At 34.6% G+C, this 57,252-nt stretch carries 59 protein-coding genes (1 of these 59 running past the window's edge); 35 read left to right on the top strand and 24 right to left on the bottom strand.

The window, feature by feature from the left end; genetic code table 11:
* Positions 1–197: 197 nt before the first annotated feature.
* The 10 genes from Q73A0000_RS06355 (at position 198) to Q73A0000_RS06310 (ending at position 8,239) form a co-directional block, all read left to right on the top strand.
* Positions 198–383: a hypothetical protein gene (locus tag Q73A0000_RS06355; RefSeq protein ID WP_208458811.1), complete on the top strand. Its 186-nt coding sequence runs from the start codon at positions 198–200 to the stop codon at positions 381–383.
* Between the two features lie 80 nt (positions 384–463).
* Positions 464–1,579, top strand: a complete 1,116-nt coding sequence (gene atpB / locus Q73A0000_RS06350) for a F0F1 ATP synthase subunit A (RefSeq protein ID WP_193813234.1) — start codon at positions 464–466, stop codon at positions 1,577–1,579.
* Positions 1,580–1,617: 38 nt separating this feature from the next.
* Entirely contained in the window at positions 1,618–1,839 is a 222-nt protein-coding gene (locus tag Q73A0000_RS06345; RefSeq protein ID WP_034716508.1) for an ATP synthase F0 subunit C, read from the top strand.
* Positions 1,840–1,932: 93 nt separating this feature from the next.
* Entirely contained in the window at positions 1,933–2,421 is a 489-nt protein-coding gene (atpF, locus tag Q73A0000_RS06340; protein ID WP_193813233.1) for a F0F1 ATP synthase subunit B, read from the top strand.
* Position 2,422: 1 nt separating this feature from the next.
* Positions 2,423–2,962 carry an ATP synthase F1 subunit delta gene (gene atpH / locus Q73A0000_RS06335; RefSeq protein ID WP_193813232.1) on the top strand — a complete coding sequence of 180 codons (540 nt, stop codon included), beginning with the start codon at positions 2,423–2,425 and terminating at the stop codon, positions 2,960–2,962.
* A gap of 18 nt (positions 2,963–2,980) precedes the next feature.
* Positions 2,981–4,558, top strand: coding sequence for a F0F1 ATP synthase subunit alpha (gene atpA, locus Q73A0000_RS06330; RefSeq protein ID WP_193813231.1), 1,578 nt, complete (start codon positions 2,981–2,983; stop codon positions 4,556–4,558).
* Between the two features lie 70 nt (positions 4,559–4,628).
* Positions 4,629–5,486 (top strand): ATP synthase F1 subunit gamma, encoded by an 858-nt coding sequence (gene atpG / locus Q73A0000_RS06325; protein WP_193813230.1) that lies wholly within the window; start codon positions 4,629–4,631, stop codon positions 5,484–5,486.
* Positions 5,487–5,831: 345 nt separating this feature from the next.
* Complete coding sequence (locus tag Q73A0000_RS06320; protein ID WP_193813229.1) at positions 5,832–7,190, top strand: hemolysin family protein; 1,359 nt, start codon at positions 5,832–5,834, stop codon at positions 7,188–7,190.
* 32 nt (positions 7,191–7,222) lie between these two features.
* Positions 7,223–7,540, top strand: a complete 318-nt coding sequence (locus Q73A0000_RS06315) for an ATP-dependent Clp protease adaptor ClpS (protein WP_193813228.1) — start codon at positions 7,223–7,225, stop codon at positions 7,538–7,540.
* Positions 7,541–7,582: 42 nt separating this feature from the next.
* Positions 7,583–8,239 carry a rhomboid family intramembrane serine protease gene (locus Q73A0000_RS06310; RefSeq protein ID WP_193813227.1) on the top strand — a complete coding sequence of 219 codons (657 nt, stop codon included), beginning with the start codon at positions 7,583–7,585 and terminating at the stop codon, positions 8,237–8,239.
* Between the two features lie 418 nt (positions 8,240–8,657).
* Here the strand turns inward: Q73A0000_RS06310 and prmC are convergent, their stop codons facing one another.
* Positions 8,658–9,509, bottom strand: a complete 852-nt coding sequence (prmC, locus tag Q73A0000_RS06305; RefSeq protein ID WP_193813226.1) for a peptide chain release factor N(5)-glutamine methyltransferase — start codon at positions 9,507–9,509, stop codon at positions 8,658–8,660.
* A gap of 167 nt (positions 9,510–9,676) precedes the next feature.
* Here prmC and Q73A0000_RS06300 point away from each other — a divergent pair, with 167 nt between their 5' ends.
* The 14 genes from Q73A0000_RS06300 (at position 9,677) to hisIE (ending at position 22,455) form a co-directional block, all read left to right on the top strand.
* Entirely contained in the window at positions 9,677–10,216 is a 540-nt protein-coding gene (locus Q73A0000_RS06300) for a C40 family peptidase (RefSeq protein ID WP_193813225.1), read from the top strand.
* A 39-nt stretch (positions 10,217–10,255) separates the two neighbouring features.
* Positions 10,256–11,065 carry a 2,3,4,5-tetrahydropyridine-2,6-dicarboxylate N-succinyltransferase gene (locus Q73A0000_RS06295; RefSeq protein ID WP_193813224.1) on the top strand — a complete coding sequence of 270 codons (810 nt, stop codon included), beginning with the start codon at positions 10,256–10,258 and terminating at the stop codon, positions 11,063–11,065.
* Positions 11,066–11,081: 16 nt separating this feature from the next.
* Positions 11,082–12,254, top strand: a complete 1,173-nt coding sequence (locus tag Q73A0000_RS06290; protein WP_193813223.1) for a glycosyltransferase family 87 protein — start codon at positions 11,082–11,084, stop codon at positions 12,252–12,254.
* Between the two features lie 13 nt (positions 12,255–12,267).
* A complete protein-coding gene (locus Q73A0000_RS06285; protein WP_193813222.1) occupies positions 12,268–13,197 on the top strand; it encodes a glycosyltransferase family 2 protein in 930 nt (309 codons plus the stop codon).
* 2 nt (positions 13,198–13,199) lie between these two features.
* The gene (locus Q73A0000_RS06280) at positions 13,200–13,976 is read left to right on the top strand and encodes a polysaccharide deacetylase family protein (RefSeq protein ID WP_193813221.1); all 777 of its coding nucleotides are present in this window, start codon (positions 13,200–13,202) and stop codon (positions 13,974–13,976) included.
* On the top strand, positions 13,973–15,076 hold the full coding sequence (locus Q73A0000_RS06275; RefSeq protein ID WP_193813220.1) for a glycosyltransferase family 4 protein: 1,104 nt from the start codon (positions 13,973–13,975) through the stop codon (positions 15,074–15,076). Before Q73A0000_RS06280 ends, Q73A0000_RS06275 begins: the two co-directional genes overlap by 4 nt.
* 223 nt (positions 15,077–15,299) lie before the next feature.
* A complete protein-coding gene (gene hisG, locus Q73A0000_RS06270; protein WP_193813219.1) occupies positions 15,300–16,157 on the top strand; it encodes an ATP phosphoribosyltransferase in 858 nt (285 codons plus the stop codon).
* Positions 16,158–16,168: 11 nt separating this feature from the next.
* Entirely contained in the window at positions 16,169–17,464 is a 1,296-nt protein-coding gene (hisD, locus tag Q73A0000_RS06265; protein ID WP_193813218.1) for a histidinol dehydrogenase, read from the top strand.
* On the top strand, positions 17,454–18,479 hold the full coding sequence (gene hisC, locus Q73A0000_RS06260) for a histidinol-phosphate transaminase (RefSeq protein ID WP_193813217.1): 1,026 nt from the start codon (positions 17,454–17,456) through the stop codon (positions 18,477–18,479). The genes hisD and hisC overlap by 11 nt, the downstream gene beginning before the upstream one ends.
* Positions 18,480–18,481: 2 nt before the next feature.
* Positions 18,482–19,576, top strand: a complete 1,095-nt coding sequence (hisB, locus tag Q73A0000_RS06255) for a bifunctional histidinol-phosphatase/imidazoleglycerol-phosphate dehydratase HisB (RefSeq protein ID WP_193813216.1) — start codon at positions 18,482–18,484, stop codon at positions 19,574–19,576.
* Positions 19,573–20,154 carry an imidazole glycerol phosphate synthase subunit HisH gene (hisH, locus tag Q73A0000_RS06250; protein WP_193813215.1) on the top strand — a complete coding sequence of 194 codons (582 nt, stop codon included), beginning with the start codon at positions 19,573–19,575 and terminating at the stop codon, positions 20,152–20,154. Before hisB ends, hisH begins: the two co-directional genes overlap by 4 nt.
* Positions 20,155–20,308: 154 nt before the next feature.
* Positions 20,309–21,022, top strand: coding sequence for a 1-(5-phosphoribosyl)-5-[(5-phosphoribosylamino)methylideneamino]imidazole-4-carboxamide isomerase (gene hisA, locus Q73A0000_RS06245; protein ID WP_193813214.1), 714 nt, complete (start codon positions 20,309–20,311; stop codon positions 21,020–21,022).
* A 1-nt stretch (position 21,023) separates the two neighbouring features.
* Complete coding sequence (hisF, locus tag Q73A0000_RS06240; protein WP_193813213.1) at positions 21,024–21,776, top strand: imidazole glycerol phosphate synthase subunit HisF; 753 nt, start codon at positions 21,024–21,026, stop codon at positions 21,774–21,776.
* A gap of 88 nt (positions 21,777–21,864) precedes the next feature.
* On the top strand, positions 21,865–22,455 hold the full coding sequence (hisIE, locus tag Q73A0000_RS06235) for a bifunctional phosphoribosyl-AMP cyclohydrolase/phosphoribosyl-ATP diphosphatase HisIE (RefSeq protein ID WP_244140827.1): 591 nt from the start codon (positions 21,865–21,867) through the stop codon (positions 22,453–22,455).
* Between the two features lie 283 nt (positions 22,456–22,738).
* Here hisIE and Q73A0000_RS06230 read toward each other — a convergent pair whose 3' ends face one another.
* The 4 genes from Q73A0000_RS06230 to Q73A0000_RS06215 all read right to left on the bottom strand — a co-directional run bounded on the left by Q73A0000_RS06230 (position 22,739) and on the right by Q73A0000_RS06215 (position 26,591).
* On the bottom strand, positions 22,739–23,911 hold the full coding sequence (locus Q73A0000_RS06230; RefSeq protein WP_193813211.1) for a M28 family peptidase: 1,173 nt from the start codon (positions 23,909–23,911) through the stop codon (positions 22,739–22,741).
* Positions 23,912–23,995: 84 nt separating this feature from the next.
* The gene (rplT, locus tag Q73A0000_RS06225; RefSeq protein ID WP_133440761.1) at positions 23,996–24,340 is read right to left on the bottom strand and encodes a 50S ribosomal protein L20; all 345 of its coding nucleotides are present in this window, start codon (positions 24,338–24,340) and stop codon (positions 23,996–23,998) included.
* Between the two features lie 117 nt (positions 24,341–24,457).
* Positions 24,458–24,655 (bottom strand): 50S ribosomal protein L35, encoded by a 198-nt coding sequence (gene rpmI, locus Q73A0000_RS06220; protein ID WP_027377392.1) that lies wholly within the window; start codon positions 24,653–24,655, stop codon positions 24,458–24,460.
* A gap of 754 nt (positions 24,656–25,409) precedes the next feature.
* Positions 25,410–26,591, bottom strand: a complete 1,182-nt coding sequence (locus Q73A0000_RS06215) for an MFS transporter (protein WP_208458810.1) — start codon at positions 26,589–26,591, stop codon at positions 25,410–25,412.
* Positions 26,592–27,026: 435 nt separating this feature from the next.
* Between Q73A0000_RS06215 and Q73A0000_RS06210 the strand changes: the two genes are divergently transcribed.
* Positions 27,027–28,208: an MFS transporter gene (locus Q73A0000_RS06210; RefSeq protein WP_193813210.1), complete on the top strand. Its 1,182-nt coding sequence runs from the start codon at positions 27,027–27,029 to the stop codon at positions 28,206–28,208.
* Between the two features lie 208 nt (positions 28,209–28,416).
* On the opposite strand, the gene Q73A0000_RS06205 is transcribed toward Q73A0000_RS06210, so the two are convergent.
* The 9 genes from Q73A0000_RS06205 to Q73A0000_RS06165 form a co-directional block, all read right to left on the bottom strand.
* Positions 28,417–28,941: a hypothetical protein gene (locus Q73A0000_RS06205; RefSeq protein WP_193813209.1), complete on the bottom strand. Its 525-nt coding sequence runs from the start codon at positions 28,939–28,941 to the stop codon at positions 28,417–28,419.
* 332 nt (positions 28,942–29,273) lie between these two features.
* Positions 29,274–29,780 (bottom strand): translation initiation factor IF-3, encoded by a 507-nt coding sequence (infC, locus tag Q73A0000_RS06200; protein ID WP_185113915.1) that lies wholly within the window; start codon positions 29,778–29,780, stop codon positions 29,274–29,276.
* Positions 29,781–29,863: 83 nt separating this feature from the next.
* Positions 29,864–31,789 (bottom strand): threonine--tRNA ligase, encoded by a 1,926-nt coding sequence (thrS, locus tag Q73A0000_RS06195; RefSeq protein WP_193813208.1) that lies wholly within the window; start codon positions 31,787–31,789, stop codon positions 29,864–29,866.
* A gap of 258 nt (positions 31,790–32,047) precedes the next feature.
* On the bottom strand, positions 32,048–32,434 hold the full coding sequence (locus tag Q73A0000_RS06190) for a hypothetical protein (RefSeq protein WP_193813207.1): 387 nt from the start codon (positions 32,432–32,434) through the stop codon (positions 32,048–32,050).
* A gap of 124 nt (positions 32,435–32,558) precedes the next feature.
* Positions 32,559–32,747, bottom strand: coding sequence for a hypothetical protein (locus Q73A0000_RS06185; protein ID WP_193813206.1), 189 nt, complete (start codon positions 32,745–32,747; stop codon positions 32,559–32,561).
* Positions 32,748–32,757: 10 nt separating this feature from the next.
* Positions 32,758–33,324 (bottom strand): DUF4230 domain-containing protein, encoded by a 567-nt coding sequence (locus tag Q73A0000_RS06180; protein WP_193813664.1) that lies wholly within the window; start codon positions 33,322–33,324, stop codon positions 32,758–32,760.
* A gap of 49 nt (positions 33,325–33,373) precedes the next feature.
* A complete protein-coding gene (locus Q73A0000_RS06175) occupies positions 33,374–33,934 on the bottom strand; it encodes a TlpA family protein disulfide reductase (protein ID WP_193813205.1) in 561 nt (186 codons plus the stop codon).
* Positions 33,935–33,955: 21 nt separating this feature from the next.
* The gene (locus tag Q73A0000_RS06170) at positions 33,956–34,423 is read right to left on the bottom strand and encodes a nucleoside triphosphate pyrophosphohydrolase family protein (protein ID WP_193813204.1); all 468 of its coding nucleotides are present in this window, start codon (positions 34,421–34,423) and stop codon (positions 33,956–33,958) included.
* A gap of 136 nt (positions 34,424–34,559) precedes the next feature.
* Positions 34,560–35,699, bottom strand: coding sequence for an acyl-CoA dehydrogenase family protein (locus Q73A0000_RS06165; RefSeq protein ID WP_193813203.1), 1,140 nt, complete (start codon positions 35,697–35,699; stop codon positions 34,560–34,562).
* A gap of 196 nt (positions 35,700–35,895) precedes the next feature.
* Between Q73A0000_RS06165 and Q73A0000_RS06160 the strand changes: the two genes are divergently transcribed.
* Complete coding sequence (locus tag Q73A0000_RS06160; RefSeq protein WP_193813202.1) at positions 35,896–37,767, top strand: endonuclease; 1,872 nt, start codon at positions 35,896–35,898, stop codon at positions 37,765–37,767.
* 47 nt (positions 37,768–37,814) lie between these two features.
* On the opposite strand, the gene Q73A0000_RS06155 is transcribed toward Q73A0000_RS06160, so the two are convergent.
* From Q73A0000_RS06155 to Q73A0000_RS06145, 3 genes are all read right to left on the bottom strand, one after another.
* The gene (locus Q73A0000_RS06155) at positions 37,815–39,248 is read right to left on the bottom strand and encodes a helix-hairpin-helix domain-containing protein (RefSeq protein ID WP_193813201.1); all 1,434 of its coding nucleotides are present in this window, start codon (positions 39,246–39,248) and stop codon (positions 37,815–37,817) included.
* Positions 39,249–39,334: 86 nt separating this feature from the next.
* Positions 39,335–39,676, bottom strand: a complete 342-nt coding sequence (locus tag Q73A0000_RS06150) for a MerR family transcriptional regulator (RefSeq protein WP_193813200.1) — start codon at positions 39,674–39,676, stop codon at positions 39,335–39,337.
* Positions 39,677–39,745: 69 nt separating this feature from the next.
* Complete coding sequence (locus Q73A0000_RS06145; protein WP_193813199.1) at positions 39,746–41,053, bottom strand: DEAD/DEAH box helicase; 1,308 nt, start codon at positions 41,051–41,053, stop codon at positions 39,746–39,748.
* Positions 41,054–41,298: 245 nt separating this feature from the next.
* On the opposite strand from Q73A0000_RS06145, the gene Q73A0000_RS06140 reads away from it, so the two are divergent.
* From Q73A0000_RS06140 to Q73A0000_RS06125, 4 genes are all read left to right on the top strand, one after another.
* On the top strand, positions 41,299–42,252 hold the full coding sequence (locus Q73A0000_RS06140) for a T9SS type A sorting domain-containing protein (RefSeq protein ID WP_193813198.1): 954 nt from the start codon (positions 41,299–41,301) through the stop codon (positions 42,250–42,252).
* A 243-nt stretch (positions 42,253–42,495) separates the two neighbouring features.
* The gene (rpsA, locus tag Q73A0000_RS06135; RefSeq protein WP_193813197.1) at positions 42,496–44,295 is read left to right on the top strand and encodes a 30S ribosomal protein S1; all 1,800 of its coding nucleotides are present in this window, start codon (positions 42,496–42,498) and stop codon (positions 44,293–44,295) included.
* Between the two features lie 362 nt (positions 44,296–44,657).
* The gene (locus Q73A0000_RS06130; RefSeq protein ID WP_193813196.1) at positions 44,658–47,258 is read left to right on the top strand and encodes a T9SS-dependent M36 family metallopeptidase; all 2,601 of its coding nucleotides are present in this window, start codon (positions 44,658–44,660) and stop codon (positions 47,256–47,258) included.
* A gap of 421 nt (positions 47,259–47,679) precedes the next feature.
* The gene (locus Q73A0000_RS06125) at positions 47,680–48,408 is read left to right on the top strand and encodes a T9SS type A sorting domain-containing protein (RefSeq protein WP_193813195.1); all 729 of its coding nucleotides are present in this window, start codon (positions 47,680–47,682) and stop codon (positions 48,406–48,408) included.
* Positions 48,409–48,485: 77 nt separating this feature from the next.
* Here the strand turns inward: Q73A0000_RS06125 and rplS are convergent, their stop codons facing one another.
* Complete coding sequence (gene rplS, locus Q73A0000_RS06120; protein ID WP_133440743.1) at positions 48,486–48,839, bottom strand: 50S ribosomal protein L19; 354 nt, start codon at positions 48,837–48,839, stop codon at positions 48,486–48,488.
* 449 nt (positions 48,840–49,288) lie between these two features.
* Between rplS and Q73A0000_RS17085 the strand changes: the two genes are divergently transcribed.
* From Q73A0000_RS17085 to Q73A0000_RS06110, 3 genes are read left to right on the top strand one after another with little or no spacing between them, the layout of a single operon-like run.
* A complete protein-coding gene (locus Q73A0000_RS17085) occupies positions 49,289–49,411 on the top strand; it encodes a hypothetical protein (RefSeq protein WP_262892929.1) in 123 nt (40 codons plus the stop codon).
* Entirely contained in the window at positions 49,404–49,646 is a 243-nt protein-coding gene (locus Q73A0000_RS06115; protein ID WP_193813194.1) for a hypothetical protein, read from the top strand. Before Q73A0000_RS17085 ends, Q73A0000_RS06115 begins: the two co-directional genes overlap by 8 nt.
* A 12-nt stretch (positions 49,647–49,658) precedes the next feature.
* On the top strand, positions 49,659–50,360 hold the full coding sequence (locus Q73A0000_RS06110) for a CoA transferase subunit A (protein WP_193813193.1): 702 nt from the start codon (positions 49,659–49,661) through the stop codon (positions 50,358–50,360).
* Positions 50,361–50,441: 81 nt separating this feature from the next.
* On the opposite strand, the gene Q73A0000_RS06105 is transcribed toward Q73A0000_RS06110, so the two are convergent.
* From Q73A0000_RS06105 to Q73A0000_RS06085, 5 genes are all read right to left on the bottom strand, one after another.
* Positions 50,442–50,981, bottom strand: coding sequence for a hypothetical protein (locus Q73A0000_RS06105; protein WP_193813192.1), 540 nt, complete (start codon positions 50,979–50,981; stop codon positions 50,442–50,444).
* Between the two features lie 83 nt (positions 50,982–51,064).
* On the bottom strand, positions 51,065–51,493 hold the full coding sequence (locus Q73A0000_RS06100; protein ID WP_193813191.1) for a cupin domain-containing protein: 429 nt from the start codon (positions 51,491–51,493) through the stop codon (positions 51,065–51,067).
* A 113-nt stretch (positions 51,494–51,606) separates the two neighbouring features.
* On the bottom strand, positions 51,607–51,966 hold the full coding sequence (locus tag Q73A0000_RS06095) for a cyclophilin-like fold protein (protein ID WP_208458809.1): 360 nt from the start codon (positions 51,964–51,966) through the stop codon (positions 51,607–51,609).
* Between the two features lie 111 nt (positions 51,967–52,077).
* On the bottom strand, positions 52,078–53,037 hold the full coding sequence (locus Q73A0000_RS06090; RefSeq protein WP_244140826.1) for an alpha/beta hydrolase: 960 nt from the start codon (positions 53,035–53,037) through the stop codon (positions 52,078–52,080).
* 181 nt (positions 53,038–53,218) lie between these two features.
* The gene (locus Q73A0000_RS06085; RefSeq protein ID WP_193813188.1) at positions 53,219–53,788 is read right to left on the bottom strand and encodes a sugar O-acetyltransferase; all 570 of its coding nucleotides are present in this window, start codon (positions 53,786–53,788) and stop codon (positions 53,219–53,221) included.
* Between the two features lie 68 nt (positions 53,789–53,856).
* Between Q73A0000_RS06085 and Q73A0000_RS06080 the strand changes: the two genes are divergently transcribed.
* The gene (locus Q73A0000_RS06080; protein WP_208458808.1) at positions 53,857–54,729 is read left to right on the top strand and encodes a helix-turn-helix domain-containing protein; all 873 of its coding nucleotides are present in this window, start codon (positions 53,857–53,859) and stop codon (positions 54,727–54,729) included.
* A gap of 22 nt (positions 54,730–54,751) precedes the next feature.
* Here Q73A0000_RS06080 and Q73A0000_RS06075 read toward each other — a convergent pair whose 3' ends face one another.
* Complete coding sequence (locus Q73A0000_RS06075; RefSeq protein WP_193813187.1) at positions 54,752–56,539, bottom strand: ABC transporter ATP-binding protein; 1,788 nt, start codon at positions 56,537–56,539, stop codon at positions 54,752–54,754.
* A 127-nt stretch (positions 56,540–56,666) separates the two neighbouring features.
* Between Q73A0000_RS06075 and Q73A0000_RS06070 the strand changes: the two genes are divergently transcribed.
* On the top strand, positions 56,667–57,252 hold the 5' portion of the coding sequence (locus tag Q73A0000_RS06070; protein ID WP_193813186.1) for a CoA transferase subunit B. The gene runs 68 nt beyond the window's last position; the window shows 586 of its 654 coding nt (coding positions 1–586); the start codon lies at positions 56,667–56,669; its stop codon lies beyond the right edge, outside the window.

Below are 57,252 nucleotides of genomic sequence, written 5' to 3'. Positions count from 1 at the left end.
GTGAAGTTGCTGATAGTTATTTGGTTTTAAAAAACCTTTTGCCTTTTGCTCATTTTAAAATTTGAAAACAAAGAATTTCGTTCAATTATTCTAAAGTTGCTTATTTTTGCGGCATGAATATGACCAATTTAGTTTTAGTATTTGTTTCTGCAGCAGTTTTAAATGTAATTATCTTTTACATTTTTAAAAAATATTTGATGAAAACAGAAAATCCTGCCATGTTATTTTTGGTGATCAATATCTTTAAAGATATTATCTGGGTAGGGTATTGGTTGATTAAATTAGAAGCAAATCAAACTAATTTCCTGTTTATTATCGGAGCCTTTTTGGTGACTTCTTTTGCTTTATATTTCAAAGTAATTCGATTATTAAACCGTTCCTGAAAATAACTGATAAAAATCAATTTTTAATATTGGTGGGTTTTAATAAATTCAATATATTTGCAAACCGATAAATTTGACCTATGAACAAGAGAATTTCTTCTTTATTTTTCGTTTTATTTCTTACGCTTTCAAGTGTTTTCACTTATGCACAGCAAGAAGTTGAAGCTACATCTACCGAAAGTTTAGAACAGAAAATTGTAGATGATAATCAAAAATTTAATGCAAAAGAGATGATTATGGAACACATTAGTGATTCTAATGAGTGGCATATCTTAACATTAAATGAAGGAACGCCGGAAGAACACCACGTTTCTATTCCATTACCAGTTATTGTTAAAGACAAAAACGGACTTCATATGATGATGTCAAGTGCAATTGCACATGGTCATGAACATGACGGTTATACTTTAGATCATGGGGTTGTAACTTCAACTCAGGGTTTAGTTCAAGCAAAATTATTCTCTGTCTTAAGCGGAAAACATAATTCAGACAACGCATTTTATGATTTTTCGATTACGAAAAACGTAGCAGCGATCTTTATTTCAATCTTCTTTATGTTCCTTGTTTTTATTGGAATGGCAAGAGGATATGCGAAAACCTTAGTTCCTAGTGGATTTGGAAGATTTATGGAGCCGATTATTATTTTCATTAGAGATGAAGTAGCAATACCAAATATTGGAGCGAAAAAGTATAAAAAATTCATGCCTTATTTATTAACCGTATTTTTCTTTATCTGGTTTAATAATATGTTTGGTTTAATTCCATTTGCGCCTTTCGGTTATAACTTAACTGGTAACATCGCAACAACAGCGGTTTTAGCAATTATTACTTTATTAATTACCATCTTCAGTGCCAACAAAGATTATTGGAAACATATTTTCATGCCACCAGTACCTTTATTATTATACCCAATCATGGTTCCAATTGAAATCATTGGAGTGTTCACAAAACCATTTGCCTTAATGATGCGTCTCTTTGCAAATATTACTGCAGGTCACATTATGGTATTGGCGATTATGTCATTGATCTTTATCTTTAAAACACCACTTTTAGGATTCGCTTCAGTTCCATTGGGATTGTTTATCGGATTATTGGAATTGTTAGTAGCAGCTTTACAAGCATATATCTTTACCGTTCTTTCGGCTTTGTTTATTGGAATCGCAGTAACAGAACACGAACACGAAGGAGCACATTAATTAACTTAGAATATTTTTAACCTATATATTTTTTTATTATGGAAATCATTTCACAAGGAACTGGACTTATTTATGTTGGAATCGGATTAGCAGTATTAGGCGTAGGTCTAGGTATTGGTAAAATCGGTGGACACGCAATGGATGCTATTGCAAGACAACCAGAGCAAGCAGGTAAAATTCAAGGAGCAATGCTTATTGCTGCTGGTCTTATCGAGGGTGCTGGTTTGATCGCGATCATCTTTGGAGCGTTCGTTAAATAAGAAACCTCAGAAATCAATTCTTAGCAGCGCGGTTGGCTCTGCTAAGAATTTTTTAAATTCCATATAGAAAAAAAATTAAAAAAAATTACAATTATGATAGAACCGGGAATTGGCTTATTGTTTTGGATGACTCTAACCTTTTTAATCCTCTTGTTTTTATTAGCAAAGTTTGCTTGGAAGCCGATTATGGCTGCAATTAATGAAAGAGAAGTTACCATCGTAGATTCTCTTAACCAGGCTAAATTAGCAAAACAGGAAGTTGAAAACTTGAAAGCTGAAAACGAAATCATCATCCGTGAAGCGAAAGTGGAGCGTGATCAGATTTTGAAAGAAGCAAGAGATATCAAAGACAGAATTGTAGGTGAAGCAAAAGGTCTTGCGAAAGTAGAAGGAGATAAAATGATTGAATCTGCCAGACAAACCATCCAAGCAGAAAAATCTGCAGCGGTTGCTGATATCAAAAGCCAAATTGGTACTTTGTCTGTAAACATCGCAGAATCTATTTTGAAACAAAAATTAGATAACGATGGTGCACAAGATGCTTTAGTAGCAAACATCCTTAATACTTCTAACTTAAACTAGTATGCGTACAAGTAAAGTTGCAAAAAGGTATGCACAAGGTTTACTGAATTTTACCCAGGAAGCAGGAAGTACAACTTCTGTTTTTGGTGAAATGAAGGACTTGGTGAATACCATCGAAAAATCAAAAGAGTTGCAAAGCTTTTTTAGTTCTCCGATTATAGAGGTGAAGAAAAAAATCAGTGTTTCGGCAGAGATTTTTAAAAGCTTTTCTCCTGTGACTAGGAATTTAATTCAGTTGGTCATCAAACATGGTAGAGAAGGACAATTGATTGGTATCGGTCAGGAATTCATTAACAAAGTGGAAGACATGAATGGAGTACAAAGAATTACTTTGACTTCTGCAACAGCACTTTCTCAGGAGAATATTGATAATATCCTGAAATCAACAACACTTGTTAATCACAATAACCAGTTCGACGTAAAATCAATTATCAATCCTGAAATTTTGGGAGGATATATCTTACGTGTTGGAGATCAACAGATAGATGAATCGGTGAAAGCAAAATTAAGCCGATTGAATAAAGAATTTCAATTAAATTAAGACAAAAACAACCATAAAATGGCAGAAATAAATCCGGCAGAAGTATCTGCAATTCTTAAACAGCAGTTAGCTAACTTCGAGACGCAATCTAATGTAGAGGAAGTAGGAACGGTATTAACCATCGGTGATGGTATCGCTTTAGTGTACGGTTTAGAAAATGTTCAATACGGTGAATTGGTAAAATTCCAAAGCGGTGTTGAAGGAATTGTTCTTAACCTTGCTGAAGACAATGTAGGGGTAGCTCTTTTGGGTGAATCTAAATTAGTAAAAGAAGGTGATACAGTTAACAGAACTCAAAGAATTTCATCCATCAAAGTTGGTGAAGGAATGTTGGGTAGAGTAGTTGACACTTTAGGAAATCCAATTGATGGTAAAGGACCAATTACAGGTGAAACTTACGAAATGCCTTTGGAGAGAAAAGCTCCGGGAGTAATTTTCAGACAGCCGGTAACTGAACCATTACAAACTGGTATTGTTGCAATCGACTCCATGATTCCTGTAGGAAGAGGACAAAGAGAGTTAATCATTGGTGACCGTCAAACAGGTAAAACTGTTGTAGCGATCGATACGATTATTAATCAAAGAGAATTTTATGATGCAGGTGAACCTGTATTCTGTATATATGTAGCAATTGGACAAAAAGGTTCAACGGTTGCTCAAATTGTAAAAACATTAGAAGACAAAGGCGCTTTAGCTTATACAGTAATTGTAGCAGCAAACGCTTCTGATCCAGCTCCGATGCAGGTTTATGCACCAATGGCTGGAGCAGCAATCGGTGAGTTCTTCCGTGATACTGGTAGACCGGCGTTGATCGTTTATGATGATTTGTCTAAACAAGCAGTTGCTTACCGTGAGCTTTCTCTATTGTTGAGAAGACCACCGGGCCGTGAAGCTTATCCAGGTGATGTTTTCTACCTTCACTCCAGACTATTGGAAAGAGCTGCAAAAGTGATCAAAGATGATACAATTGCAGCACAGATGAACGATTTACCGGATTCATTGAGACCTTTGGTAAAAGGTGGTGGTTCATTAACCGCACTTCCAATTATCGAAACTCAAGCGGGTGACGTTTCTGCTTATATCCCGACGAACGTAATTTCGATTACAGACGGTCAGATTTTCTTGGAAACAGATTTGTTTAACTCAGGAGTTCGTCCGGCAATTAACGTAGGTATTTCTGTATCTCGTGTTGGAGGGAATGCTCAGATTAAATCAATGAAGAAAGTTTCTGGAACTTTGAAATTAGATCAGGCACAATATAAAGAACTGGAAGCGTTTGCTAAATTTGGTTCAGACTTAGATGCGTCAACTCAAGCAGTTATTTCTAAAGGAGAAAGAAACGTGGAAATCTTAAAACAACCGGTAAACTCTCCACTTCCTGTGGATAGCCAAGTTGCGATGATTTATGTAGGAACAGAAAACTTATTACGAAACATTCCTATTAATAAAGTGAAAGAATTCCAAATAGAATATGTAGCGTTCTTAAGATCAAAACATCCTGAAACAATGGCAGCCATTAAATCTGGAAAAATTGACAAAGGAATTACAGATGTTCTAAAACAAGCCGCTATCGAATTAGCGTCGAAATACAACTAAAAAATATTCAATTTTCAGTATTCAGGATTTCTAATTTTGAATACTGAATTTTAAACATTGACTTCAAAGAATGGCAAATTTAAAGGAAATACGCGGGAGAATTACTTCAATCTCTTCCACAATGCAAATTACGAGTGCGATGAAAATGGTTTCGGCAGCGAAACTAAAGAAAGCAACCGATGCTATTGTGATGTTGAGACCTTACTCAGAGAAATTACAGGAAATTATAGAAAATGTAAGTTCTACGGTAGACTTAGAAGGGGTGTCCAGTTACACCGAAGAAAGAGAAGTGAAGAAAGTTCTTTACATCGTAGTTACTTCTAATAAAGGTCTTGCCGGAGCATTTAACTCTTCTGTAATTAAAGAATTAAATACCTCTCTTGCTGATGCAGATCACGAAATAGAAATTCTTACCGTTGGTAAAAAAGTCTATGATGCGGTTCGCAGAAGCAAAAAAGTGTACGATAACCAAAGTGCTATTTTTGATGGCATGAGCTTCGAAGTTGTTGCTAATTTTGTAGAAAACGTGATGAGAGATTACCGTGAAGGTAGTTTTGATAAAGTGTATGTGATTTATAATAAGTTCATTAATGCAGCTACTCAGGAAGTAATTAAAGAACAGTTATTACCAATCGCATTACCGGAAAAAACTGAAGTTACAAATACCGACTATATTTTTGAGCCAAATGCTACAGAAATTTTAGAAGTATTAATGCCGAAATCAATTAAAACTCAGGTTTACAAAGCGATTTTAGATTCAGTAGCTTCTGAGCATGGTGCGAGAATGACGGCGATGCACAAAGCAACCGACAACGCGGAATCTTTGAGAAATGATCTTAAAATATTTTATAACAAAGCGAGACAAGCTGCGATTACCAATGAAATTTTGGAGATTGTGGGCGGTGCAGAAGCATTGAAAAACTCATAAGTTATATTGTAAAGAATAAATTTTCTTTAATAAAGAATAGAAAGCACCGACATTGATCGGTGCTTTTTTTGTGTAAAAGGGTAAGAGCCTTTTTTAAGTAAATACACGTTATTAATGGAGGGTTTAGTTTTTATTTATAAAATATTTTAGACTCCAAAGTCGAAAATCATTAATTTCACAGCTTATTTGAACTTTTAGAAGTAGTTTTTTACTTAAGCTTTTGTGACTTTTGTGGTTGAATTATTTTTATGTTAAATTTAATCAGCTTCTAAATGCTATTCTATAAATAACTGATTTTAATTATTTTATTTACGTATCTTTGTCGCAATATTTTTAAATTTCTAAATGGATTCTGACATAATTAAGCTTTTATTAGCTGTGTTTCTAGTAGTACTGAATGGTTTTTTCGTGGCCGCAGAATTCTCAATCGTTAAAGTCCGTTACTCCCAAATCCAACTGAAAGCCGCTGAAGGAGATTCAATGGCGAAACAGGCGGAACACATTATCAAGCATTTAGATGAATATCTTTCTGCAACCCAGTTGGGGATTACGTTAGCGTCACTTGCCTTAGGTTGGGTTGGTGAAAGTGCCATGCACCACGTCATCGAAAATATTTTTCACTATTTCAGGATAGCAATTGAAGATAGTACGATTACCACGATTTCACTCGTTTTAAGTTTCTTGATCATTACCGTAATGCATATTGTTTTTGGTGAATTAATTCCGAAATCAATTGCAATTAGAAAATCTGAATCTACGGCAATGGCCATCGCGATGCCTTTAAGAGTTTTTTATACGATTTTCAAACCGTTCATCTGGACGATGAATAAGATGTCCAATGCGGCGTTGAGATTAATGAAAATTCATCCTGCCTCAGATCAGGAAATTCACTCGACCGAAGAATTACAGTTGTTGGTAAAACAATCTGCAGATTCAGGTGCAATTGAAGAAGAAAATTACGAGATCATTAAAAACGCTTTTGATTTTACAGATCACTCTGCAAAACAAATCATGATTCCAAGACAGAATATTTCTTCAATCGATATTGAAGAACCTGTGGAGGACATGATCAGTAAAATCATGGAAGGAGGTTATTCTCGACTTCCTGTTTATAAGGATTCAATTGACAATATTATTGGGATTTTCTACGCAAAAGAAATTATCCGGGAATATGTGAAAAGAAAAGGAGAAATTAACCACACCGATATTAAAGAATTAATGCGTGATCCATTTTTCGTGGTGGGTAGTAAAAAGATTTCTGATTTGCTGAAAGTGTTTCAACAGAAAAAACAACATTTGGCAGTCGTTATTGATGAGTTTGGTGGGACCGAAGGAATTGTGACGCTCGAAGATATCCTGGAAGAACTGGTTGGAGAGATTCAGGATGAAGAAGATGAAGAAGAAAGAATCGTTGACAAAGTAGGCGAAAATGTTTTCTGGGTGAAGGCAACACAACCTTTGGATGAGATCAATGAAAATTTACCAAAGATGTTTCCATTATCAGAAGATGGCGAGTACAATACTTTAGCCGGCTTTATATTACATGAACTGGAAGATATTCCCGCAGAAAATCAAGAGTTCAATATTAATGATTACCACGTAAAGATTCTGAAAATGCAGAATAAGAGTGTGGATCTGGTTGAATTGACTTACGAGGAACAGAGCATCACCAGCGATATGGCAGATGAAATAGGAGAAATTTAATTTAAAGAATACTAATTTTTAAAATTAAAGAAATGGGATTACATTATAATATTCCAGCGAATATAAAGGATTATGAAAATCCAAAGCGGGAATACGAAGAAGACGTTGCCGTTCTTGAGAAAGAAGACGAAGTCTATAAACTGATTTTGTGGAATGATGAAGTCAACACTTTTGATTACGTTATCGAAGCACTGATAGAAATTTGCGGTCATACCTTAGAGCAGGCAGAGCAATGTACGATGCTTGTTCATTATAAAGGCAAATGCACCGTAAAAACCGGGAGTTTAGAAAAACTAAAACCCATGCATGAAAAGTTACTTTCTCGAAGTTTAACTTCAGAAATTGTTTAAACCAAAGTTTCGGTCTCCGAAACTTTTATTTTGTAAAATAATATGAGTCCAGTTTTATTGATCATCATTGCAGCAACCGCAATCATCAGTTATATCGCTTTTAGCAATCAAGCGCTTTTCGAAAAATACAAGTTCAATGTTGGTGCGATTTTGCGCAACAAAGAATATGTGCGTTTAATATCCGCCGGTTTTTTACACGCCGATTTAATGCACTTGTTGTTCAATATGATGACGCTGTATTTCTTCGGACCAATCGTTATCGAAGTCTTTGGCGCCTTCGGATTTCTACTCGTTTACTTTGGATCCATCCTTTTAGGAAATATTTTCTCGCTCTATCTTTATAAGAATCAATCCTGGTATTCAGCGATAGGAGCGAGTGGTGGGGTTTCCGGGATTCTGTTTGCGTCCATCGCGATGATTCCGGATTTGGGGATTTATTTCTTTTTTATTCCGATTGCAATTCCGGGTTACCTTTTCGGATTCGCCTATTTCGCCTATTCCGTTTACATGATGCTCAATCCAAAACAGCACGACAATGTCGGACATGCTGCCCATTTAGGTGGCGCCTTTTTCGGTTTAGTTTACGCCGTTGCCATTCAGCCGGAAAGAGCGATAGATAATGGCTTATACTTAGGAATCATGGCGCTTCCGTTGATTTATATGGCCTATATGGTTTTCGTGAAAAAGAGAATTGGCTAGTATTTTTAGGAGCAACAAGATTTTCGCTTCTTAGAAATTCCGGTCCCGCTTTCTACTATATCCCGCCGCGGCGGGGATGTCGTTCCAATCGGGGCTATAACTTCACGCAGTTTTTTATTCGAAGAATAAAAGGCTAAGAAAAATTATCATAAATCTCACTAACTTAGCAGTTGTTGTTACTATTTTTATCAATAGGAACGGGCTTTAGCCCGTTTACAGAATAGAAGAATGCAATGGCTTTAGCCAAAACTTATTGAGTGTCTCTTTTTTTGGTTAACCGCATTGTTACTGAGATAGATTGAATTAGTTCTAAATTTATCATTACCTCCAAAGTTCAATAATCCATCAATTCGACTTTTCGGTGCTCGCTTCGCTCGCGCCAAACTTTCAATTCTCAACCATCAACTCTAAACTGATCTCACTTTCTTCCCCAAACAATCCTCTCATTCCCCGACAAATCCTTCATCAACTCTCCTTCCGACAAAACATCAGTAAAAAGTTTCAGCGTCTCTTTACCCAACTTCTGATTAATTTCGAGAAAAACCAAACCGTTTTCAGTCAAATGATTTTTGCAATCTTCTGCAATCTTTTCGTAGAAAACCAACGCATTTGAAGTTGGAGAAAACAATGCCATTTTAGGCTCAAACTCTTTTACAGAATCTGCAATCTCATCTTCTTCCTCCATTCCAATATAAGGTGGATTAGAAATAATAACATCATAAACGTCAGTCAAGTTTGCCTTCAAATAATCCTGATGAATAAAATTAATTTCTACTTGGTGATAATCTGCATTTCGTTGCGCAGTTTTCAAAGCGTTTTCTGAGAAGTCAATCGCAGAAACTTCTGCTTCCGGAAAATGTTTCTTTAACACAATCGGAATAATTCCAGAACCCGTTCCAATATCTAAAATTTTTAAATCCTTTTTATTGAAACCTGAATCTTTAATTTTAGCAATCGCCAGTTCCAAAAGCTCTTCCGTTTCAGGCCTTGGAATTAAAACATGTTCATCCACGAAAAACTTTAAACCATAAAATTCCGTTTCACCTAAAATCTGCTGATAAGGTTTTCCGGTTTTTAACTCATCGATTATATTTTGAAGCTCGTTAGATTGTTTTTCTTCAACTTCTAGAGACATTCCTTTACGAAGTTCAACCTGATTCCAATCCATCAGATGCTGCACAAAAATATCGAACAGGATTGAACTTTCAGAATCGGTGTGATTTGTGGAAACCTCTTTTTTAAAATAAACTTTATAGTCTTGGTATGTCATTTTTAATTTTAAATATTTCAGAATTTTAAATATAAATCCTTTTTTTCAAAAAACAGACAAGACAACCTAAAAATGCTTCTGCAAAGGCTTTTAAAAAAGGAAATTTCGCACAATTTAAACGCAAATTTAAATATTTTCATTAATTTTGAAAAAATTGAATAATAAAAATGAAAAAATATCTTTTGATCGCCTTTTCCGCGGTAGTTTTGGTCTCCTGTGGTTCATCAAAAAATGTGGTAGTTAAAAGAACAATTCCCACCAAGACCGTCGCGAAATCCCCGAGCTTAAAATCTTTAGAATCTAATTATTCCGGGAAAAATTCAACTGTTGTTAATGAATTATTGAAAGATGCTCAGAAATATTTGGGCGCACCCTATAGATATGCAGGGAATACGTCTGCCGGTTTCGACTGCTCCGGTTTGGTCACCAAAGTTTTTGACGAAAATTCTTACAAACTTCCGAGAAGATCTGAAGAACAATCCAATCAAGGAGTTCCAATTAAAATCAAAGAAGCAAAACCCGGCGATTTGGTCTTTTTCGCAACCTCGGGTGGAAGTAGAGTTAACCATGTCGGAATCGTTCACGATATCGGAAATGATGGTGAGATTAAATTTATTCATTCCTCAACATCGAAAGGTGTTATTATTTCTTCACTTAATGAAAAATATTGGAACAATGCCTACCTTTTCGCGCGAAGAGTTTTGTAAATTTGCCTTTATTCAAAAATTAAAAATTCAACGATAAACATGTTACAACAAACGATAGAAAATATTTGGGACAACCGAGAATTGTTACAAAATGATGATAGCAAAGCATCAATCCGTGAAGTAATCAGACAATTAGATTTAGGAGAACTTCGTGTCGCTGAACCGACTGACAGCGGCTGGAAAGTGAATGAATGGGTGAAAAAAGCAGTCGTAATGTATTTCCCGATTCAGAAAATGGAAACTATTGAAGTAGGTCCGTTTGAATTTCATGACAAAATGCCTTTGAAAAGAAACTATGCTGAAAAAGGTGTTCGCGTTGTTCCTCCTGCTGTTGCGAGAGAAGGAGCTTATATTGCGCCTGGTGTAATTTTGATGCCGTCTTATGTGAATATCGGCGCTTACGTAGATTCCGGAACGATGGTGGATACTTGGGCTACGGTTGGAAGTTGCGCACAAATCGGAAAAGACGTTCACTTAAGCGGTGGAGTAGGAATTGGCGGGGTTTTAGAGCCTTTGCAAGCAGCTCCGGTAATTATTGAAGATAACGTTTTCGTTGGATCAAGATGTATTGTGGTAGAAGGAGTTCATGTAGAAAGAGAAGCGGTTTTAGGAGCAAACGTTGTTTTAACCGCGTCTACAAAAATCATTGATGTAACTGGTGATACTCCAGTTGAAATTAAAGGAAGAGTTCCTGCTCGTTCGGTAGTTATTCCTGGAAGTTATACGAAGCAATTTCCGGCAGGAGAATTTCAAGTTCCTTGTGCCTTGATTATTGGTCAAAGAAAAGAATCTACAGATAAGAAAACCTCTCTTAATGATGCGTTGAGAGAAAATAACGTTGCAGTTTAAAACTTATTTTTAAATAATGTTTAAAGATAAATTCTTAAAATTCATATCAAATCCCAAATATATTTTTGGGATTTATTTTGTAATTTCTATAATCTCTGCAATTACAAAATATGTTGGCGGTCCATTGAAGTATAATAATTACATGATTTTCAAAAATGTTTTTAATAATACTTTAGAACAGAAGAATATCTATCTTTTATATCCTGATGTTCATTTTGATTCCAATCATTACGGTATTTTATTTAGCGTGTTAATCGCACCTTTCGCCATTTTACCAGATTGGCTGGGAATTGTTTTATGGAATATTGCCAATACTTTAGTTTTTGTTTTTGCCATTCATAAACTTCCATTTTCTAATGCCAAGAAAGCTTTTTTTGCTTGGTTATGTTTACAGGAATTTATTACCGCAGCGGTAAGTTTGCAGTTTAATATCGCATTAACCGGATTATTAATGTTGTCTGCAGTTTATATTTATGAACGAAAAGAAACGCAATCAGCGATCTCAATTTTAATAGGGTTTTTCGTCAAACTATATGGAATTGCTGGGCTTTCAGCTTTTTTCTTCATTAAGAATAAATGGAAATTCATCTTGTCTTTATTAGGATTTAGCATTTTGTTTCTAATTTTACCGATGTTACTTTCAAGTCCGCATTTTGGAATTCAGTCTTATGCAGATTGGTTTCAGTCGTTATCAGAAAAAAATGCGGCTAATCAGGTTTTAGGAAATCGCCAGGACTATTCTTTAATGGGAATTGTAAGACGAATTTCCGGACACGCAGATATTTCTAACTTGGTTTTTCTACTTCCCGGAATGGCAATTTTCGCTTTACCTTATTTAAGAATAAAACAATATAAAAATCTTCCGTTTCAGTTGATGATTTTGGCGTCGACGCTTTTATTCATCGTACTTTTTAGTTCAGGTTCAGAATCGCCAACTTTTATTATCGCAGTTGCTGGAGTCATGATTTGGTTCATTGTGCAAAAAGAAAAATCACCATTGATCATCGGATTGTTGATCTTTGTGATGATTCTTACCTGTTTCTCATTTTCGGATTTATTTCCTAAATTCATTAAGGATAATTATATTATGAAATATTCCTTAAAAGCATTACCTTGTTGCATCGTTTGGTTCCGTATTATTTACGAATTGATGACCAAAGATTTCGAAAAAGAGTATCAATTAGATTAAACAAATTCCAGCAGTGAAGAAAATTTCCATCGTCATTCCCGCTCATAACGAAGAAGACAATGTTGCCTTGATCCATCAAAGAATCAAAGAAGTTTTCGTTAAACTGAAAAATTACACTTTCGAAATTATATTTGTGAACGATGGAAGTCGCGATCAAACTCAGGCAAACCTGGAAGAATTAGCTCGGAATTTTGAAGAAGTAAAATTCATCGAATTCTCCCGAAATTTCGGACATCAACCTGCCGTGAAAGCAGGTATGGATCTCGCATTCGGCAACGCTGTTATTTCATTAGACGGCGATTTACAACATCCACCGGAACTCATTCCTGAACTAATTAAAAAGTGGGAGGAAGGTTTTGATATCGTGTACACGGTTCGGACTTATCCGAATGAGATCTCCGCTTTTAAAAGAAAAACATCCAACGTTTTTTACTATTTATTATCCGGTATTTCCGACGTGCATCTCGTTAAAGGAAGTGGTTCGGATTATCGTTTGATGGATGCCTCTGTCGTTGATGTCGTGCGTGAAATGAACGAAACTGATATTTTCCTGCGCGGTTTAGCGAGTTGGGTAGGTTTCCGCCAAACCGGTGTTCCTTATGTTGCTGCAGAAAGGGCTTCTGGTGAAAGCAGTTATAATTTGACCAAAATGGTTCGTTTCGCCTTTACCGGGATTACCGCCTTTAGCGTAAAACCACTTTATTTAGCAGCCTATTTGGGGTTTGCTTTTTCAGTATTATCGGTTTTTGCCTATTTATTTTATGTCATCCATTCTTTTATTACACAAACTGAAATTTCCGGTTGGGCTTCCTTAATTATGACCGTCGTTTTTTTTGGCGGTTTACAGTTAATAATTATGGGAATCATCGGAATTTATCTGGGGAAAATTTTCAAACAGGTTAAAGAAAGACCCAATTATATTATTCGTTCTAAAAATTTTTAATAATGGTTTTACTGAGTTTTGATATTGAAGAATTCGATATGCCTTTCGAATATAAAGGGGATATTTCTTTCGAGGAACAGCTTTCAATTTCGAGAAAAGGATTGCAAAATATCTTGGAATTATTAAAAAAACACGGAGCAAAAGCTACTTTTTTTTCTACCGTTATTTTTGCTGAAAATAATAAAGATTTAATAAATCAACTTTTAGAAGATGGTCATGAATTGGCTTCTCACACTTGGTTTCATTCAAAATTTGAAATTGAAGATTTAAAGAAATCTCGAGAAAAATTAATGGAACTTTTCAACACCAATATCACCGGACTTCGAATGCCCAGAATGATGAAAGTGGATGAGAAAGAAGTTGAAAAAGCTGGCTATTCTTATAATTCATCAGTGAATCCAACGTTTCTTCCTGGAAGATATAATAATTTAAAAGTATCCAGAACTTATTTTAAAGAAGGAGAAGTTTTACAGATTCCAGCTTCGGTTTCCCCGAATTTTAGAATTCCTTTATTTTGGTTGAGTTTTCATAATTTTCCATTAAGTTTCTATAAAAAACTGTCGAAAGATGTTTTGAAAAAAGATAATTATTTAAATGTTTATTTTCATCCGTGGGAATTTGCGGAAATTAAAGATGAGAAATTTAAACTTCCTGCTTTTACAACCAAAAACTCCGGAAAGGAAATGGTCGAAAGATTTGATCAGTTTTTATCGTTCTTAAAGAAATCCGGATATCAATTCGGAACTTTTCAGGAATTTCAAAAAAGTATAAAGTCATGAAAATTGCTTTTGACGGAAAACGCTTCTTTAATAATACTTCAGGTTTAGGAAACTATTCCCGCGATTTGGTTCGGATTTTAGCGACCACTTTTCCTGAAAATGAGTATGTCCTTTTTAATGAAAATCAGTCAGAAAGAGGAAAGGATATTTTGGAAATCCCAAACGTTTCTTTTGTTGAAACTTCCAAAGGAACGATGTCGCGACAGTTTAAAATGGGAATAGATGCGCAAAAAATTAATGCCGATATTTTCCACGGACTTTCCGGTGAATTACCATTAAAATGGACAGAAAAACCGATCAAAAAAATTGTAACGATTCATGATTTAATTTTCCTCAGATTTCCTCAATATTATTCTTTTTTTGACCGTATTATTCATTTCTGGAAATTTAAAAAAGCGACCGTTCAAGCTGATTTAATTATTGCTATTTCTGAGCAAACCAAGCGTGATATTATTAAATTTTTAAAAGTTCCCGAAGAGAAAATTAGAGTTGTTTATCAAGGTTGTCATCAAGCGTTTAAAGAAAATCAAACTGAAGAATTTCTAAGTTCAGTTAAAGAAAAATATAATCTTCCAGTACGTTTTATTCTGAATGTTGGAACCATTGAAAAACGGAAGAATTTATTAAATATAGTGAAAGCGATTAATGGAACAAAAATTCCTTTGGTCGTTATCGGTAAGAAAACAAAATACTTTAAGAAAATTAAAAAGTATGTAATCAAGCATCAACTGGAGAACCAAGTTTTCTTCCTGGAAAATGTTTCAATGGAAGAATTGGCCGGAATTTTCAAACTTGCAGATGTTTTTGTTTATCCAAGTTTTTTCGAAGGTTTTGGAATTCCAGTTATTGAATCGTTATTTTCGAAAACTCCGGTCATCACAAGTAACCTGAGTTGCCTTCCAGAAGCGGGCGGCGAGAATTCAGTTTATATAAATCCTCACAATTTCGAAGACATCAAAGCCAAGATTTTATTTCTCTGGAATAACGAATCTGAAAGAAAACGTCGGGCAGAAAAAAGTTTTGAATTCGTTCAGAAATTTAACGATGTAGAAATTGGCAAAAATTTACATTCTGTTTATCAGGAAGTTATGTTAAAATAAAAATAAATCCTTGCAGGTTAAATTTTTTATCAGCTATATTTGCACAGTTAAAACAACATGAAAAATACAATCGCTTTATTCCATCATTATCATCTCATCTAAAGACGAGTTGATTTAATATGGTCCAAAGTGACTACAAATAATAAAAACCGTCTGAACAAAGACGGTTTTTTTTTTGGTTAAAAAATTAAAGCATTTGTTCAGACCCAATCTCAAAATTGACATGAACAAATTAAAAATTGCCCTTCAAAAAAGCGGACGCTTAAGTGAGAAATCGTTAGAACTTTTACAGGAATGTGGAATTAAAATTCCGGATTTTAAAAGTAAATTAAAAAATTCAGCAACCAATTTTCCTTTAGAAATTCTCTTTCTTCGCGATGATGATATTCCAAAATATGTAGAACAAGGCATCGTAGATATTGGAATTATCGGAGAGAACGAAGTTTTGGAACAGAACAAAAATGTTGACTTAGTAAGAAAGCTGGGTTTTGCGAATTGTCGTTTATCACTCGCAATTCCGAAAGATCAAGAATATACAGATTTAAGTTTTTTCGACAAAAAGAAAATTGCAACATCTTATCCTTCAATTGTTAAAAACTATTTCGATAAAAATAATATCAATGCCGAAATTGTTGAGATTTCCGGTAGTGTGGAAATCGCGCCAAGTATTGGTTTAGCAGATACGATTGCTGATTTGGTAAGCTCAGGAAGTACTTTATTACACAATGGTTTGAAAGAAGTGGAGCAGGTTTTAAAAAGTGAAGCGGTCTTAATTTCCAGCCAAAATCTTCCTGATGATATTTCAATCATTCTTGAATCATTTCTTTTTCGAATTCAGGCAGTCATTAATTCCCGTGAAAACAAATACATTTTATTAAACGCTCCGAACGATTCAATCGAAAAAATAATTGAAATTTTGCCAGGAATGAAATCTCCGACCGTTCTACCTTTGGCAGAATCTGGATGGAGTAGTATTCACTCGGTGGTTCGTGAAAATGAATTTTGGAAAATTATCGATGAATTGAAAAAGTTTGGTGCTGAAGGAATTTTAGTAATTCCAATTGAAAAAATGGTAATGTAAATTGATTGAAGATGAAAAATATAATTAAATATCCGGCGCAAAACACCTGGAAAGCTTTCTTACAAAGGCCAGCTCTTGAAAAGAAAGATTTAAGAAATACCGTTCAGGAAATATTCTTGAAGGTCAGAAATGAAGGTGATTCCGCTTTAAAAGAATTCTCTGACAAATTTGATCAGGTCAATATTGAAAATTTATTAGTTTCTAAAGAAGAATTAGAATTTGCGATTAATGAAGTTTCAGAAGAATTAAAAACTGCAATCAATCAGGCTACAGAAAACATCTATAAATTTCACGTTGCTCAAAAAGGAAGTACCGAAGAAATTGAAACCACAGAAGGAGTTGTTTGCTGGCGTGAATCCAGAGCGATTGAAAAAGTCGGATTGTATATTCCAGGCGGAACGGCGCCACTTTTTTCAACGGTTTTAATGTTGGCTGTTCCAGCAGAAATTGCAGGTTGCAAAGAAGTTATACTTTGTACGCCACCGCAAAAAGATGGTTCTATTAATCCCGCAATTTTATACACCGCGCAATTGTGTGGAATTACAAAAATTTTTAAAGTTGGCGGTGCGCAAGCCATTGCGGCTTTAACTTTTGGAACGGAAAGTATTCCAGAAGTTGACAAGATTTTCGGTCCCGGAAATCAATATGTCACGCAGGCGAAACAATTGGCGATGGAATTTAATGTCGCCATCGATTTACCTGCAGGACCAAGCGAAGTTTTAGTAATCGCTGATCAATCGGCAAATCCTATATTTTGTGCCGCAGATTTATTGTCTCAAGCGGAACACGGATCTGATTCACAAGTCATTTTTATTTCGACAGATGAAATTATTTTTAATGAAACTTTAAAAGAAATTGAAAAACAGTTAGCTGAACTTCCAAGAAACGAAATTGCAAAATCAGCTTTAGATAACAGCCGTTTTATTTTATTGAAATCTGTGGATGAAGCCCTTGAAATGAGTAATTTCTATGCACCTGAACATTTAATTTTATCGGTAGAAAATCCAAGAAGTTATATTTCAAAAATTACAAATGCAGGTTCTATATTCCTCGGAAATTATACGCCGGAATCAGCCGGAGATTATGCGAGCGGAACCAATCATACTTTGCCAACAAACGGTTTTGCTAAAAATTATAGTGGCGTTTCCCTCGACAGTTTTGTGAAAAAAATAACCATTCAGGAAATTACAAAAATCGGACTGAAGAATATTGGAAAAACTATAGAAGTCATGGCAGAAGCGGAAGGTTTGAACGCTCACAAAAATGCTGTTTCACTTCGCTTAAAATCTTTAGAAAATGGAATTTAATTTAAATAAAATGATTCGTCCGCATTTGGTTGGAGTGAAATCTTACCAAACTTTGCGCGATTCTTACATCGGTAAACAAGCGATTTATTTGGATGCAAATGAAAATCCGTTTGGTGAATTTAACCGATATCCCGATGGTGATCCGATTCAACTAAAAAAGAAACTGGCTGAGATTAATTACGCAAAAACTGAGAATTTATTTTTAGGAAATGGCAGCGATGAATTGATCGATTTAACGATGCGCATTTTTTGCGAACCGACGAAAGATTCCATTCTGATTATGAATCCGAGTTTTGTGATGTACGAAATTTATGCAAAGATGAATAATCTTCACGTTGAAAAATTACAACTGAATTCAGATTTTGAATTAGAAAAAGATAAGTTTTTAGATACAGTTTCTAAAAGTGAAGCAAAAGTTTTATTTCTCTGTTCGCCAAATAATCCAACAGGAAATTCTATTGACGATTTAGAGTTTTATATTCAAAATTTTAATGGAATTGTAGTCGTTGATGAAGCGTATATTGAGTTTTCGCCGAATGATTCTGCGGTCAAATTATTGAATAACTACCCAAACTTAATTGTGCTAAAGACTTTATCAAAGGCTTTTGGAATGGCTGGTTTACGAGTCGGAGTTGGTTTTGCCTCACCAGAAATTGCAAATTTGTTCATACAACTTAAGCCTCCTTACAATATCAGTTCAGAAAGTCAAAAATTGGCTTTGGATCAATTGAATAATATCGGACCAATTCAAAATAATATCAAACTTATTTTGGAAGAAAAGGAAAAATTGAAAGAAGGTTTAGATCAAATTAATGAGGTCGTAAAAATATATCCTTCTGATGCTAATTTTTTCCTGATTGAATTTAAAGATGCACAATTGATCTATCAGAAATTATTAGACAAAAACATTTTGACAAGTTTAAGACATCCCAATTTAAAAAACTGCCTTCGAATTAGTGTCGGAACTGCTCAAGAAAATTTAGAACTATTAAAAGTATTATCAGAAATAAACTAATCATGAAAAAAGTATTATTCATCGACCGCGACGGAACGATAATTATTGAACCGCCGACAGATTTACAAGTAGATTCTTTAGAAAAATTAGAATTTTATCCAAAAGTGATTCAGAATTTAGCCAAGATTGTGAAAGAGTTAGATTACGAATTGGTCATGGTGACGAATCAGGATGGTTTGGGCACGGATTCGTTTCCGCACGAAGATTTCAGAATTCCCCAGGACAAAATGCTGAAAACTTTAGCCAATGAAAATATTATTTTTTCTGACATTTTAGTTGATAATAGTTTTGAATCAGAAAATTCACCGAACAGAAAACCAAGAACCGGATTGCTTCAAAAATACATTTATGGAAATTACGATTTGAAAAACTCATTTGTTATCGGTGATCGAAAAACAGATATAGAATTGGCGAAAAACTTGGGAACGCAATCTATTTATATTGCAGAAGGAAATTTTGAAGGTGCAACTTTAACTACTAAGAACTGGGACGAAATTTATCAATATTTAAAGCAGATTCCGCGCAAATCAAAGGTCAATCGAAAAACCAAAGAAACTGAAATTTCTATTGAATTGAATTTGGATGGAAGCGGAAAAGCAAATATCAATACAGGTTTGGCGTTCTTTGATCACATGCTAGAACAAATCTCAAAACATGGGAATTTTGATTTGGAAGTTTTGGTTAATGGCGATTTACAGATCGATGAACATCACACCATTGAAGATACGGCTTTGGTTTTAGGGACTTGTTTTGAGCAAGCTTTAGGTTTAAAGAAAGGAATTGAACGTTACGCTTTTGCTTTGCCAATGGACGATTGTCTGGCGCAAGTCGCATTAGATTTTGGTGGACGAAACTGGTTAGTTTGGAATGTTGATTTTAAAAGAGAAAGAATTGGCGATGTTCCGACAGAACTTTTTTATCACTTCTTTAAATCATTTACGGACACTGGAAAATGCAATCTCAATATTCAGTGTGAAGGTGAGAATGAACACCACAAAATTGAATCGATTTTTAAAGCATTTGCAAAAGTTTTACGGGATGCAGTGAAGCGAGATGATAACAATTTCTCCATCCCAAGTACCAAAGGAATATTATGATAGCGATTATCGATTACGTTGCTGGAAACGTGAAATCCGTTGAAAATGCCGTGAGAAAATTAGGCTTTGAAACCTTAATCACTTCAGATTTTGAAGAAATTAGAAATGCGGAAAAAGTGATCTTTCCTGGAGTTGGTGAAGCGTCAACAGCGATGAACTATTTGAAAAGTTTAAAGCTAGATGAATTAATTCCAACTTTGAAACAACCTTTTTTAGGAATATGTTTAGGACAGCAATTATTGTGTGATTTCTCAGAAGAAGGAAATACCGAATGTCTTGGAATATTCGACCTTAAAGTAAAACAATTTCCCGCCACAGATATTGTCCCGCACATGGGTTGGAATAATTTGCAGAAGATAAGTGGTCAACTTTTAGACGGGATTTCTGAAGAGAATAATTTCTATTTTGTTCACAGTTATTATTGCGAAGTTGGAGAAAATACGACTTCAGAATGTGATTATATCTTGCCTTTCAGTGCGACTTTACAGAAAGATAATTTTTATGGAACACAGTTTCACCCGGAGAAATCAGGCGATGTTGGCTCAAAAATTCTCGAAAACTTTTTAAAACTAAAATAAAATTCATTAACCACAAAGTCACAAAAGGTGAAATTTGGTCATATTAAAGTGCGCAAAAGTTATTGGTATTAACTTTATGCTTTTATGAACCTTTCTGTTGCTTTAAGAATTAAAAAACTTTTGTGCCTTTTTGTGGTTTAAAAAATAATATAAAATGAAAATAATTCCAGCCATAGATATTATCGACGGAAAATGTGTTCGTCTTTCAAAAGGAGATTACGACACGAAAAAAATATATCACGAAAACCCTTTGGATATTGCGAAAGAGTATGAAGCGAATGGAATCCAATATTTGCATTTGGTCGATTTGGATGGTGCAAAAGCTAAGACCATTAAAAATTTAAAAACTTTAGAAATCCTCGCAACACAAACGAATTTGATTATTGATTTCGGTGGTGGAATAAAAACTCGAGAGAGTTTAGAAAGTGCTTTTAATGCCGGAGCAAATCAAGTGACGATTGGAAGTATTGCTGTCGAAAATCCAGAAATGTGTATAGACTGGATTAATGAATTTGGGGCAGAGAAATTAATTCTAGGCGCGGATTGTTTACACCGAAAAGTCAAAACTTCGGGTTGGTTAGAAAATTCGGATCTTGATGTGATTGCTTTTATTCAATCGTATCAAAATAAAGGAATAAAGGATGTGATTTGTACGGATATTTCCAAAGACGGAATGTTGCAAGGTCCATCGTTCGAATTGTACAAAGAGATTTTGGATCAATGTAAAGTATCCTTAATCGCAAGTGGCGGAATTTCATCCATTCAGGATTTGGATGATTTAAAAAAGCTCGGTTGTTCCGGCGCAATCATCGGAAAGGCTTTGTACGAAGGGAAGATTACTTTGAAAGAACTTCAAAAATTTTTATAAAATGTTGAAAAAAAGAATCATTCCATGTTTGGATATCAAAGATGGAAAAACGGTAAAAGGAATTCAGTTTGAAGATTTACGAATTGCCGGAGATCCAGTTGAACTCGCAAAAAAGTATGTCAAAGATGGCGCTGATGAATTGGTTTTTCTCGATATTACAGCAACTTTAGAAGGAAGAAAAACTTTAATTGAACTCGTTGAAAAACTCAGTTTAGAAATCAATATTCCTTTTACGATTGGTGGTGGAATTTCCTCCGTGCAGGATGTAGAAGCGTTGTTAAAAGCAGGCGCCGACAAAGTTTCCATCAATTCTGCTGCAGTTCGACGTCCGGAATTAGTTCGGGAAATCGCCCAACAGTTCGGAAATCAATGTGTTGTGGTTGCGGTTGACACTAAAAATATCGACGGTGAAGACTATGTTTTCATCAACGGCGGAAAAATTAAAACCGAATTGAAAACTTTAGATTGGGTAAAAACTGTAACAGATCTCGGAGCCGGAGAAATTCTGCTGACTTCCATGGATTTTGACGGAACGAAAAATGGGTTTGATATCCGAATGCTGCAGAGCGTTTCAGAAGTTTGTCACCTTCCAATTATCGCTTCTGGCGGTGCCGGAAAGATGGAAGATTTTACGGAAGTTTTTACTAAGACAAATGTTACGGGAGCTTTGGCAGCGAGTATTTTTCACTTTAATGAAATAAAAATATCCGACTTAAAAGAAAATTTAAAACAAAACAAAATATCCATAAGATGATGAAATCGCCATTAACAAGTTTAAAAATAAAGAGGAATATTGTTTGAAGCGATTACATATGACATTTAAATACAATAAAAAATCACATATGAAATTAGATTTTGAAAAAGGAAATGGTTTAATTCCTGTAATTATCCAGGACGATCGAACACAACAGGTTTTAATGTTGGGTTACATGAATGAAGAAGCCTTAGAATTAACTCAAAAAGACGGACGAGTTCATTTTTTCAGCCGGACCAAAAATAGAATTTGGCTCAAAGGAGAAACCTCTGAAAATTACCTGTACGTAAAAAGCATTAAAGAAGATTGTGATTCTGATGCGCTTTTAATTCAGGCAAAACCTGCCGGAAATGTTTGTCACACTGGAAGTTTTAGCTGCTTTGAAGAGAAAAAGTCAAAAGGGTTTTTATATGAATTAGAAGAAACTATTTCCGAACGAATAGATCAGAAAGTGGAGAAATCTTATACTTACGATTTGTATCAAAGAGGTATCAATAAAATGGCGCAGAAAGTAGGAGAGGAAGCCGTAGAATTAGTTATAGAAGCAAAGGACGATAATGCCGACTTATTTAAAAATGAAGCCGCAGATTTGCTTTATCACTTATTAATTTTACTAAAAGCAAAATCGTTTACATTAAGGGACATCGAAGAAGTCTTGATGGAAAGAAGCCGGAAATAAAAATGAATTTTTTCTTAAAGCCACGAATTCACGAATAATGCTTTTACTTTCTAATTTAAGTAGAAAAGGGAAGGTTTGTGAAGATTGAAGAACATAGTTCACTTAAGATGAAAGTCGTAGATTTTTAAACTTTGTGTTCTTTTAGAAACATGAAATCACTATAATCTTTTTTGACTTACGGTTTATTAAAATTGTCATTTACTGAAATGATTTTATTCTTAATAGAAATTACATTATAATAATTTTAGAATCAATAAAATTCGTGCATTCGTGGCAAAATAAATTACTTTTTAATCATGATTTTCTTCGTAACCTTCTGATCTTCCACCGTCATCGTTCCCAAATATAGACCAGAAGAAAGTTTCGAAATATTAATTCGTTTCTCATTCTTCGTTTGTAGTAAAGTTCGACCATTTAAATCTACAATCGTAAAACTGAAATCTATGAGGTTTGAGTTGATCATCTCAATTTGAATAAAATCATTAGCCGGATTCGGATAGATCTTCAGTGATTCTAACATCTTTTCTGGTGGACAATCGACTGTTGACAAAGCGTTTGTATCTGCTGTAGCAAAATATTGAACAGCTCCTAACGCCGCTTTTCCCACATTATAAACAAATACCGGATCCATATTCACATAAGTGTCGCCTGTAGTATGCGGTTTTGTACTTTCATTATATTCATAAATTCCAGTAATGACTTCATTGTTAGATTGAAAAGGCATATAATCAGAGGCGTATGCATATGAAAGATTGGTCTGTAGAGGAGAGTAGAGTGTAACGCAGTTCATCAATTGCTGGGTGATGGTATTCGATGCTGCATTGTTTGAACTTGGGTTGCTGGTATCCCGTTCGCAAGTAATGGTATTATTGACTTGTCCAGCCACACCACCAACTTGATCAATATTAAAGACCAGTTTAATATCCATTTTCGGCGAAGTAGAATTCACCACGGTATTTACATAATTTTGACTTCCCAAAAGACCTTGCTCTTCACCCGTAAAATTGATGAATTTTATAGAATATTCGGTCGGCACCTCTTTTAGGATTCTCGCCATTTCCAAAATCAATGAAACACCACTTCCATTATCATTCACGCCAGGACCTGTAATCGTGTCGTAATGACCACAAACAATAACAAATGTATTTGGGTAAGTCGTTCCGGTTTTAGTAATGATTAAATTCTTGGTGGTATTTCCTTGGTACAAAAATGCATTTTCAGAAATCTCTCCCTCAGTATATCCAAAAGAAAGGTATTTGGTTTTTAGCCAGGCGAAAGCATTATTATTACTAACGCTACCAGTTTTCTTTACGCCCAGATTCGCGAACTCGGTTAGGGTAGTATTGATATTAGTCTGACTGATTTCATTAACTCTATTCTGGTAAGCTTGAGTGAAATTTTGGCTAAACGCCGAAATAGAAAATACAGTAGTAAGCGAGAAAAATATTTTTTTCATTATAATATAAGTTAAGTAAAAATAACAAAAAAATCTCACACCTAATGGTATGAGATTTATAATTGATAACAAAAAATTTTACATTTATTTTACTTGATCTACAATTGCTTTGAACGCTTCAGGATGATTCATTGCTAAATCAGCTAAAACTTTTCTGTTCAATTCAATGTTGTTCGTTTTAAGAGCGCCCATAAACTGGGAGTAAGACATTCCGTGTTCTCTTGCACCAGCGTTGATACGCATGATCCATAAAGATCTGAAATTTCTTTTCTTTTCTTTTCTACCGCGGTAAGCATATTGCATTGCTTTTTGTACGGCATTTTTAGCTACGGTCCAAACGTTTTTTCTTCTACCGAAAAAACCTTTCGCCAGCTTAATTACTTTTTTTCTGCGAGCTCTAGAAGCTACGGCATTTACTGATCTTGGCATAATTAAATTTGTTTTTTTGAAAAGGGCGGTAAATTATTTCATTACACTTTTTTGCACCGTTTCAGGGTTAAATTTTCTGAATTTGTTAATTCTTATAAACCGGTTGATTTATAAAAACTATTTTAAAGCTAATTGACGTAAAACGCTCTTTTTGTCCACTTCTGCAACATAAGAAGTTTGCGTAAGATTTCTCTTTTGCTTCGTTTCTTTTTTGGTCAAGATGTGGCTTTTGAAAGCACCTTTTCTTTTAATCTTTCCGGTTCCGGTAAGCTTAAAACGCTTCTTAGCACCTGATTTAGTTTTTAATTTTGGCATTTTGCTTAATTTTATCTATTTGTTATCAATATCTTTTTCTTGTCATGCATATCAACTTTACAGCATTCTACACATTTTTCAGACTGCAAAAGTACGAAATTTCAGTGAATTACAAAAACATATTACAGCTGAATATTTCTAAAGGTTAACATCGGTTATTTTGTTCCTAACTTCAGAATTTGGGCGTGCCCCTCGGTCGGTCATTCCACCCGCTTATGGCGGGCTCCATTTCCTCTCTCAGGTCGGGCTCTCCGCTCATACTCCTCATGCCAAAGCTTTCCCACCGCTTATTCCGGGGTAACCGCTGCGATCCCTCACGCGAAGGATCATTTCACCGACTGAAATAGAAACTAATTTTAATCTGTTTACAGTCAACAGCGCGCGGTGTTTAAACATTTACTATCATTATGGGTTAGAGATTGGTAAGCCTGCAAATTTAATTGTGTTTAATGAAAGTTCGCTGTATGGAGCCATTCGGAAAAGAGTAAAGGTGCTGACTTCCATCCGGAACAGCGACTTCCTTTTCCGCAAAAAAGAATAGGAAGTCGACAGTTCTTTAAATATTTATTTAGTCAAAAAAGTAGACTTGTTGAAATTCAGACAACATTACATATATCATAGAATCCTTAAACAATAACATTTCTGCATCTGAGGAAAACCAAAACTAAAAAACGCTTATTTCAGCAAAAAAACTACGAAAAAAAACACTGTTATCAACTGGATAGCAACCTTTTTTTGTTTGAGTAGAAGAATATTACAAGGCTGAACCCAAACTTTTTTTAGAAAAGAAAGAAATGACTAAGCCCGGCACCGATAATCCGATGGCTAAATAAATTAAACTCATTGGAGAAAACCGGGCAAGTAAGAGTCCGCCCAGTGATGTGGCGATCATAATTGATAAATTAAATACGGAGGATTGAACGGAAGTCGCAACATCTTTTGCGCTTTCTACCTGTCTGCTTACGGCAGCCTGTAATAAAGTGACCAGCGGGCCAAAGGAAAGTCCCCATAAAAAGAAAGCGAAATGACCGATTCCCGTGGTCCGCCCAAAAATCAAAAACAAGCCCATCGAAATAATAAGCAACGCAAACATAGCGACTGTCAGCAGTCTTAAATGTTGATCGGTATATTTAATGGCGAGCAGCACAGAGATGATTGACCCGATTCCGAAAAGGAGCAAAGCGCTTTCAATTCCGCCCGCCAGTTGAATTTCCTCTATAAGGCCTGTAATATAAACATACACACCGTAATGGGCGATTACGGCCAGCATAGTTAGCAACAGTAAGATTAAAACAGCAGGTATTTTGAGCAGAGCAAAAGGGGAGGAACTTTTAGTCAGGTTTTCTCCAGGTGTTGAGGGCAAAGAAAAAAAACTGAGAACTGCGATTCCTAAAATGACAACTCCCAGTCCAATGAATTCTGTTCGCCAGCCATATCCATTCCCGATGAAAGTCATGATTGGCATACCGACGCTGATGCCTAAAGTATTTCCAGCCATAATTACTGCGATTGCTTTTCCGTGATGGTTCTCTTTTACGAGCCGCATTCCATACGCGGCAATCATAGGCCACATAACGCCCGCACATATTCCACCAATTACTCTTAAAATAATAATGAGGGTATAATTATGCAGCAGTCCGGCAATAATATTGGAGACTGCAAAACCGCCGAGTAAAATCAGCAAAAGCATTTTACGGTTGAACTGCATGGTCATAGAAATAAGCGGAATTGCAAAAATAGCAGAGGCGATAGCGTAGTAGCCTACGAGGTTGCCAGTTTGCCCCTCCGTTATTTTTAAATCAGCCATCATTTGAGGCAACACGCCCGAAGGCATTAGCTCCGAAAGTATTCCTACAAAAGTGACCGACGACATAAGTAACATGATCAGCCACGGGAAATTCTCATCAGATTTCGGTGGTAAATTTAGTTTGCTCATCGTTTTTATTTTGATGTTTAATATAAGAATTTTTTGTGATATTCTTATTCCGCAGGTTTTAGTGTATTGCAAAAAATTTTAAGGGAGAAAAGAGGGAATGTATCCGATTCTGATCGGTCCTTTTCGCTTCTGAAGGAAAAGAACAGGCGAGAATGTTGGTTTTAAAAACGACATTTAAAAAATATTGAAGATAGTAATTAATAAAAACTTACTTTTCATTTCGGCAGCAATCCGTCATATCATTGTGAATTTTTTTTCAAAATCTTATAAAATTTCTCTTTACTTTTTAATTTAATGGTCTTCTAACTTTTTTATCTGCTCATGGACCTTGCATTGTTTAATGATATGGTCGATTTTAGAAATCAGTTTTAAATAACAGAAATAGAGGTAATCGTGAAATATTTTTCTCATTTTTGCATCTTCAAAAATAGAAGAATGAACTTAGATAAAAGAATAATACCGCTGGCACTCGGAGGTTTGGGCATCGGAACCACGGAATTTGCGGTCATGGGTTTATTGCCAGACATCGCAAAAACTTTAGCGATCACCATTCCGCAGGCGGGCCATTTAATTTCGGCATATGCTTTGGGCGTTGTAATCGGCGCACCTTTAATTATAGGATATGCCGTAAAATTTCCACCCAAAAAAGTGTTGATCGCTTTAATGGTGATATTTACTTTGTTCAATGGACTTTCGGCACTCGCGCCAGATTATTCCACCATGTTGATTATCAGATTTCTTTCAGGTTTGCCGCATGGTGCTTTCTTCGGAGTGGGAACAGTGGTTGCAGCAAGAATGGCAAAAAAAGGGAAGGAAGCCTTTAATATCTCACTGATGTTTACAGGGCTCACCGTCGCAAATCTCGCTATGGTTCCCTTCGTTACGTATATTGGTCATACTTTTAACTGGCGCTGGTATTTTGTAATTGTGGGAATTATTGGAATAGTAACGTTAGTTTCTCTAAAATTTTGGCTGCCGAACATCGAAAAAAAAGGAGAGACGCGTTTTCTGGAAGAATTAAAATTTCTGAAATACAGACAGTCCTGGTTGGTTCTACTGATTACCGCGATCGGCTTTGGAGGATTATTTACGTGGTTCAGTTATATCACGCCTTTGATGACCGAAGTGTCAAAAATAGACAGCGCTTACATGGCATATGTAATGGTACTTGCCGGTGCGGGTATGGTCGTCGGAAACCTCGCTGGCGGATTTCTATCGGATCGCTTAGGACCTGAGAAAACTTGTTCTCTTTTATTATTTTTAATGATGTTTTCGCTGGTCGGCGTATTTTTCTTGTCGGAAAATAAACCTGTTTCTTTGATCCTCACTTTTATATGTGGCGCACTGTCCATGGCGGTGGCGGCACCGATTAATATTATGATGATGAAAGCCGCGCCGAGAAGTGAAATGATGGCAGCCGCTTTTATGCAGGCGGGCTTCAACGGTGCAAATGCGCTGGGTGCTTTTTTAGGCGGAATTCCGTTGGAAAAAGGCTATGCCTTCAATTATCCTGCACTGGTCGGTGTTGGAATGACTTTTATCGGCTTGCTTTTCAGTTTGAGGTATTGGTATCTGCATCAGAAAGGCCGTTTTGGGACGGACAGATTAGCAATTTGATTTTAATTATTGAAACTACAATTTTATAAATAGTATTGAACTAAAAAAGAGACTCTTTGGAGCCTCTTTTTTAGTTTATAATTCAATTTTGTATAATTAGCATATTACCAAATTTAAATGGCCTATTTTTTCAGGCTCATCATCACTTTCTTACTCGTACAAAAAACCGATCTAGATAGTATCGAGATCGGATGCAATTGTACTTTTTTTAAAAGGTATTTCTGTGTCCTTCAGAATCCATATCTGATTCCATACCATCGCTTGCGGTATCATAAAATCTAGTTGAATCGGTAAAATAGAGATTGTTTTTTGCTTTACTGATAATTCTAGCGTATTGTGCTTCACTTAAATCATTATGTTTTACAGTAGGTTCTGGATATCTGTCTTTTGTAAATTCGTTGATATTAATTGCTCCTTGATCATTCATAATTTCTTTTGCTTTCTCTGCACGATCAATGTCATCGGTATAAACTGTTACGATATTACTTTTAGTAGCTGCGTAACTGTATTTCTTTTTTTCATCTTCACTATCACCGAAAAGCCATTGCCAAAATCCTGAAGTTTTTTCGTCTTCTTTAAATTGATAATTACTTGACGTTTTGTCGTCAAGTCCGGTAGTGGAGTAGCGGGAAACAATGTAATCCTCTTTTGGAAAGCCTGCATTGTCTAATTGGTCTGCGACTTTATCTGCATCTTCATGGTTTGGGAACATTCCCACGATGGTGTATGACATAATTTTAATTTTAATATTAATAATTGTAATTTGGTAATTAATTAAATATCAAAAACTATGACAAAAGAGATGTATGGTATTAATTTTACAAGTTTTTAACACAATAGTCAAAAACGAAAAATTTGCTTAAGTTTTTACACTAAAAGTTTTGAGTAGGTGATGATTGCGTATCAAAAAGCAAAACACTAATTTTTATTTTTTCTGTATGGTCGGTTTTACCTTTCAGTATGAAGTTTTTTTGTAAAAAGCATTTGACTTTAATACAAAAAAAAGAGACTCCAAAAAGTCTCTTTAATATAATTCAAAGTTGAATAATCAACAAATTATCAAATTTATTTAGCTGGTTTTTTCGGGCTCATCATCATAATCATTCTCTTACCTTCTAATTTAGGCAATTGATCAACTTTTCCTACGTGCTCTAATTCCTGCGCTAATTTAAGAAGAAGGATTTCTCCCTGATCTTTAAATATGATTGAACGTCCTTTAAAGAAAACGTAAGTTTTCAATTTTGAACCTTCTTCCAAGAATTTTTCAGCGTGTTTTTTCTTGAAGTCATAATCATGCTCATCAGTTTGTGGACCGAATCTGATTTCCTTGACAACAACTTTAACTTGTTTGGCTTTTAATTCTTTTGTCTTTTTCTTTTGCTCGTAAAGAAACTTTTTATAATCCAAAATTCTGGAAATAAAAGGTTCTGCTTTATCTGAAATAACCACTAAATCCAATTCCAGATCTTTAGCTATTTCTAGAGCTTTTTCTAGCGGATAAACGCCTGGTTCCACATTATCACCTACTAAACGAACTTCTCTTGCACGAATCTTTTGATTGATCTGGTGCAAATCTTCCTGAACTCGTCTCTGTGGACCTCTACCTCTGTAATGAAATTTCTGTGCTATGGTGTCTTATTTTTATTGGTTAAATTCTAATTATTAATTTTTGCTTCTTTTTTGAAGTAATTGATGAAGTCTCCTACACTCATCGTGCCGAGATCTCCTTCGCCTCTTCTACGAACAGAAATCGTGCCGTCAACTTCTTCATTCTCACCTACGATAAGCATAAACGGTAGTTTATTCATTTCTGCATCCCGGATTTTTCTTCCAGTCTTCTCGTTTCGGTCATCAATCAGACCGCAAATATCGTGATTTTCCAGCAATTGTGAAACTTTTTTTGCATATTCAACATATTTTTCACTAATCGGCAAAATCGTGAATTGATCTGGAGCCAACCAAAGTGGGAAATCCCCAGCAGTATTTTCTAATAAGATGGCAATAAAACGTTCCATAGAGCCGAATGGCGCACGGTGAATCATGACAGGTCTGTGTTTCTCATTATCGCTTCCAATGTATGTAAGGTCAAATCTTTCGGGTAAATTATAATCTACCTGAATGGTTCCTAACTGCCATTTACGACCAAGTGCATCTTTTACCATGAAATCCAGTTTCGGGCCATAGAACGCTGCTTCACCAGTTTCAATAACGTAATTTAAGCCTTTCTTTTTAGCTGCTTCAATAATTGCGTCTTCTGCCTTTTTCCAGTTTTCGTCGCTACCAATATATTTTTCTTTATTCTCCGGATCTCTTAAAGAAACCTGAGTTACAAAATCTTCAAATCCTAAAGATTTGAAAACATAAAGTGTTAAATCAATTACATTTTCGAATTCTGCCATCAATTGATCAGGCGTACAGAAAATGTGCGCATCATCCTGCGTAAACCCACGAACTCTGGTCAAACCATGAAGTTCTCCCGATTGTTCATATCTGTAAACTGTTCCGAACTCTGCAAATCTTTTTGGTAGATCTTTGTAAGACCATTGACCAACTTTATAGATTTCACAGTGGTGAGGGCAGTTCATTGGTTTTAACATAAACTCTTCACCTTCGTTTGGAGTTTTAATTGGCTGAAAACTATCGGCACCATATTTCTCCCAGTGACCAGAAGTCACGTATAATTCTTTGGCACCAATATGCGGTGTCATTACGAATTCATATCCTGATTTTTTCTGCGCTGCAGATAAAAAGTCTTCTAATTTTTTTCTTAAAGCTGTTCCTTTTGGTAACCATAATGGTAAACCAGCTCCAACTTTTTCTGAGAAAGCAAAGATTCCTAATTCTTTACCTAATTTTCTGTGATCACGACGTTTAGCTTCTTCTAAGCGTTCTAAATATTCGGTTAAATCTTTCTGTTTTGGGAAAGAAATTCCGTATACTCTTGTAAGTTGTTTATTTTTTTCGTCTCCTCTCCAATATGCTCCAGCTGCATTAAGAACTTTTACCGCTTTTACAATTCCTGTTGCTGGAATATGTCCACCACGACATAAGTCTGTGAAATTGTCATGGGTACAGAAAGTAATTTCACCATCATTAAGATTGGTGATTAATTCTGTTTTATATGGATTGTCTGCGTATTCTTTTAAAGCATCTGCTTTTGAAACAGGATACAAATCGAAGGTTGAATTCTTCTTTGCATTCTCCAACATTTTCTTTTCGATTTTCTCAAAATCTTTTTCAGATAATGCTTCGTCACCGAAATCTACGTCGTAGTAAAAACCTTGCTCGATTGCCGGTCCTATCGTTAATTTTGCTTCTGGATAAAACTCCATAATCGCTTGTGCAAGAAGGTGAGCAGAAGAATGCCAAAATGCTTTTTTGCCTAAATCATCGTTCCAGGTGAGAAGCTGAAGGGTCGAATCGCTGGTTATAGGCGTGGTGATTTCTACCTGTGTTCCGTTTAAAATTGCGGAAATGGTATTTCTTGCCAAACCTTCACTAATTGATTTTGCTACGTCAAGCGGAGTTATCGCGCCTTCAAATTCTTTGATGCTTCCATCGGGAAGAGTAATTTTAATCATTTTGAACTAAAAATTTTAAGTTGCGAAAATACGGTTTTTTTTGCTTTGTTTGATTGTCTTTTAAGTAAAACTATCATGGAAGAAAAATTGAAAATTAGTTTGATTAAAAGATGGTATAAAATTTTAGACAGAAGAAAGTAGGAGATTGTAATTTTGAAAAAGAAAACTTTATTTTAAAAATAAATTATTCATTGCTATTCTAAATAGAAATCGTCCCAAATACTTTCATTTGAAACGATTTCCAACTATTAAAAAAAATTACTTGTTGTTTAATAAATCGATGGGTTTTTGGCTTAACTTAATTTTATAATCCTTCAATTGTTTTCTTTTCTTAAAAAGAATTAAAGAAGTGTTCGTTGGTTTTGTATTTTGAACTTTCTCATAATAAAGACCTTTTATCTTATTGAGTTCACCTCCAAATTTTATCAAAATATTTTTTGCTTTATGCGCTCGGTTTAAATTAGGCGTATAAACTGAAATTTCATTTTGATCAATAAAATGATCCTCTACTAAAGATTCCGGTTGAAATTTTGAGTTTTTTGTAAATCCGGGAAATTGTTTAATAAATCCGGCATTTGTCAATTGTTTAGCAGCTGAAATTGCATCATCGATTGTGGGAAAAATTCCGATTATATTATAAGTCATGGCGAAAATTTATTGGATTTTGCATACTATTATGCGTAACATATGGTATGCAAATTTTATGACAATCGATCAATATTCAGAGACATTAATAATACTTTAACATTAAATGAAAAAAGCGAAAAAATTAATTTTCGCTTTTTTGAGCAGTATTATCGGTTTTTCCGCTAGGATTTAAATCGGAGGTTTCCTTGATTTCCTTTTTTAAAGTGGTTTCAGAGTTAATCTTTTCTGATGAAGCTGGAACATTTGGGAAATCTTGATTTTGCTTTTTTACTTCTGCTTCTTTGCTTTTTTTATTTTTGTCGGATTTCATAAGATGCTATTTAAAGTTTTGATAAATCGAGTTGACCGGTTTGATCCTCTATTTTATAATTCAAAGCCTTTGCCAAAACAAATATTTGATCCAGATTTTCTAAAAGCTGTTTTCTACCTTCATCGCGAAGTCGATTTTGATTGACGGTTTTGTACGCGTTATCTTTCGCTGTTTTAGTGATTTTTTGAAAATCTTTGTCAGTAAAACGATTAAAGAAGGAATCGTCCATCGATTGAATTTCCACGCTTGGAATAATGCGAATATCAGCGTTTGGTAATTCTTCAATGATGAGTTTCTTATTGGTTGAGTCTACCTTAATTTTCATTTTGGACAAGTCGTAAGAAACCTGTGCATTGGTTTTGGTAAAGGTAATAATCTGCTTTTCAGTGGAAGGTAAAAGAGCACTTCCTAACATTTGCGAGGTGATCTTTGTTTTCTGCATGCTCGAAAAATCCTGTTCCATTACGACCAGTTTATTCATCTTCCTTATCTGATTGGTGATGATGTAATAATCGTTCTGTACTTTGTCCTCAGCTTTTTTAGTTAAGGAATTCCACAAAAAAAAGAGGAGCAACATTGCTACTGCACCTGCGATAAAGAATAATGGTTTTTGGTTTGCTTTCAATTTATTTTATTAAATCTTTGAGGGAAGTATTGTCTTTTTTAAGAATATCAACTAAATCTCTTTCCAGATATCCTGTCGAAGGACTTTCAATAATCCTGCCAATTTCTTTGCCGTACTTCTGTACAATAATGGTTGGTACCCGTTGAATATTCAAGGGTCCTTCTTCACCATTCGGAGCTTCTTTTTGACGATTAACTGCAATCATCGTCAATTTAGTTTCCGGATATCCTACCGCTTCCAATATTTTGAATAATCTCGGAACTTCTCGATGGCTGTCTTCACACCAAGTTCCCATTACCAATGTAATGTTGTAAGAATTGAGTTTTTCTTTTTTTAATTCAGCAATTGCTTTTTGATCAATTGAATATTCGTCGTGTTCTTTCACGAACCATTCGCTGTAAGGTTCTTTTAAAAGTTGATCTTTTGTTTGGTGTCCTAAAAGCATTTTTCCGTCTTTTGTATGATTTACTTCGCGATTAACTACCACTTTCTGTGATTCACAAGATTGTAAAGCAAGAAATAGAGTAGAAGCAGTGAATATTATTTTGGTTAAATTTTTCATTAATTAAGTGTAATTAGATAATTAATTTTCTAATATAGTTTTTAAATCCGCCGGTGAATAGTATTTATTCTTAAGCACTTTCTGATCAGAAACTCGATGAACATTTATTTTATCACCTGATTTTTGAGAATAAGCTTCTTCACCTTTTTCTTTATAAAAGGCAATGGTTTCGTCAGCTTCTTGTTGGGTAGCACAAGCTTTCGACATATTTGATCTTTGAACTTCATTGAAGAGTGTTGTGAATTTTTCACCCAAACCGAATTCTAAAACTGCTCCGCTTAAAACGTATTGTAAATCACATAAAGCATCTGCAATTTCTACCAAATCATTATCAGCAATGGCATCTTTCAGTTCATTTAATTCTTCCTGTAATAATGAAATTCTTAAGTTGCATCGATCTGCACTGGGAATTGTAGGTTGGTCTAAAATGGGTGCGTTAAACGTTTTGTGAAATTCTGCAACCTGATTTAGGGAATCAATTTTATCCATTCAATTTTTAATTTTAACAAAGATAAACATTCAAGTGAGAAGTTTAAAATGGTTTTCTTTAGAAATATTTTGTTATCGATTATCAAACAGAAAAAGCCCAGAAATATCCGGGCTTTCAATTTTATTTAAAGAAATATTATTTTGAAATTTCTCTTCCAATAACTAATCTTTGGATTTCAGAAGTTCCTTCTCCGATTGTACAAAGTTTAGAATCTCTGTAATATTTTTCAGCAGGGAAATCTTTAGTATAACCATAACCGCCAAAAATCTGAACTGCGTTATTAGCAATTCTTACACAAGCTTCAGAAGCGTATAGTTTTGCCATTGCTCCTTCTTTGGTCATCGGTTGCTTTGCATTTTTCAGATTTGAAGCACGTTGAATTAATAATTCTGCAGCATCGATTTCTGTTGCCATATCGGCAAGCATGAAATTAATCGCCTGGAATTCATTAATCGCTTTTCCGAATTGATGTCTTTCTTTGGAATATTTTAAAGCTGCTTTATAAGCACCTCTCGCAATTCCTAAACTTAGGGCAGCAATCGAGATTCTACCACCATCTAAGATTTTCATCGCTTGTTTGAAACCTGAACCAACTTCACCTAAACGGTTAGCATCAGGAACTCTAACGCTATCAAAAATAAGTTCTGCGGTTTCTGAAGCACGCATTCCTAATTTGTTTTCTTTTTTACCCGAAGTAAATCCAGCCATTCCTTTTTCTAAAACGAATGCAGTCGAATTATTTCTTGCTCCTTTTTCCCCAGTTCTGGTCATTACCACAGCGATATCTCCAGAAATTGCATGAGTGATAAAGTTCTTTGCACCTGAAATAATCCAGTCATCACCGTCATTTACAGCAGTCGTACTCATTCCTCCGGAATCAGATCCAGTGTTATGTTCTGTTAGTCCCCAAGCTCCGATTACTTTACCAGAAGCCAATTGTGGTAACCATTTATGTCTTTGCTCTTCACTTCCGAATTCATAAATATGATTTGTGCACAGTGAATTATGAGCAGCAATAGAAAGTCCAATTGAAGGATCAACCTGCGAAATCTCATCCAAAATAGTTACATATTCATGGTAACCTAAACCAGAACCGCCATATTCTTCAGGAACAACAATTCCCATAAATCCCATATCACCAAGTTGGTGAAACAATTCTACGGGAAAAGTTTGGCTTTCGTCCCAGTCCATAATATTTGGACGGATATTTTTTTCTGCAAAATCCCTTGCGGTTTCTGCAATCATATTAAGATTGTGAGTGGTCTCGCTATTCATATTTTATATTTGTTCTCAAAGATATAGAAAATGTACAAAAACCTAAAATTATTTATTGTGTTATCCATTGAATTAATAGATTGTAATTAATAACTGTAGAACTATACGCGTTTAGAAGATATTTATCATTAAAAATTAATATAGGTTTCCATATATTTCAAAAACATATATTGTAATTTAGCACCAAATATATTATATGAAACAACTTTTATTTTCTGTTTTCTTATTGCCTACCTTCTTTTTTTCTCAAGTGCCGACGAATTATTATGATGGTACTTCTGGACTTAATGGATATGAACTAAAATCAAAACTCCACGATATTGTTTCGAAAAAAACTATTACATGGCATTACGGTGATCTACCGAATTTCTATGGAAAAACAGACGTTGATCATTTTTATGATTATGATTCCTCTAATGATACTTATTTGCTGGATATGTATAGCAATAATCCAACGGGAACAACTGCTTATCATTATACAAAAGAGAATCTCATCAGTTCTGCTGGAGCTGAGGGCTTGGGTTATAATCGGGAACACATGATGCCGCAAAGTAGTTTTAATAGTAATTATCCGATGTACTCAGATTTGTTCTTTGTAATTCCAACGGATGCAAGAATTAATCAATTAAGAAGTAATTATCCCTATGGAATTGCGGGAACGACGAATTATTATACGTTTACGAACGGTTCTAAAATTAGCAAAAATGGAACTCCAAATTCAGGATATACAGGAAGGGTTTATGAGCCAAATTCCGAATTTAAAGGAGATATCGCCAGAAGTTTATTGTATTATGTTGTTCGATATGAAGGGAAATTAAATTCTTTCAATTTCTATAATGGAACTTCACCTGCAAATGATACGAGTCCTTTAGATGGAAGTGAAGAGAAAGCTTATGAAGATTGGTTTTTAGCGCTGCTTTTACAATGGCATAATAATGATCCCGTTTCGCCAAAAGAAATTGAGAGAAATAATCGAGTATTTGCGATTCAGAAAAATAGAAATCCTTTTATTGATCATCCCGAATGGGTCAATGCGATTTGGTCACAAAGTCCTGTTGTAGTTGTTCCTGAAGCTCCAGCTGATTTGAGCAGTTCGAAAACCAGCGCTTATTTTGTTAATTTGACTTGGACTCCTTCTTCTGATAGCAATGTTTTAGGATATAAAATCTATCAAAATGGAATTTCTTTGGGATATACAAAAAATGCAAATTTTACAGTAGATCATCTTTCTCCGTCAACGCTTTATCAATTTACGGTAAAGGCCTATTATAAAAATTATACGGAATCTCCTGAAAGTAATTTGTTATCGGTTACTACTTTAGATCAAGATATTTATTCTAAAGATTTAATGATTACCAAATATTTAGAAGGAACAGATAATAATAAAGCTCTTGAAATTACTAATAAAACCGGACATGCCGTAGATTTGAATAAGTATCGTATCAGTATTCAGTTTCATAGTGGAACTAATTATTATTTCCCAGCTCCTTATGAATTAGAAGGTGTTGTAGAAAATAATCAAACCTTTGTAGTTCTTAATCCGAATGCGAATTTCACTTGTATTACAAATGATCAGGCGAGATTTGTTTCGGCGGCTCCACAAATGACTTTTAATGGAAGTAATTATGTAGAACTTCGTTATGTTTCCACTGCTGTTGATGCTGTAGGAGTTTCTTATTTTAATAATTCTTCAACTTTATCAGATGTGTCCTTATATCGATCTGCTACTGTTACAGAGCCAAGTAAACTCTTTAATCTTTCAGAATGGCAATCTTATCCTGGTGATTATTGTGAAAATTTAGGAGTTTTATCAGCTGCTGATGTTAACGTTATTAAAAAAGATGAATTTTCAATTTATCCGAACCCTGTAGTTGGAAATACTTTATATATTAAAGGAAAACAAATTGAAAAAATTCAGAATGCGTCAATTACAGATTTCTCCGGAAAACAAGTTCAAAAATTGAATAAACCATTCAAAAATGGTCATTCGATTGATGTACAAAAGCTTCTTCCAGGAGTGTATATTTTGCAGCTGGATAAAGAATCCTTGAAGTTTATTAAAAACTAATCATTACGATAATTTATAAAAAATCAGTTTCCTCGGAAGCTGATTTTTTATTTAAGGTATAATCTCATTTTTTGTTCGGCCTCTGGTTTAATATTCATCGTTCTAAAGAATTTTTTTTCATTTGAAAACGTGATTCTGTAATAGATAATTTTATCTGCATAATATTTAAAATAAGGATGGTTTTTTAACCAAGATTCTGGTGCGTCCATCAAAGTGTATTTTGGAACATTCTCTGTAAATAAAAAAGCCGTTGATATTAGTGTTTCGGCTAAATCTTTATCAATATTATAGGTGTCGATAATTTGTTTGGTGTTCACGAATCCTCCTAATTTATTTCTAAATCCAATAAGGCTCGCAGCGCTTTTTTCATCAAACCCAAATTCGATTAACTGTTTAAAAGTTATTTCATTCAAATCTGTTTTCTTGAAATCTGTTTTTGTTTCTGCATTATTGTTTGATTTTACAGATTGATTTTGTTGAGAGTTATTTGAATTAACTGGTGAATGGTCTGAACTTTTGCTATTTGTATTTTCAGAATTTAAAATGATATACGGCTTTATCTGCTCAAACTTTTCCGCCGAAATCACAAAGCAACGTGCAATATCTTCTAATGATTTAAAACTTCCTTTCAGATTTTTATCTCTGTAATTAATGATTACTTGAGCTTGTTTTTCAGAAAATCCGAGATTTTTCCAACCTTCAAGATTGGTCGTATTAGGATTAAAAGGCGAATAAGTAATCGTTGGTTTTTCAGAAAGAGGAGCATTACTTGCGAACGATTTTTTATCAAACTTATTTTCAGAACTACTTTCCGGAAGAAGTAAATAAGGTGCTAATTTTCTATAGTTTTCTTCATTGATAATATAGCATTCTTTAAATTTTTCTTTGCTAATGAAACTTCCGCCGAGATAATTTTTATATTTTAAAATAGAAACAGCTTGCTTTTCTGTAAAACCTAAATTGATGAAATCAGTAATACTATAGGAATCCGGATTAAATTTCCCAGGAATTGATAATCCTTTATTGTAATTGTTTGAATACTGATTGGAAGATTTTCTGGGAGTATAATTGCTAAAGTTTTGGAATGAAGTCGACTTTTTTGGACTGTTGGGAAGTACAAAATAAGGTGCTAGCTCATTGTATTTTTCTTCTGAAATTGCATAGCATTTCTTAAGCTGTTCTTTTGAGTTAAAACTCCCTCCAACTACAGATTTATATTTGAGAATCGTAGCAACTTGTCGCTCAGAGAATCCTAAATGAATCCATTGTTCCTCATTGAGATCATTAGGATTAAATTCAGATAAATGGACTTTTTTAGAAGTGAGGTTTCCGCCTTCTAAGTTTTCTGAAAAGCTAATTGGGGCGTTATCCTGATTTTCTTCGGCACTGAAAAAATATAATCCGGATACCAAGAAAATACCGGATGTTACAAAACCTAAGAAATAATTTTTAGCTGCTGAAAGTGGTACGGTGAATCTCATAGTCGTAATTTTCAGTAAAGTTATTCTGAAAAATTTTCGTCCAAAAGAGAAAAACACCTATTTTAATAAACGAAAAACGCTATTTTTCATTCGGGTCTTTCTACGAGAGACTCTTTTAACTTCTGTAATTCAGCTTTCACAAACTCCAATCGGTCAATCATAGAAACGGTTTCAGAGATTTTTGAATTGGTGGTTAACGCAATTCTGGCGCCGTCGAGAGTATAGCCTTTTTCTTTAACCAGGTGATAGATTATTTTTAGATTTTTAATATCCTCTGGCGTAAAATATCGGTTGCCTTTTTTGTTTTTCTTAGGCTTAATTATTGGGAACTCTTGCTCCCAATAACGAATGAGTGAAGCATTGACATCAAAAGCTTTTGAAACTTCGCCAATAGAATAATAGAGTTTATCTGGTAAATTAACTTTCATTTGAATTAGGTCAAAAACAAAAATACATAAAAATTAAGACTATTTAAAGACAACATTAATCATGTTTATTTAATAAGCAATTTCGATTTTTAATTTTTTATTCTTCAATCTTTGATTTTCTAATTTTTTCAATAAAGCAACTACTTTTTGGCGGTTTACAGCAACATAAGAAGTGGTGTCTTTTACTTCAATAAGTCCAATATCATCTTTCTCTAATTCTCCTTTTTTAATTAAAAAACCAACGATGTCAACTTTGTTAACTTTATCTTTTTTTCCAGCACTTATATAGATGGTAAGAAAAGGAGTTCTTGACGGCATTTTATAATCCTGCGTTAGAACTTCTTCTTGCGTATTTTTTTTAATGAAAGGGAAGTTTTCATCTTCAGTCATTATTAAATATACGTAACCTTTCGCATTCATTCTGGCGGTACGTCCGTTTCTGTGGATGAAAGCATCTTCCTTCGGAGGCAGTTGATAATGAACGATAGATTCTACTTCAGGAATATCTAAACCTCTCGAAGCTAAATCTGTGGTAATTAAAATACGCGAAGAATCATTTTTGAATTTGAGTAAAGCTCGTTCTCTTTCATCCTGTTCCATTCCACCGTGAAAAGTTTCTCTCGAAATTCCTTTCTCCTTTAATAATTCAGAAATACGATCAACAGCATCACGGTGATTACAGAAAATTAATGTTCTTTTGTTTCCGATTTTACAAAGTAAATTGAATAAAGTATCTAACTTTTCTTCTGAAGTAGTAATTACTTTCCGTAGTTGAAAATCTGGTTTTATCTCCAGTACTTTTAAGAAATCAACTTTTTCGGGACGATTGACACCTGTGAATTCTGGTATTTCTGGCATCGCAGTAGCGGATGTCAGTATTCTTTGTGATAGATTTGGCATCTCATTAATAATGAAACTCATGTCCTCATGAAAGCCAAATTCCAGCGACTTATCGAATTCATCTAAAACCATTGTTTCAATTGTAGTTGGATCGAAATTGTCGTTTTTTAAATGATATGCGATTCTGCCCGGAGTTCCTATTAGCAAAGCGGGAGATTCGATTAAATTATTGACTTCTATTTTTTTATCATGACCGCCATAACAAACGGTGACTTTATAATCGGTTCCCATGCTTTTGAAAACCTGTTCGATCTGCAAGGCTAATTCTCGGGAAGGAACCAATATGATGGCTTGGATACCACTATTTGTTTTCTTTAAATTTCTTAATATCGGAAATAGAAAACCAAGCGTTTTTCCTGATCCTGTTGGCGAAAGAAGAATAACGTCTTTGTTGTCTTCTGAAGCTTTATAAGTGGTTTTTTGCATTTGATTCATGTCCTGAATCTGCAAGTTTTGATAAATCGTCTTTAATTCCATTTTGCAAAGTTACAAGAAAGCACGTATTAATTGTATTTAATAGAATGTTTTTAATTAAAGTAAAGTGATGGTTTTTTACTTTTCGAAGTTTCAAAAAATATAATATAAATTTATATTTTTTGTGATATCACTCGTTTTGTAATGAATTGTTTGTCATATTCATTTTTATTTTTTAAAATAATTGAAAAATAGTTGTTTTGTAATATAAATAGTTGGTAGATTTGATATACTAAAAACAATTTATTATGAAACGAAATCTATTTTCTTTAATGGTTCTATGTGGGTCATTAATGAGTGCGCAATCTTACTCCAATGGAAATTTGAGTACTGGTGCAACAACAAGTACTTCAGTGGCTGCTCCGGCAGGCTATACCTGGAGTGAGTTACAAGCTGAAAATTCAACCTATGGTGTCTCTGGATTTACCGATGGGACAAATGACTTTAGATTAGCTGATGATTTTATGGTTCCGGCGGGAGAAAGCTGGGCAATTTCTTCAGTTGAGATCTTTGCTTATCAAACGGGCTCTACCACATTTCCGATCAATCAAATGAATTTGAAAATTTGGAGCGGAAGCCCTAATGCCGGAGGAACAGTTGTATTCGGTGATACGACCACAAACATTATTAATGTTGCTGGCAGTACCGATTCGAAAATGTATAGAGTCGCAGCATCAGCGGTTGGAACAACAAGGAGAATCTGGCAAATTAAAGGTAATGTAACAAAAACATTAAATCCAGGAACTTATTGGCTTGATTATCAAGTGAGAGCAACAAATAGTGGATCGGTATTTTTACCTCCGGTAACAATTGTTGGTTCAAATGGACCTGCTTCTGCAAATGCACTTCAGGCTAATGCAGGTGTTTGGGCTGAAATTGTTGATGGTGGTTCCTTTGCACCTCAGGCAATGCCATTCATAATTACTTATGTTGCAACTGCTCTGGGAACTACAGAAACCCGACAGTTGGACAGTAGAGTATTGGTTTATCCTAATCCAACAATGGATTCATTTAAATTGACTTTACCATCAGAATCAAAAAATACGAATACAGAAATAAGTATTTTTGATGTAACCGGTAAAAAAGTTAAAAGCTTCAAATTGGCAGAATCTTATAACGTAAGTGATTTACAGAAAGGAGTTTATATTATCAAAGTAAATGATGGTAAGAACATTAAAGCAACAAAATTGATTAAGAATTAAGAATTAAGATTTAATTTTTAAATTATAATAATAGGAGCAATCTAAGGATCGCTCCTATTATTTTTGCATAGAAAATACAGGTGAAAATTATTTCTAACATCTAAGAAAAAACAGTATCTTTGCACCACTTTTTGTGGAAGCATTTGGCTAAGGTAAAACATTAACAACTAACATCTTCTGTATTTTTCAAACAACCACATTCAGCCAGATATTGAAAGGTAAAGAATACAAATTATTTTTATTATGTCAGAAACGACAGACAAAGCAGAGGTTCTTTTGAACCAAAACGTAGCTCCAGAACAGTTTGATTGGGATTCATTTGAATCTGGTCTTGATGCTGAATCAAGACAAGAGAAAAGTGATCTAGAAGAAATCTATAACGGATCTCTTAACAATCTACAGGACAACGACGTTCTTATTGGTAAAGTTGTAAGACTTACTGACAAAGAAGCAATCGTTGACATCAACTTTAAATCTGAAGGAGTTATCTCTTTAAACGAATTCCGTTACAACCCAGCGCTTAAAGCAGGTGATGAGGTTGAAGTAATGGTTGACAGAAGAGAAGATAAATCAGGTCAATTACAATTATCTCACAGAAAAGCAAGAATCTTGAAAGCTTGGGATAGAGTTAACGAACTTCACGAAACTGGAGAAATCGTTAATGGTTTTGTAAAATCAAGAACAAAAGGAGGTATGATCGTTGACGTTCATGGTATTGAAGCATTCTTACCAGGATCACAAATCGACGTGAAACCAATTAAAGATTACGATCAGTTCGTAGGTAAAACAATGGAATTCAAAGTTGTGAAAATCAACCCGGAATTCAAAAACGTTGTAGTATCTCACAAAGCGTTAATCGAAGCAGATATCGAAGGTCAGAAAAAAGAGATCATCGCTCAATTAGAAAAAGGTCAGGTACTAGAAGGTACTGTTAAGAATATTACTTCTTACGGTGTATTCGTTGACTTAGGAGGTGTAGATGGATTAATCCATATTACAGATCTTTCTTGGAGCAGAGTTAATCACCCATCAGAAATCCTGGAAGACGGACAAACTGTGAAAGTGGTAATCCTTGATTTTGATGACGAGAAAACAAGAATCCAGTTAGGTATGAAGCAATTAGAAGCTCATCCTTGGGATGCTCTTTCTGCTGACATGAAAGTTGGTGATAAAGTAAAAGGTAAAGTAGTAGTACTTGCTGATTACGGTGCATTCGTAGAAGTTGCTCCAGGTGTTGAAGGTCTAATCCACGTTTCAGAAATGTCTTGGTCAACTCACTTAAGAAGTGCAGGTGATTTCGTAAAAGTAGGAGACACTGTTGAAGCTGAAGTTTTAACTTTAGACAGAGAAGACAGAAAAATCTCTCTAGGTATGAAGCAATTAAGCCAAGATCCTTGGTCTAATATCGAAGCTAAATATCCAGTAGGTTCAGAGCACACGGGAACAGTTCGTAACTTTACTAACTTCGGTGTATTCGTAGAATTGGAAGAAGGTATCGACGGATTAATCTATATTTCTGATCTTTCTTGGACTAAAAAAATCAAGCATCCATCAGAATTCTGTGCAGTTGGAGATCAATTGAAAGTTGTCGTTCTAGAATTAGATACAGCAGCTAGAAGATTATCTTTAGGTCACAAACAATTACAAGAAAATCCTTGGGATAAATTCGAAACTAAATATGCTGAAGGATCTGTACATGCAGGAACTGCAACTGAAGTTTTCGACAAAGGAGCTCAAGTTCAGTTCGAAGATCTAGAAGTTGAAGCATTCTGTCCATCAAGATTATTAGAGAAGGAAGACGGATCTAAAATCAAGAAAGGAGATAGCGCAGATTTCAAAGTTATCGAATTCAACAAAGAATTCAAAAGAGTAGTAGTTTCTCATACAGGAATCTTCAGAGACGAAGAAAAGAAAAATGTAAGAGAACAAACTTCTAATTCATCATCTAACAAATCAACAGGTTCTTCAAACAACGAAGAAAAATCAACTCTTGGTGATTTAGACGTATTAGCAGAATTGAAAAAGAAAATGGAAGGGAAATAATCCTTGATTTTCATATTATAAAAGGCGCCTCAGTTTACTGAGGCGTTTTTTTTTGGTTTTAATAAAAAAATAGAAGTAAGTTTTTATTTAAAGTAATGATTGAAAAATGGTTTTTAAAGAAAACTATGAAAAGAATCAGCGATACTTCACCTTCATAAATCTATAGATTTTTCTAATAATGAAAAGGAATTAATCTTCGTTATTTAGATGTTTTATTCGACTTCAAAAAGGAAATTGGAGAAAAATGGTACATAATTTTCGGGCTGTAATTCACGTCTTAGTATCTAAGTCGTTTTTTTTATGTTAAAAATTCAAAACTTATCAATATTTTTTATAAATTCGACGGCAAATAAATAATATATATGAAAAATAGAAATTTACCTTTGAAGATTGCGGCCGTTTGCTTCTTGTTCTCTTTTGGGAACGCGAACGCGCAAGATTTTAAGTCGATTATTCAAAATCACATTTCTGCCAAAAATGATTTCATGAAAGCTGATTTGAAGAATTTTGAAATCATCAATGAAGATTTTTCTACCTCAATGAAAGGAGATGTGGTGAAAATTCAACAGTCTTATAATGGAATTCCAATTTATAATGCAATCGGAACTGCTTTAATTAAAGAAAAAAAAATCAGTTATTACGATGATAGTTTTGCCAAGAATTATGCAAATGCTGCAAAACCAGCTTCAGCATCTGCTAATACGTCTATTTTTGCAAGTGCAGCACAAGCTTTAGGATTGAAGAATGCATCTCAATACCAACTTATCGGAATTAAAGATGCAGAGCAAGATGGAGTTGCAACCGTGAAAAACAGATTAATCTATTTTCAAGCAGAAAATAGTGATCTGAAATTATGTTATGAATTCGTATTCGAAGAAAAAGGAACTTCTAATTATTGGGCAATCCTTGCAGACGCAACAACTGGTCAAATTTTAAGTAAAGATAATCTAACGCTTTCTTGTGATTTTAAACATGACGCTTATAGCCATGATTATTCTGCACATCTACCAGCTGGTTTTTCAGAAGACTTTAGCAATGACACTAACAAGCTTGTAGGTCCAGTAGCTTTTGCTCCAAGTAACGCAAGCTACCGAGTATTTGCTTTACCATTAGAAAGTCCAAGTCACGGACCACGTACTTTGGTTTCTAATCCTTGGTTTTTAGATGCTTCTCCAGACGGCTGGCAAAGTGTGACAGGAGGAACTTATGTTGGTAATTACACCATTACAAGAGGAAATAACGTACATGCTTATGATGATAAGCTTAACGCAAACAATCCAGGTGCTTCTCCAGATGGAGGTGCAGGATTAGTTTTCGATTTCCCATTTGTACCGAATGCTACAACTGCTAATTTACCTGCTGCAACGACCAATTTATTTTATATCAATAATAAAATTCACGATATTTTCTATCGTTTAGGTTTTACTGAATCTGCAAGAAATTTCCAGGCATTCAATTTTGGAAAAGGCGGAAGTCAGAATGATTATGTAATGGCAGAGTCTCAAGATGGAGGAGGAAGAAACAACGCTAACTTCACAACACCAGCAGATGGGCAAAGACCAAGAATGCAGATGTATCTTTGGGATCCAGGCGTAATCGAACGTTTTTACTACAATACCCCTGCAGAAGCAGTTGGTAGACCGGTAGAAGCTTTGGTTTCAACTACTTTCGGACCAGAGCTGGATGCGACCGGAGTAACTGGTGACGTTGTTTTATCTTCAGTTTTAGACGGATGTACTGCTTTACCAGCCAATTCACTTGTAGGTAAAATCGGCTTAATTCAAAGAGGAGACTGTGACTTTACGGTTAAGGTTAAAAACGCACAGATTGCAGGTGCTAGCGCTGCGATTATTTATAGTTTACCATCATCTACGGCAACTGCTGGAATGGGTGGAGTAGATGCTACCGTTACTATTCCTTCAGTATTGATCCCTTATGAAGAAGGAGTTTATATGAAAGGTCTTTTAACCGGTACAACTCCTGTAAATGTTACTTTAAAATATGATGAAAACGTACAGCCAATTAGGGATGGTAGTTTCGATAATGGAATTGTAACTCATGAATACGGTCATGGTATTTCTAATAGATTAACTGGGAACGGTTCAACATGTTTATCTACTAATAACAGTAAAGAACAAATGGGTGAAGGTTGGTCTGATTTCTTCGCGTTAATGTTAACTAATCAGCCAGGAGCAACCAAAGATGTACCAAGAGGAATTGGAACTTATGCGATTTCTGAACCGATTACTGGTCTTGGAATTCGTCCTGCTAAATATTCTCCTGATTTCGATATCAATGGTTATACTTACGGAGATACCAACGGAATGGGAACAAATGCTGCGCCACTAGTACACTCTATCGGATTTGTATGGGCAACAATGCTTTGGGATCTTCATTGGAAATATGCTGAGAAATATGGTTACTCTTCTGATGTAATGGCAAACGCTACCAACGGAAGTACAAGAGTATTGCAATTGGTTACAGATGGTCTAAAACTTCAAGGTTGTAGCCCAAGCTTTATCGACGGTAGAGATGGAATTCTTAAAGCTGAACTTGCTACCACAGGTGGTGCAGATAAATGTATGATTTGGGAAACTTTTGCTGCAAGAGGTCTTGGAGTTAACGCTTCTGCTGGATCAAAACTAATTATTACCGATCAAGTCGAAGATTTCACAGTGCCAACAGAATGTTTAGTAACAGCAGCAACTAGTAATGTTGATGCTAACAAAGCATTTAGCATTTATCCAAACCCTGCTAAAGGTGAATTTTTCTTGAAATCAAAAAATAACATTTTAGGAAAATTAAATGTTGAAATCTATGACGCTTCTGGAAAATTAGTTTCCAGTCAGAAAATTTCTTCCGCTGATGCCGTAAATACACAAGCACTTCCAAACGGAGTTTACGTTGTAAAAGTAGAAGGATTAGGCGTTAGCTACTCTTCTAAATTGATGATTAAAAAATAATCTTTAATTAATATTTTTAAACCGTCTTGTTTTGAACAAGGCGGTTTTTTTGTGAAAATAATTTAAAATCAGTTTGGAATCAGCGTCAAATCTTGGGGGAAAGATAATTGAGAACAATCAAATAATTAGATTCTCAATAAGGAGCACCAAAATTTTCGCTTCTTACAAATCCAGTCCCGCTGTCCGCTATATCCCGCTGCGCGGGGATGCCGCTGCCATCAGGGCTATAACTTCAGGCATTTCTTCTTGCCACGGGAAATCAAATGTACTTTCGCTGATAAAAAAACCATTTTGATCAATCCATAAAAATAGTTTTCAAAAAATTGATTACTGCCTTCCTAATTTTTTTAGATGAGCCTCAGTTTATTAAATTATAATATTTGACAAAAAATAATAATATCTTTATATTAAACTTAAAATCATGAAAAAAATCTATTTCTTGCTGTTTACTATTGTATCATTCATCTGTTATTCCCAACCCTACAGCAGTTTGTTGAAAAATGCAAACTGGACCATTATGAAAATTCAATGGAATGGTATTGATTATTATCCGCCAGCTCCGTTTGTTGCCTCAGGAAAAGTCGAATTTAATTATGACGGCAATAATGGATTTAGATCCATTCTTTTTAATTCAGCCTTTGGAACTGCGGCTTTTGGTGATAACAATTCCAACTATTTTAATGTGCCAGGTATAGCAATTACCTTAATGGAATATCATGGCGAAAACGAACAAGCCGTGCAACAATTTGATAATATGACCACTGATTTTTATTTTGGATTTCAACCCACAGATAAATTCTATTTTGATTATCAAGAAATTTTTTCTGGTAAAAATCTCACGGTTACAAACCCGCTGGGAAACAAAATATTCTATTCTAATTTGATTTTAGCAAATAGCGAAGCTTCTTTAAATAAAAGGATTTCTATCTCGCCAAATCCGGCTAAAGATGAATTTTTTATTAAGGCATCTGATAATATTTTAGGAAAAGTAAGTGTTGAAATCTACGAAAATTCTGGCAAGTTAGTTTCCAGTCAGAACGTTTCTTTTACTGATGCAGTCAATACGCAAGCACTTCCAAACGGAATGTATCAAGTAAAAGTTACAGGATTAGGAGTTAACTATTCTTCTAAATTACTGATTAAAAAATAACTTATTTAGTCTCACTTTCCAATAATAAAAAACCCATCAAAATAAATTGATGGGTTTTTCTAATATCGTAAATTGAATTACTTTTTGTAAGAAGCGTCTTTAATTCTCGCTTTTTTACCTCTAAGGTTTTTGAAGTAGAAAATTCTTGCTCTTCTAACTTTACCTCTTCTGTCGATTTCAATTTTTTGCAAAGCTGGCATGTTCATTGGGAAAACTCTCTGAACTCCAACATCACCACTCATTTTTCTGATGGTAAAAGTTTTTGTTCCTCCTGTTCCTCTAATTTGCAAAACAACTCCTTTAAAGAACTGGGTTCTGGTTTTAGCACCCTCTCTAATTTCGTAATAAACAGTGATAGTATCACCTGCTTTGAATTTAGGAAATTCTTTCTTTGCGATGTACTTGTCTTGTACGTACTGTAATAAATCCATTTTTTTTATAAAAAATATTTTTTGTCAAGCTAAACAACGTTCACGCCCTTCGTCAGAGGTTGATTAACAGGTTGCAAAAATACTACAATTTTTCTATTTGACAAACATTTCATTTACAATATTTTAAAAGAATTTATGAATATTCATAATACGTCAATATGGCACTTTCGGTTTGCGCCCTTTTCTAAGTGAAATCGAAGATTCGACGAAGTCAAACGCCTTTGCGACCGTAATTATACACGCAATTTTGTATTTAAACCTTTGCGTCTTTGCGTTAAAAAAATATTTATATGAGAAACTAAATTTGGTCACACCTTTACTAATCTGCTTTAAACAAGTGATACAGATAATATATTTCATTATTTCCATTTAAGTCATATCTTCGTTTTCAAATCTAAAAGCTTAAACTCAAAATTTAATTCCGTTTTTTGCTGTTCTAAAGTTAAACTATGAATTCTGAAAACCAATGGCCGTTATACATCAGCATCGTTCTGGTAGTTTATATGTGCGTGATTTTATTCTTCGTAATCCGTGGTGCTTCAAAAGCTGAAAGCATCAGTGATTATGCCTGAAGAAAGATTAGATTTCCCTCCGGGACTGGTCGAAAATCAGATTAAAGATCAGGCAAAAGCACACCATATGAGCGAAGAAGAAGTGGTAGAAAAAGTACTGCTGGAAAAACAAGCCGTAAAAAGTTTCGTTCCTATTGAGAAATTAGGAGAAATTGCCGTATTTTTAGCTGCAGAAAATGCAACCACCGTTTCCGGAAGTATATTTACGTTAGACGGAGCTTGGAGTGCGCAATAATAAGCAAAGATTATGATTGATAAAAGAGTAAAAAATGTTCAGGAAGCCATTGCCGGAATCAGCGATGGAATGACTTTAATTGTAGGTGGATTCGGCCTTTGCGGAATTCCAGAAAATACAATTAATGCGCTGGTAGAAAGCAATGTTACCGATTTGACTTGTATCTCCAACAACGCCGGAGTTGATGATTTTGGTTTAGGTTTGCTTTTGCAGAAAAAACAAATCAAAAAAATGATCGCTTCTTACGTTGGCGAAAATGCAGAATTCGAAAGACAAATGCTTTCCGGTGAACTCGATGTAGAATTAACGCCACAAGGAACTTTAGCCGAAAAATGCCGCGCTGCACAATGTGGAATTCCAGCTTTCTACACGCCTGCAGGTTACGGAACTGAAGTCGCAGAAGGAAAAGAAACCAAAGATTTCGATGGTAAAATGCACATTCTCGAACATGCTTACAAAGCAGATTATTCCATCGTAAAAGCCTGGAAAGGTGATCACGCCGGAAATTTAATTTTTAAAGGAACTGCAAGAAACTTCAATGCGCCAATGGCGGGAAGTGGGAAAATCACCATCGCTGAAGTGGAGGAATTGGTAGAACCGGGACAACTCGATCCCAATGAAATTCATATTCCGGGAATTATGGTTCAAAGAATTTTTCAGGGCGAGAAATTTGAGAAAAGAATTGAGCAAAGAACAGTTAGAAAAAGAAGTTGAAAGTTTTCTGATTTGAAGACTTCAAGTGATGATTAAACGAAACATTTCCCGTGAGGGAAATGTTTTTTTTTGTAATCTATTTTATTTTTGATTGATTTTAATATCAATGATGCTCAAAAGCGCTTTTATAAATTCATTCATCAAATTGAAGTTAAATTCATAGTTGTAATATTGATCTTTAATTTCATAAGCATATCTCCACTTTACGAAACCATCACTATGGATTTTTAATAATCTTCCCAATGTTAAGTTTCCGATGTCAAACTGATCGATTTGATCTTGCGGATTATTATTTTCTGTATTGAATGATAACTTTATAGGGTAGATGTCATTCTTAGAATTAAGTTTGTTTTTGTTATATATGTCTTCAATTTCTTTTTGAAGATTATCATCAAGAGAGTAAAATATTTCATCGAGTTTATGCCCACCTTTTTCTTTATTATTATCTAAATGATATAAAAGTTTCAATAGTAATTCTGCGGCAAAACTCATATTTACTGCGGCAACAGGAGCGATTTCAAATGATTTATTCCCTGCTTCGATATTAATTTTTTTTGCAAGAGCAATTCCATTTTCATAAAAACCTAAAGCAGCATGAAAAAGCATATTTTGATTAATCATAGATTTTAATTGGCTTATAATTAATGTAGGCGGTAATTCTTAAATATAATTAATTAAAATAAATATCTTCCTGTGTATGATCATTATTTTTTAATTTGATTGTTGGCTTCGTTGTAATCTTCATCGGAAACAGGTTCCAGCCAATTATTTTCATTGGTTGATGGGTTTCCATTTGTAGCAAGATGCGAAAACCAACTATCGGAAGTTGCGCCGTGCCAATGTTCCACATTTGGTCCTATTTCTATAATATCGCCACTTTTCAAAAGTTGTGCAGGTTTTCCGCGTTCCTGGTAAATTCCTTCGCCGCCAATAATAATTAAAAGTTGTCCGCCGGTGTGACTGTGCCAATTATTTCTGCAACCTGGTTCAAAGGTCACATTTGCAACCGGAACATTCAAATCTTTATTGCTGGTTAAAGGCGCTAACCAAGATTTGCCAGAAAAATATTGTGCATAACCTGTATTTTCTTCGCCTGTTGCGAAATCGCTTATTTTTTGAATTGATGTGTTCATTTTGGTTTTGACTTTTTAAATTATTATGGGATAGAAGTGAAAAAAATAATACACTGATACTTGTAGACATTATTAAATATTGGAATTTATTTTTTTTAGAACTTGATATCTTTTTAAGATTCTAATTCAAAAGTAACAGTTACATTTCCTGAACCTAATGCAGATGCTAAACCTGTTGCATCATCTATCTTTCCCAATTTTGTGTAACTGTAAGATGTTGAAAATGTTTTGTAAAAAAGAACTAAAGTTTTTGATCCGTATAACATTAAATCCCCATTGTTCATCATTCCGGGATTAGAAGAGTTTGTTGGAAGACTCTTTGAAAAATCATAATACTTTTCGTTTCCATTCAAATCCGTCATATTGATTGTTAAAGGTAACATTTCTTTAAAATTCTTTGCCGAATTATTATCTAAAAGTTTTGCTGTAAAGGTTTGCGAACCTATTATAATTTTAATATTTCCGTTTATCATAGCCTCGTTGTTAGTATTATGAATAGTATTTTCTTGCCTGCAAGAAGATGCGCCAATGAGAATGAATGACATGAAAATTAATAAAATTAAAAGCGAGTGTTTCATCATTTATTATTTCAAATTTTCTTTAAAAAATGTCTCCAATTTATCAAACGGAATAATGTCTATTTTATCGTATAAATCGGTATGAACTGCATTTGGAACAATAACCAATTCTTTTGGTTCTGATGCTGCTTTAAAAGCATCTTCGCTAAAATATCTTGAATGTGCTTTTTCGCCTGCGATAATTAAAAGTGGTCTTGGCGAAATTTCTTTAATGTAACTTAAAATGGGCATATTCATTAACGAAATTGGCGTTGTTGCTGTCCACGAACCATTAGAATTGATGGCACGTTCGTGATAACCTCGTGGAGTGCGGTAATAGTCGTAATATCCTTTTAAAAATTCAGGAGCATCGTCTTTCGGTTTTTCCGCATTCAATTTTGGGCCATTAGCAAAAGTTCCAACTTCTGCATCTTTCCAACGTTGATCGCCCAATTGTTCCAATGTTTTGGTACGCTGTTCTAAAGTAACCACATCATTATAACCTTTCGACATTACTCTTGTCATATCATACATTGTCGAAGTAGCAACGGCTTTCACACGTTTATCGGCAGCAGTTGCGTTCAATACAAAACCACCAAAACCACAAATTCCAATAATACCGATTTTATTTCGGTCGATATTTTTCTGAATACCCAAAAAATCTACAGCCGCGCTAAAATCTTCTGTATTAATTTCTGGCGATGCCAAATTTCTCGGTTCTCCACTGCTTTCGCCTGTGTAAGATGGGTCGAATGCCACTACTGCAAAACCTCGTTCCGCCATTTGGTTGGCGTATAATCCTGAAGATTGTTCTTTTACAGCACCAAAAGGTCCGCTAATTGCCAGAGCGGCTAATTTTTCAGTTCCAGCATTTTTTGGAAGGTATAAATCTCCTGAAAGTGTAATACCGTAGCGGTTTTTAAAACTTATTTTTTGACGGGTTACTTTATCACTTAATGTAAAAGTATAGTGTTCTTTAGTTTCCATTTTTTTCAATTTTGATGTTTTGTTTTGTGCAAATATTGGCGTTGTTACTACAAATAAAAGTGAAATTATTATTGATTTTTTCATTTTAAATTTGAGTTTGTTTTTTATTTTAATTACAAGACATTACGATTATTGCTGTAATGGTTACAAGTGTGATTTGTGCTATTTTCATAGTTCTATGTTAACTGATTTTCTTTATAATTTTTGCAGGAATACCGCCAACAATCGTGTTATCATCCACATCTTTTGAAACGACTGCTCCAGCGGCAACCACGGAATTTTCGCCAATGGTTACACCTTGTAAAATGGTCGCATTTGCACCAATCCACGCATTTTTCTTGATGTGAATTTTTCCTGGAATTAATGAATGTCTTTCTGCTGGATTTAAAGGATGTCCTTCAGTTAATAAGTTCACTTTTGGGGCAATCAGAACGCCATCTTCAATTGTAATTCCGCCCAGATCCAAAAAAGTACAGCCAAAATTGATAAAGATATTTTTGCCAATCTTGGTATTTTTACCATAATTAATGTAAAATGGTGGGAATAAACCAACACTTTCATCAATCTCAGAAGCAGTTATTACACTAAGAATTTCTCTTATTTCATTGGGCTCAAAACTGTTATTAAGTTTTTGTAAAAGTTTGATAGTCGCAAAAGCAGATTCCCTCAATTGGTAATTATCAGGATGATCGGAAGTAATTGTTTCTCCGTTTTTTAAACTTTCGAATATTGATTTTCTTATTTCACTCATTTTGCAAATATTTAATTACAAAATTACATCAAATCGTATTTCCAAATATGATACTAAATGCGCTATAAATGTCAAATATTACGTATTTTAGCAAAAACAAATTGGTGATGATTAACAGCGCTTTAGCACGGATTCTTTTTTTTGAAGTTTCAAAGGAAACTGATTTCCCGGAAAACTTTCAACAGTTTTATCACACCCATCTTTTTTGCCAAAGAGGAACTTTTCAGTTTAAATTTAATGATCAAAAAATGGAGTGTAAAAGTGGACAGTTCCTTTTTTGGTTTGCAGAAAGTAAATTATCGGATTTCAAATTTTCAAAAAATTTTAAAAGCAGCGCTTTATTAATTGAAAAAGATTTATTAATCAATAATATTCCTGATCAAGGTTGGAGTATTAATGCGCAACTTCATTCCCGAATATTTCCAGTGAAAACAATTGGTTCGGCTTCAGAAAAAGAAAAAATTCTAACTAATTTTAAACAGATCAAGGAGCGGTTTTTAGAAACCAGTCACCGTTTTTATGAAGAAATGCTGAAGTTGCAGACGCAGATTTTTATTTTAGAAATGTGGAATTTATTTGCCAATGAATATGAAAAACGCAAACACAGTTTACAGACCGGAAATCAATATGAACACTTTATCAGTCTGCTTCAGGAAAATTGTCTGCAACATCGCGAAGTGAAATTTTATACTGATTTATTAAATATTTCTGCCAAATATCTCAATTATCTCTGTAAAATTCATTCGGGAATAACCGCATCAGAATGGATAAAACGGCATGCAAAAGAACGCATTATCCTTTTGCTTCAAAATAATAATTTAAATATTTCCGAAATATCAGAAGAAATGAATTTCAGCAGTTATTCTTATTTTACGCGCTATGTGAAAAAACTTTTAGGCGTAACTCCGGGTGAATTTCGAGGGAGATTTAATGCGAAATAAAATTAAAGGAATTTGTAGTGATTTACATCTTCCTTTCTCCAATCTGCTGTCTCCACATCGCATAATACAATCCTTTTTCAGTCAACAAATTTTCGTGAGAACCGGTTTCGATAATTTGACCTTTTTCCAAAACATAAATTCGGTCGGCGTGCATAATCGTACTTAATCGGTGCGCAATCAAAACGGTAATCTGTTCTTTTTGTTCAGAAATTTCTCTAATCGTAGAAGTGATTTCTTCTTCTGTAATACTGTCTAAAGCTGAGGTTGCTTCATCGAAAATAAGCAAATTCGGTTTCCTTAATAAAGCCCTGGCAATCGCAATTCTTTGTTTTTCGCCGCCACTTAACTTAAATCCGCCTTCTCCGATCACGGTTTCGATTCCTTTTTCTGCTCTTTCAATTAATGCAGTTGCGCTGGATTTTTTTAAAGCTAATTGTATATCTTCTTCTGACGCGTTTGGATTCACGAACAATAAATTTTCTTTGATCGTTCCAGCAAAAAGCTGCGTGTCTTGCGTTACGAAACCAATCTGATTTCTCAGTTCATCAAAATCGAATTCATTTCCATCGATATTATTGTAAAGAATAACCCCTTCTTTCGGTCGATACAATCCGACAAGTAATTTTACCAAAGTGCTTTTTCCCGCACCACTTGGACCAACAAACGCAATCGTTTCTCCATTTTTCACTTCAAAGGAAATGTTATTTATGGCTTTGTAAGTCGCACTTTGATGTTGGAAAGAAACATGTTCAAAAGCTAATTTTGCGATAGAACCAATTTGTTTCGGCGTTTTTGGTTTTTCTTCGATGGGCTTTTTCATCAACTTATCAAAATTATTCAGCGAGGCTTCCGCTTCACGATAGGAGATAATGATGTTTCCTATTTCCTGCATCGGGCCGAAAATAAAGAATCCATAAAACATTAATGATAAATATTGTCCTGGCGTAATGATGTTTCTAAAAATCAAAAACAGCAAAGTAAAGGTGATGGTCTGTTGCAGAAAATTGACCATCGTTCCCTGAATAAAACTCAAAGATCGAATGCTTTTTACTTTCCGCAATTCTAAGCCTAAAATTTTGTAAGTGTTGCTGTTCAGACGGTTCACTTCCTGTTTCGTTAAACCTAAACTTTTTACAATTTCGATATTGCGTAAACTTTCAGTCGTGCTTCCGGCTAAACTGGTTGTTTCTGCCACGATTGTTTTCTGAATGGTTTTAATTCTTTTACTCAAAAAATTGGTAACAAAGGCGATGAAGAAAATTCCGACTACATAAACCACCATAATTGACCAGTTCAGACGAATCGCATAAACGGAAACGAAAATAATACTCACTAAAATTCCGAAAAATATATTGATGAAATTGGTGATGAATTTTACAGAATCTTCTCTTACTTTTGTTAAAATAGATAAAGTTTCACCACTTCTTTGATCTTCAAATTCCTGAAAAGGCAACGCCATTGAATGTTGCAATCCATCGGTGAAAATATGGGCGCCAAATTTCTGAGTGATCACATTCACCACATAATCCTGAAAAGCTTTTGCGATTCTGCTCACCATCGCAGTTCCTATTAATAATCCTAGAAAATAAAATACACCGTGGTAAATTCCGTTTCCATAGAAATATTGATCTAAATCTCTGGGAAGAAGTTTTTCTTTATCGAAAAAATTAGGATGCGTCACCAACTGATCCAGAATATTTCCTGTAATCGCCGGACCAAATAAAGAAAAAACCTGATTGATGGTCGCCAAAAATAAAGAAGCAATCAACAACCATTTATGCGGTTTTAAATAATATAATAATGTTTTCATTTTCTTAAAAATAATAAGTTGCAAAATTAAGGTTATTAATCGGTTTGTTTAGGTCATACCATAGATTGTCTCAATTCCATTTGTACAGGAAACGAAAAATGAATAAATTGCAGTTCAAGTTTACACTATGCTTACAAAAGAACAAATCGCTCAGCGCATCTCCAAAGAAGTAAAAGATGGCTATTACGTCAACCTTGGAATCGGTATTCCGACTTTGGTTGCCAACTTCGTCTCTCACGATCTTTCGGTGGAATTTCAAAGTGAAAATGGCGTCCTCGGAATGGGACCTTTTCCTTTCGAAGGTGATGAAGATCCCGACTTAATTAATGCTGGAAAACAAACCATCACCACACTTCCCGGAGCTTCATTCTTTGATTCTGCTTTCAGTTTCGGAATGATTAGAAGCAAAAAAGTTGATTTGACAATTCTTGGAGCCATGGAAGTTTCCCAAAACGGCGATATTGCCAACTGGAAAATTCCCGGTAAAATGGTCAAGGGAATGGGTGGAGCAATGGATTTAGTAGCTTCTGCAGAAAATATTATCGTTGCAATGATGCACGTTAATAAAGCTGGAGAAAGCAAAATCTTGAAAAAGTGTACACTTCCATTAACGGGAGTTGGTTGTGTGAAAAAAGTAGTGACCGAAATGGCAGTATTAGAAGTTACACCAAACGGTTTCAAGCTTTTAGAAAGAGCGCCCGGAGTTTCAGTAG

The organism is Kaistella flava (ex Peng et al. 2021) (assembly GCF_015191005.1).
In the GTDB taxonomy this organism is placed as follows: Bacteria; Bacteroidota; Bacteroidia; order Flavobacteriales; family Weeksellaceae; genus Kaistella; species Kaistella flava.
Note: the sequence above shows the minus strand (reverse complement) of the source record. Positions and strands in the feature narration are given on the sequence as shown.

Bases quoted from the DNA above. Each gene is read 5' to 3' on its own strand.
- Q73A0000_RS06165 (WP_193813203.1), bottom strand. From the start codon at position 35,699: ATGAATAGCGAGACCACTCACAATCTTAATATGATTGCAGAAACCGCA.
- Q73A0000_RS06290 (WP_193813223.1), top strand. From the start codon at position 11,082: ATGTTTAAAGATAAATTCTTAAAATTCATATCAAATCCCAAATATATT.
- Q73A0000_RS06185 (WP_193813206.1), bottom strand. From the start codon at position 32,747: ATGAAATCCGACAAAAATAAAAAAAGCAAAGAAGCAGAAGTAAAAAAG.
- hisC (WP_193813217.1), top strand. From the start codon at position 17,454: ATGGAATTTAATTTAAATAAAATGATTCGTCCGCATTTGGTTGGAGTG.
- Q73A0000_RS06230 (WP_193813211.1), bottom strand. From the start codon at position 23,911: ATGAAAAAAATATTTTTCTCGCTTACTACTGTATTTTCTATTTCGGCG.
- atpF (WP_193813233.1), top strand. From the start codon at position 1,933: ATGATAGAACCGGGAATTGGCTTATTGTTTTGGATGACTCTAACCTTT.
- Q73A0000_RS06310 (WP_193813227.1), top strand. From the start codon at position 7,583: ATGAGTCCAGTTTTATTGATCATCATTGCAGCAACCGCAATCATCAGT.
- hisD (WP_193813218.1), top strand. From the start codon at position 16,169: ATGAAAAATATAATTAAATATCCGGCGCAAAACACCTGGAAAGCTTTC.
- Q73A0000_RS06315 (WP_193813228.1), top strand. From the start codon at position 7,223: ATGGGATTACATTATAATATTCCAGCGAATATAAAGGATTATGAAAAT.
- Q73A0000_RS06150 (WP_193813200.1), bottom strand. From the start codon at position 39,676: ATGAAAGTTAATTTACCAGATAAACTCTATTATTCTATTGGCGAAGTT.
- Q73A0000_RS06205 (WP_193813209.1), bottom strand. From the start codon at position 28,941: ATGTCATACACCATCGTGGGAATGTTCCCAAACCATGAAGATGCAGAT.
- Q73A0000_RS06355 (WP_208458811.1), top strand. From the start codon at position 198: ATGAAAACAGAAAATCCTGCCATGTTATTTTTGGTGATCAATATCTTT.
- Q73A0000_RS06170 (WP_193813204.1), bottom strand. From the start codon at position 34,423: ATGGATAAAATTGATTCCCTAAATCAGGTTGCAGAATTTCACAAAACG.
- Q73A0000_RS06275 (WP_193813220.1), top strand. From the start codon at position 13,973: ATGAAAATTGCTTTTGACGGAAAACGCTTCTTTAATAATACTTCAGGT.
- Q73A0000_RS17085 (WP_262892929.1), top strand. From the start codon at position 49,289: ATGAATTCTGAAAACCAATGGCCGTTATACATCAGCATCGTTCTGGTA.
- Q73A0000_RS06080 (WP_208458808.1), top strand. From the start codon at position 53,857: ATGTCAAATATTACGTATTTTAGCAAAAACAAATTGGTGATGATTAAC.
- Q73A0000_RS06075 (WP_193813187.1), bottom strand. From the start codon at position 56,539: ATGAAAACATTATTATATTATTTAAAACCGCATAAATGGTTGTTGATT.
- Q73A0000_RS06300 (WP_193813225.1), top strand. From the start codon at position 9,677: ATGAAAAAATATCTTTTGATCGCCTTTTCCGCGGTAGTTTTGGTCTCC.
- Q73A0000_RS06130 (WP_193813196.1), top strand. From the start codon at position 44,658: ATGAAAAATAGAAATTTACCTTTGAAGATTGCGGCCGTTTGCTTCTTG.
- Q73A0000_RS06175 (WP_193813205.1), bottom strand. From the start codon at position 33,934: ATGAAAAATTTAACCAAAATAATATTCACTGCTTCTACTCTATTTCTT.
- Q73A0000_RS06085 (WP_193813188.1), bottom strand. From the start codon at position 53,788: ATGAGTGAAATAAGAAAATCAATATTCGAAAGTTTAAAAAACGGAGAA.
- Q73A0000_RS06115 (WP_193813194.1), top strand. From the start codon at position 49,404: ATGCCTGAAGAAAGATTAGATTTCCCTCCGGGACTGGTCGAAAATCAG.
- hisG (WP_193813219.1), top strand. From the start codon at position 15,300: ATGAACAAATTAAAAATTGCCCTTCAAAAAAGCGGACGCTTAAGTGAG.
- Q73A0000_RS06295 (WP_193813224.1), top strand. From the start codon at position 10,256: ATGTTACAACAAACGATAGAAAATATTTGGGACAACCGAGAATTGTTA.
- prmC (WP_193813226.1), bottom strand. From the start codon at position 9,509: ATGACATACCAAGACTATAAAGTTTATTTTAAAAAAGAGGTTTCCACA.
- Q73A0000_RS06345 (WP_034716508.1), top strand. From the start codon at position 1,618: ATGGAAATCATTTCACAAGGAACTGGACTTATTTATGTTGGAATCGGA.
- hisA (WP_193813214.1), top strand. From the start codon at position 20,309: ATGAAAATAATTCCAGCCATAGATATTATCGACGGAAAATGTGTTCGT.
- hisF (WP_193813213.1), top strand. From the start codon at position 21,024: ATGTTGAAAAAAAGAATCATTCCATGTTTGGATATCAAAGATGGAAAA.
- Q73A0000_RS06100 (WP_193813191.1), bottom strand. From the start codon at position 51,493: ATGAACACATCAATTCAAAAAATAAGCGATTTCGCAACAGGCGAAGAA.
- Q73A0000_RS06105 (WP_193813192.1), bottom strand. From the start codon at position 50,981: ATGATTAATCAAAATATGCTTTTTCATGCTGCTTTAGGTTTTTATGAA.
- Q73A0000_RS06320 (WP_193813229.1), top strand. From the start codon at position 5,832: ATGGATTCTGACATAATTAAGCTTTTATTAGCTGTGTTTCTAGTAGTA.
- atpG (WP_193813230.1), top strand. From the start codon at position 4,629: ATGGCAAATTTAAAGGAAATACGCGGGAGAATTACTTCAATCTCTTCC.
- Q73A0000_RS06210 (WP_193813210.1), top strand. From the start codon at position 27,027: ATGAACTTAGATAAAAGAATAATACCGCTGGCACTCGGAGGTTTGGGC.
- Q73A0000_RS06140 (WP_193813198.1), top strand. From the start codon at position 41,299: ATGAAACGAAATCTATTTTCTTTAATGGTTCTATGTGGGTCATTAATG.
- hisB (WP_193813216.1), top strand. From the start codon at position 18,482: ATGAAAAAAGTATTATTCATCGACCGCGACGGAACGATAATTATTGAA.
- rpsA (WP_193813197.1), top strand. From the start codon at position 42,496: ATGTCAGAAACGACAGACAAAGCAGAGGTTCTTTTGAACCAAAACGTA.
- Q73A0000_RS06190 (WP_193813207.1), bottom strand. From the start codon at position 32,434: ATGACTTATAATATAATCGGAATTTTTCCCACAATCGATGATGCAATT.
- rpmI (WP_027377392.1), bottom strand. From the start codon at position 24,655: ATGCCAAAATTAAAAACTAAATCAGGTGCTAAGAAGCGTTTTAAGCTT.
- Q73A0000_RS06180 (WP_193813664.1), bottom strand. From the start codon at position 33,324: ATGTTGCTCCTCTTTTTTTTGTGGAATTCCTTAACTAAAAAAGCTGAG.
- hisIE (WP_244140827.1), top strand. From the start codon at position 21,865: ATGAAATTAGATTTTGAAAAAGGAAATGGTTTAATTCCTGTAATTATC.
- Q73A0000_RS06215 (WP_208458810.1), bottom strand. From the start codon at position 26,591: ATGAGCAAACTAAATTTACCACCGAAATCTGATGAGAATTTCCCGTGG.
- Q73A0000_RS06125 (WP_193813195.1), top strand. From the start codon at position 47,680: ATGAAAAAAATCTATTTCTTGCTGTTTACTATTGTATCATTCATCTGT.
- atpA (WP_193813231.1), top strand. From the start codon at position 2,981: ATGGCAGAAATAAATCCGGCAGAAGTATCTGCAATTCTTAAACAGCAG.
- thrS (WP_193813208.1), bottom strand. From the start codon at position 31,789: ATGATTAAAATTACTCTTCCCGATGGAAGCATCAAAGAATTTGAAGGC.
- Q73A0000_RS06145 (WP_193813199.1), bottom strand. From the start codon at position 41,053: ATGGAATTAAAGACGATTTATCAAAACTTGCAGATTCAGGACATGAAT.
- atpH (WP_193813232.1), top strand. From the start codon at position 2,423: ATGCGTACAAGTAAAGTTGCAAAAAGGTATGCACAAGGTTTACTGAAT.
- atpB (WP_193813234.1), top strand. From the start codon at position 464: ATGAACAAGAGAATTTCTTCTTTATTTTTCGTTTTATTTCTTACGCTT.
- rplS (WP_133440743.1), bottom strand. From the start codon at position 48,839: ATGGATTTATTACAGTACGTACAAGACAAGTACATCGCAAAGAAAGAA.
- Q73A0000_RS06095 (WP_208458809.1), bottom strand. From the start codon at position 51,966: ATGATAAACGGAAATATTAAAATTATAATAGGTTCGCAAACCTTTACA.
- Q73A0000_RS06155 (WP_193813201.1), bottom strand. From the start codon at position 39,248: ATGAGATTCACCGTACCACTTTCAGCAGCTAAAAATTATTTCTTAGGT.
- Q73A0000_RS06280 (WP_193813221.1), top strand. From the start codon at position 13,200: ATGGTTTTACTGAGTTTTGATATTGAAGAATTCGATATGCCTTTCGAA.
- hisH (WP_193813215.1), top strand. From the start codon at position 19,573: ATGATAGCGATTATCGATTACGTTGCTGGAAACGTGAAATCCGTTGAA.
- rplT (WP_133440761.1), bottom strand. From the start codon at position 24,340: ATGCCAAGATCAGTAAATGCCGTAGCTTCTAGAGCTCGCAGAAAAAAA.
- Q73A0000_RS06090 (WP_244140826.1), bottom strand. From the start codon at position 53,037: ATGGAAACTAAAGAACACTATACTTTTACATTAAGTGATAAAGTAACC.
- Q73A0000_RS06110 (WP_193813193.1), top strand. From the start codon at position 49,659: ATGATTGATAAAAGAGTAAAAAATGTTCAGGAAGCCATTGCCGGAATC.
- Q73A0000_RS06160 (WP_193813202.1), top strand. From the start codon at position 35,896: ATGAAACAACTTTTATTTTCTGTTTTCTTATTGCCTACCTTCTTTTTT.